Annotated in this window: 43 protein-coding genes and 6 tRNA genes; 24 read left to right on the top strand and 25 right to left on the bottom strand. The window is 41.3% G+C overall.

Going from position 1 to position 54,910, the window contains the following annotated elements; translation table 11 throughout:
* Positions 1–436 precede the first annotated feature (436 nt).
* From DYI81_RS15000 to hemE, 4 genes are all read right to left on the bottom strand, one after another.
* Complete coding sequence (locus DYI81_RS15000) at positions 437–2,302, bottom strand: DUF4105 domain-containing protein (RefSeq protein WP_240627437.1); 1,866 nt, start codon at positions 2,300–2,302, stop codon at positions 437–439.
* Between the two features lie 181 nt (positions 2,303–2,483).
* Entirely contained in the window at positions 2,484–2,954 is a 471-nt protein-coding gene (locus DYI81_RS14995) for a DUF3015 family protein (protein WP_117007984.1), read from the bottom strand.
* 131 nt (positions 2,955–3,085) lie between these two features.
* Positions 3,086–3,895 (bottom strand): DUF817 domain-containing protein, encoded by an 810-nt coding sequence (locus DYI81_RS14990; protein WP_240627435.1) that lies wholly within the window; start codon positions 3,893–3,895, stop codon positions 3,086–3,088.
* A 33-nt stretch (positions 3,896–3,928) separates the two neighbouring features.
* The gene (gene hemE, locus DYI81_RS14985; protein WP_117007982.1) at positions 3,929–4,999 is read right to left on the bottom strand and encodes a uroporphyrinogen decarboxylase; all 1,071 of its coding nucleotides are present in this window, start codon (positions 4,997–4,999) and stop codon (positions 3,929–3,931) included.
* 204 nt (positions 5,000–5,203) lie between these two features.
* On the opposite strand from hemE, the gene DYI81_RS14980 reads away from it, so the two are divergent.
* Positions 5,204–6,430: a L,D-transpeptidase gene (locus tag DYI81_RS14980; protein WP_117007981.1), complete on the top strand. Its 1,227-nt coding sequence runs from the start codon at positions 5,204–5,206 to the stop codon at positions 6,428–6,430.
* A 276-nt stretch (positions 6,431–6,706) separates the two neighbouring features.
* A complete protein-coding gene (locus tag DYI81_RS14975) occupies positions 6,707–7,405 on the top strand; it encodes a pirin-like bicupin family protein (RefSeq protein WP_117007980.1) in 699 nt (232 codons plus the stop codon).
* A gap of 106 nt (positions 7,406–7,511) precedes the next feature.
* Here the strand turns inward: DYI81_RS14975 and DYI81_RS18255 are convergent, their stop codons facing one another.
* The 4 genes from DYI81_RS18255 to DYI81_RS14960 form a co-directional block, all read right to left on the bottom strand.
* Positions 7,512–7,634 carry a hypothetical protein gene (locus tag DYI81_RS18255; protein WP_256733489.1) on the bottom strand — a complete coding sequence of 41 codons (123 nt, stop codon included), beginning with the start codon at positions 7,632–7,634 and terminating at the stop codon, positions 7,512–7,514.
* A 222-nt stretch (positions 7,635–7,856) separates the two neighbouring features.
* Positions 7,857–7,947: transfer RNA gene (locus DYI81_RS14970), tRNA-Ser, on the bottom strand.
* An 88-nt stretch (positions 7,948–8,035) separates the two neighbouring features.
* A complete protein-coding gene (locus DYI81_RS14965; RefSeq protein ID WP_117007979.1) occupies positions 8,036–10,069 on the bottom strand; it encodes an NADPH-dependent 2,4-dienoyl-CoA reductase in 2,034 nt (677 codons plus the stop codon).
* A gap of 344 nt (positions 10,070–10,413) precedes the next feature.
* A complete protein-coding gene (locus DYI81_RS14960; RefSeq protein ID WP_117007978.1) occupies positions 10,414–10,767 on the bottom strand; it encodes a hypothetical protein in 354 nt (117 codons plus the stop codon).
* Between the two features lie 555 nt (positions 10,768–11,322).
* Between DYI81_RS14960 and argG the strand changes: the two genes are divergently transcribed.
* A complete protein-coding gene (argG, locus tag DYI81_RS14955) occupies positions 11,323–12,663 on the top strand; it encodes an argininosuccinate synthase (protein WP_117007977.1) in 1,341 nt (446 codons plus the stop codon).
* Positions 12,664–12,771: 108 nt separating this feature from the next.
* Here argG and DYI81_RS14950 read toward each other — a convergent pair whose 3' ends face one another.
* A complete protein-coding gene (locus DYI81_RS14950; protein WP_106985853.1) occupies positions 12,772–14,028 on the bottom strand; it encodes a GGDEF domain-containing protein in 1,257 nt (418 codons plus the stop codon).
* A gap of 152 nt (positions 14,029–14,180) precedes the next feature.
* Between DYI81_RS14950 and pyrC the strand changes: the two genes are divergently transcribed.
* The 15 genes from pyrC to DYI81_RS14880 all read left to right on the top strand — a co-directional run bounded on the left by pyrC (position 14,181) and on the right by DYI81_RS14880 (position 28,507).
* Positions 14,181–15,215, top strand: a complete 1,035-nt coding sequence (gene pyrC, locus DYI81_RS14945) for a dihydroorotase (protein WP_106985852.1) — start codon at positions 14,181–14,183, stop codon at positions 15,213–15,215.
* Complete coding sequence (rnt, locus tag DYI81_RS14940; protein ID WP_117007976.1) at positions 15,200–15,859, top strand: ribonuclease T; 660 nt, start codon at positions 15,200–15,202, stop codon at positions 15,857–15,859. The genes pyrC and rnt overlap by 16 nt, the downstream gene beginning before the upstream one ends.
* A gap of 216 nt (positions 15,860–16,075) precedes the next feature.
* The gene (locus DYI81_RS14935) at positions 16,076–18,622 is read left to right on the top strand and encodes a TonB-dependent receptor (protein WP_117007975.1); all 2,547 of its coding nucleotides are present in this window, start codon (positions 16,076–16,078) and stop codon (positions 18,620–18,622) included.
* 278 nt (positions 18,623–18,900) lie between these two features.
* A tRNA-Glu gene (locus tag DYI81_RS14930) sits at positions 18,901–18,976 on the top strand.
* Between the two features lie 271 nt (positions 18,977–19,247).
* Positions 19,248–21,626 carry a Plug domain-containing protein gene (locus DYI81_RS14925; RefSeq protein ID WP_171356370.1) on the top strand — a complete coding sequence of 793 codons (2,379 nt, stop codon included), beginning with the start codon at positions 19,248–19,250 and terminating at the stop codon, positions 21,624–21,626.
* Positions 21,627–21,754: 128 nt separating this feature from the next.
* Positions 21,755–22,597 (top strand): hypothetical protein, encoded by an 843-nt coding sequence (locus tag DYI81_RS14920; protein ID WP_117007973.1) that lies wholly within the window; start codon positions 21,755–21,757, stop codon positions 22,595–22,597.
* 96 nt (positions 22,598–22,693) lie between these two features.
* Complete coding sequence (locus DYI81_RS17985) at positions 22,694–22,831, top strand: hypothetical protein (RefSeq protein WP_165382509.1); 138 nt, start codon at positions 22,694–22,696, stop codon at positions 22,829–22,831.
* A gap of 154 nt (positions 22,832–22,985) precedes the next feature.
* Positions 22,986–24,413, top strand: coding sequence for an amino acid permease (locus DYI81_RS14915; protein ID WP_117007972.1), 1,428 nt, complete (start codon positions 22,986–22,988; stop codon positions 24,411–24,413).
* Positions 24,414–24,603: 190 nt separating this feature from the next.
* Positions 24,604–24,679 (top strand) — tRNA-Glu (locus tag DYI81_RS14910).
* Between the two features lie 114 nt (positions 24,680–24,793).
* Positions 24,794–26,212: an amino acid permease gene (locus DYI81_RS14905; RefSeq protein WP_117007971.1), complete on the top strand. Its 1,419-nt coding sequence runs from the start codon at positions 24,794–24,796 to the stop codon at positions 26,210–26,212.
* Between the two features lie 159 nt (positions 26,213–26,371).
* A complete protein-coding gene (locus tag DYI81_RS14900) occupies positions 26,372–27,220 on the top strand; it encodes an alpha/beta hydrolase (RefSeq protein WP_227865950.1) in 849 nt (282 codons plus the stop codon).
* A 138-nt stretch (positions 27,221–27,358) separates the two neighbouring features.
* Positions 27,359–27,434 (top strand) — tRNA-Glu (locus DYI81_RS14895).
* A gap of 24 nt (positions 27,435–27,458) precedes the next feature.
* Positions 27,459–27,534: transfer RNA gene (locus DYI81_RS14890), tRNA-Glu, on the top strand.
* Positions 27,535–27,592: 58 nt separating this feature from the next.
* Positions 27,593–27,668: transfer RNA gene (locus tag DYI81_RS14885), tRNA-Glu, on the top strand.
* A gap of 170 nt (positions 27,669–27,838) precedes the next feature.
* A complete protein-coding gene (locus DYI81_RS14880) occupies positions 27,839–28,507 on the top strand; it encodes a glutathione S-transferase (protein WP_117007970.1) in 669 nt (222 codons plus the stop codon).
* Positions 28,508–28,574: 67 nt separating this feature from the next.
* Here the strand turns inward: DYI81_RS14880 and DYI81_RS14875 are convergent, their stop codons facing one another.
* From DYI81_RS14875 to DYI81_RS14850, 6 genes are all read right to left on the bottom strand, one after another.
* Positions 28,575–29,819, bottom strand: coding sequence for an NADH:flavin oxidoreductase/NADH oxidase family protein (locus DYI81_RS14875; protein ID WP_117007969.1), 1,245 nt, complete (start codon positions 29,817–29,819; stop codon positions 28,575–28,577).
* 103 nt (positions 29,820–29,922) lie between these two features.
* Positions 29,923–31,515 (bottom strand): dipeptide ABC transporter ATP-binding protein, encoded by a 1,593-nt coding sequence (locus DYI81_RS14870; RefSeq protein WP_117007968.1) that lies wholly within the window; start codon positions 31,513–31,515, stop codon positions 29,923–29,925.
* Positions 31,490–32,503 carry an ABC transporter permease gene (locus DYI81_RS14865; RefSeq protein WP_106985844.1) on the bottom strand — a complete coding sequence of 338 codons (1,014 nt, stop codon included), beginning with the start codon at positions 32,501–32,503 and terminating at the stop codon, positions 31,490–31,492. Before DYI81_RS14865 ends, DYI81_RS14870 begins: the two co-directional genes overlap by 26 nt.
* On the bottom strand, positions 32,503–33,570 hold the full coding sequence (gene yejB, locus DYI81_RS14860; RefSeq protein WP_106985843.1) for a microcin C ABC transporter permease YejB: 1,068 nt from the start codon (positions 33,568–33,570) through the stop codon (positions 32,503–32,505). Before yejB ends, DYI81_RS14865 begins: the two co-directional genes overlap by 1 nt.
* A 24-nt stretch (positions 33,571–33,594) precedes the next feature.
* Positions 33,595–35,403 (bottom strand): extracellular solute-binding protein, encoded by a 1,809-nt coding sequence (locus DYI81_RS14855; RefSeq protein WP_106985871.1) that lies wholly within the window; start codon positions 35,401–35,403, stop codon positions 33,595–33,597.
* Between the two features lie 59 nt (positions 35,404–35,462).
* Positions 35,463–38,753, bottom strand: a complete 3,291-nt coding sequence (locus DYI81_RS14850) for a LysM peptidoglycan-binding domain-containing protein (protein ID WP_117007967.1) — start codon at positions 38,751–38,753, stop codon at positions 35,463–35,465.
* Between the two features lie 205 nt (positions 38,754–38,958).
* Between DYI81_RS14850 and dnaQ the strand changes: the two genes are divergently transcribed.
* From dnaQ to nudC, 3 genes are all read left to right on the top strand, one after another.
* Positions 38,959–40,428 carry a DNA polymerase III subunit epsilon gene (gene dnaQ / locus DYI81_RS14845; protein WP_106985841.1) on the top strand — a complete coding sequence of 490 codons (1,470 nt, stop codon included), beginning with the start codon at positions 38,959–38,961 and terminating at the stop codon, positions 40,426–40,428.
* 128 nt (positions 40,429–40,556) lie between these two features.
* On the top strand, positions 40,557–42,200 hold the full coding sequence (locus DYI81_RS14840) for a chemotaxis protein (RefSeq protein ID WP_117007966.1): 1,644 nt from the start codon (positions 40,557–40,559) through the stop codon (positions 42,198–42,200).
* Positions 42,200–42,973 (top strand): NAD(+) diphosphatase, encoded by a 774-nt coding sequence (nudC, locus tag DYI81_RS14835; protein ID WP_106985839.1) that lies wholly within the window; start codon positions 42,200–42,202, stop codon positions 42,971–42,973. The genes DYI81_RS14840 and nudC overlap by 1 nt, the downstream gene beginning before the upstream one ends.
* An 89-nt stretch (positions 42,974–43,062) precedes the next feature.
* Here the strand turns inward: nudC and DYI81_RS14830 are convergent, their stop codons facing one another.
* The 4 genes from DYI81_RS14830 to DYI81_RS14815 form a co-directional block, all read right to left on the bottom strand.
* Positions 43,063–43,959, bottom strand: a complete 897-nt coding sequence (locus DYI81_RS14830) for an alpha/beta hydrolase (protein ID WP_117007965.1) — start codon at positions 43,957–43,959, stop codon at positions 43,063–43,065.
* Positions 43,949–44,638 carry a BON domain-containing protein gene (locus DYI81_RS14825; RefSeq protein WP_106986117.1) on the bottom strand — a complete coding sequence of 230 codons (690 nt, stop codon included), beginning with the start codon at positions 44,636–44,638 and terminating at the stop codon, positions 43,949–43,951. Before DYI81_RS14825 ends, DYI81_RS14830 begins: the two co-directional genes overlap by 11 nt.
* Positions 44,639–44,703: 65 nt before the next feature.
* Positions 44,704–45,123: a YraN family protein gene (locus DYI81_RS14820; RefSeq protein WP_117007964.1), complete on the bottom strand. Its 420-nt coding sequence runs from the start codon at positions 45,121–45,123 to the stop codon at positions 44,704–44,706.
* A gap of 75 nt (positions 45,124–45,198) precedes the next feature.
* The gene (locus tag DYI81_RS14815; RefSeq protein ID WP_106986119.1) at positions 45,199–46,149 is read right to left on the bottom strand and encodes a penicillin-binding protein activator; all 951 of its coding nucleotides are present in this window, start codon (positions 46,147–46,149) and stop codon (positions 45,199–45,201) included.
* A 10-nt stretch (positions 46,150–46,159) separates the two neighbouring features.
* On the opposite strand from DYI81_RS14815, the gene rsmI reads away from it, so the two are divergent.
* Positions 46,160–47,002, top strand: coding sequence for a 16S rRNA (cytidine(1402)-2'-O)-methyltransferase (gene rsmI, locus DYI81_RS14810; protein ID WP_106986153.1), 843 nt, complete (start codon positions 46,160–46,162; stop codon positions 47,000–47,002).
* A gap of 702 nt (positions 47,003–47,704) precedes the next feature.
* On the opposite strand, the gene DYI81_RS14800 is transcribed toward rsmI, so the two are convergent.
* The 5 genes from DYI81_RS14800 to DYI81_RS14775 all read right to left on the bottom strand — a co-directional run bounded on the left by DYI81_RS14800 (position 47,705) and on the right by DYI81_RS14775 (position 53,230).
* Positions 47,705–47,956 (bottom strand): hypothetical protein, encoded by a 252-nt coding sequence (locus DYI81_RS14800; protein ID WP_117007963.1) that lies wholly within the window; start codon positions 47,954–47,956, stop codon positions 47,705–47,707.
* Positions 47,957–48,130: 174 nt separating this feature from the next.
* Positions 48,131–49,372 carry an FAD-dependent monooxygenase gene (locus tag DYI81_RS14795; RefSeq protein ID WP_117007962.1) on the bottom strand — a complete coding sequence of 414 codons (1,242 nt, stop codon included), beginning with the start codon at positions 49,370–49,372 and terminating at the stop codon, positions 48,131–48,133.
* A complete protein-coding gene (gene ubiH / locus DYI81_RS14790) occupies positions 49,369–50,577 on the bottom strand; it encodes a 2-octaprenyl-6-methoxyphenyl hydroxylase (RefSeq protein ID WP_106986122.1) in 1,209 nt (402 codons plus the stop codon). The genes DYI81_RS14795 and ubiH overlap by 4 nt, the downstream gene beginning before the upstream one ends.
* Before the next feature lie 357 nt (positions 50,578–50,934).
* A complete protein-coding gene (locus DYI81_RS14780) occupies positions 50,935–51,894 on the bottom strand; it encodes an alpha/beta hydrolase (protein ID WP_276310168.1) in 960 nt (319 codons plus the stop codon).
* A 136-nt stretch (positions 51,895–52,030) separates the two neighbouring features.
* Entirely contained in the window at positions 52,031–53,230 is a 1,200-nt protein-coding gene (locus DYI81_RS14775) for an MFS transporter (RefSeq protein WP_240627433.1), read from the bottom strand.
* Positions 53,231–53,384: 154 nt separating this feature from the next.
* Between DYI81_RS14775 and DYI81_RS14770 the strand changes: the two genes are divergently transcribed.
* Positions 53,385–53,981, top strand: coding sequence for a TetR/AcrR family transcriptional regulator (locus tag DYI81_RS14770; protein WP_117007960.1), 597 nt, complete (start codon positions 53,385–53,387; stop codon positions 53,979–53,981).
* A 43-nt stretch (positions 53,982–54,024) separates the two neighbouring features.
* Here the strand turns inward: DYI81_RS14770 and DYI81_RS14765 are convergent, their stop codons facing one another.
* The gene (locus DYI81_RS14765) at positions 54,025–54,393 is read right to left on the bottom strand and encodes a MerR family transcriptional regulator (protein WP_106986125.1); all 369 of its coding nucleotides are present in this window, start codon (positions 54,391–54,393) and stop codon (positions 54,025–54,027) included.
* Between the two features lie 76 nt (positions 54,394–54,469).
* Between DYI81_RS14765 and DYI81_RS14760 the strand changes: the two genes are divergently transcribed.
* Entirely contained in the window at positions 54,470–54,817 is a 348-nt protein-coding gene (locus tag DYI81_RS14760) for an alpha/beta hydrolase (protein WP_117007959.1), read from the top strand.
* Positions 54,818–54,910 lie beyond the last annotated feature (93 nt).

Genomic DNA, 54,910 nt, shown 5'->3' with positions numbered 1-54,910 from the left:
TCGATTTATTAATGCTCGATTATAAGAAGACCAATTGGTGGTACGATAAATTTTAGGTGCAGGCTTGTTCATTTGGAAATTATATTGTGGAATAAGCCCTTAACGATAGGTTTGTGCAACAAAGCCCTTTGGTCGGTCGGAAGCATAATGCTAACTCATCTTGCTTTCTTCCAATACATTAATCTCTGTTGCACTTCATTTGAGAATCTAAGAGGTTATAAATACATTGATTTTTCTTTCATTTTCAAAATTATAACTATGATTAATATAAACTTAATAATTATTCAAAACCTTTTATGAAAACTTAAGCAAAGTAGCCATCCTTCACAGCGCCACAGTTGAAAAGTGCCCCACATATTCATCACTCATTACCTCGGCGCTGGATTGCATCATATTATTTTTTCACACGACTAGTTACCCAGTTAAACGAATGCCACTATTGAAAGAAATAACGATAGCCTAATTTGACTTCATTCCAATCTGACCAATTTTGCAACTGATATTCATAACTCAAATTTAAGCTATGTTGTGGCCGAATCAGATATTGAATTTGCTGGCTCAATCGAAGATTCCATCGATGACTGTCCGACCAATAGGGCATTTCCAACTGAGTCAGGCTATTGATATTTGAATTCCATACCGTCTGACAGCCCACTGTTGGTCCTACACCTATGCGCCAGCCATCATCCAAAGCAGATGAGGCTTGAACATTACTTTGCAATTGTCCATAACATAACCAGTTATGTACTGCATTGGCCCAGCTATAACCTGCTTGTGTCGTTAAACGTGCGACGCCATGTTGTGTGTTTTTACTAAACTGACCTCGTTCATCTAAAGCTTCCTGCTGCCAACCTAAGTTAAACCCCCAAGACAGTGGGTTTTTAAAGGGTGAAATTGGGTTATAGGAATTGACTGAGAGAAGCTCTAACTGCTTCAGTTTTAACTGATCATCTTGATAACGCAGTGCACCTTCTAAAAACTTAAGCTGTGTTCCTAAGCGATACCCCCAAGGCGGATCAATTAAATCATGATAGGCCTGCCGATGTGATATTTCGACAAATCCCTTGCCTTGCGATTCGCCCGTCGCCAACATTACATTTTTAGCATAATGCCCTTGTGATGGATCATGCTCAGGCGTAGAGACCTCTTCGCGCTGTTTATCTAGCTGAATTTGACTACGTAAAATTAACAGTTGACGTAAGCGTGGTTGTGCAAATGTTGCAGGCACTTTAGATGACGTAAGAGCCAAATATAAATCGTCATAGCCCATTTCTAGAATTTTTGCTTGATCATTCTGTGTATACGGCGCAAGTACAGATGACATTTGTGTAGGCTCAGACCACGCCACTTGATGTGCCTGACCAGCCAGCTGTGCCCCATGCTGTTTGGCCTGTGCCAGTAATTGTGTTTCTAAAGCTGGTCGATATATTTTTTGGCTGACCAAACCCTTTTGCTCTAAAATTTTTATGGTTTCAATAGGGATTGCAGTGTGTTTAAAATTTTCTGCTAAATGCAACTCAGGGCGGACCAAATCAAGCAGGCCTAAAATACGATATGCACAGTTATCACTCACAAAATAATAAGGAAAACTGACATGCTGCATTTCCCAAATATGAAGCACCAAAAACTGCGTTTCCTGCTCTGTTAAATTCAGCTCATATTCCCACAAATCACGACTTTCAAAATCGCCATATTCCTTCACTTTGCGATAATATGGCATCAGTGAATATTCACCAAGATATTGTCCTGTTAAACCCTTCCATGCATAAGACCAGCTCTCTGCGCTTTGTACCGTTGCCGCATAATTGATTGCATAAGATACTAAGTTCAGCTGTTTTTGATTGGCAGGATCTATCCTTAATAAGGTATGACCAAACATCGAGCTAGGATTGCCCATAAAGTCAGTTGCATAAATCACTGTGGCTTTATAAGGCTTAATTTTACTGTACCAATCATCTAAATCAGGGCAATGAACTACAGGCAACTCAGCTGCTGGAATCTCTAGTACCTGAATAAGCCATTGGCTACGTGCAGGAAATTTGCAACGTACTGATGCATTATCTTCACTGGCTTTAAATAATGCCTCTATATTGGCATCTAGCTCGGCTTGTAAATCTTGTGCACCCTTCGCACTGACAAAATACTTTGCATACTGAACATCACTTTGCCCTTTCGCATTACGATACATTAAAGCTTGCCATGTTGGCCGCTGCGCCAATTGAAGCGTATGTGCTTGCTGTATATAGTGCTGAATTTTCTCCGCATGAATTACATATTGACTAGATGAGTTCTGAATCGGCATGGGCGTATTGGTAGCATCTATCGAATTTGCTTGAGCACGCTCTGTCGCAGCAAGTCCTACACTTGGCATACACAACACCACCAACCAACACAGTAATTTCATAATTTATAATCTAAGCAATAATATGAATCAAAAAGACATAAAATACCCCGTCATATAGACAGGGCTTTGTGCTGCATTATTATACGTATGCTTTGAGCACTTCGTCTTTCGCCATTACTGACTGTAAAGAAGACAATACTTGAAGTGAATTTGAATTTTCAGATGCGTAAATTTCTGCAAAATTAGCTTTAGATACCGCAAAGAAACGTGCTTTATCTTCTGCTTTAATATGAAGTAATTCAGCCAATACATTCAGGCTCTCACCTTGACCTACTGCCATATCACGCGCCAAAGCCTCAGAATTTTCATTGGTAAATGTCGCTGCTTGTGCAGTTACTGTACCTGAACCATTACAACCAATCGTACCAAATGTAATACCAAAAAGTTGGTTAAAGAAAATGCCATTCGTTGTTGCAGCTAGTAATTTTGGAAGCTTACCAGACTGACCAGCCCATACTTGTGAACCAATACCACAACCCGCATCACGATCAGCAAATGCAGCTGTTGAACCTACTGCTAAAACGGCAGCTAAAGCTATTTTTTTTAACATGATGTTTCTCCAGAAATCACTTTATGAGTGTCATTTTTTAATTAGCGTATTACTTTACGCAACTGTAGATTAGACGAAAGCTTTACCCAAAAGCAAAGCTATTTTGAAGTCAAATTGTAATATTCGACCAACTACTGATTTGGCTCTGCTTTTAAGCGCCATTGGCCTATTTGGCTACGTTCACCCAATATGTTTAACACCAGAACTAAACTCAACAAAAGCAATAAATACCAAGAACCTAGCTTCGCCCATCCCACCATGTGCCATGCATCCACTTGACTCGGATACAACCAGATTTGATAAAAGGTACTAATATTTTCTGCAATCCAAATTATAAAGGCCAACACGACCAATACAGGTAACATCGGTAATTGGAATTGATGAGCATTCAATCTAAACGTAATTTTAGTTTTCCAGAAAATAAACACACTCCATGCAAACAAAACCGCACGGTAGTCCGGAATAAAAAACTTGCTCATAAAGTTAATATAAGACAGTACAGCAAGGCTGAGCATATTGGCAATGCTAGGAAGTTTCTCAAATGAAACCTGATATAAACGCAAGGAACGCGCAAAAAAGCTTCCCACTGCCGAATACATAAACCCAGCAAATAAAGGTACAGTGAGTATTTTAAATACCGCAGGCTGTGGATATTGCCACGATGCAATTTGCGGATGAGTTAAAAATATTTCCATGACCATTGCAACCACATGAAATAGCGCAATGACTTTAGCTTCAGCCCAAGATTCTAATTTTAAATACAGCAAACAGATCTGAATAATTAGGGCATAAAATAATAAATAGTCGTAACGGAAAAAGCCCCAATGTTCTGTGCTTCCCATCGAAGCCGTCACCACAAAGGCAATTAACAGCAGTATCCCAAATAAGGCAGCCGAAGCTGCCTTATATGAGAACTCAAAACATGATTTTAAAATGGCAATCACTGTTGAATCCTAAGTATTTCCAAGTATGTTTTACAAATACTTAGCGCTGTATTCATGCACAGTATCAATGAATGCACGTGGGTTTTCTGGATCGACCCATTGTGTAATTCCATGACCTAAGTTTGCAACATAGCCCGTTTTTTCACCATTGGCATAAGCATCATCCAACATCGCTTTGGTGGCTTTGGCAATTGAAGCTGGCGTGCCATATAAAGTTGCTGGGTCTAGATTACCTTGCAATGCTGCACGGCCTGCTACTGTTTGACGTGCAGTGTGCAAGTTGGTTGTCCAATCTAGGCCAAAAGCATCTGCACCCGTAGCGATCATTGGCTCTAACCACTGACCACCACCTTTGGTAAATAAAATAACTGGGACTTTACGACCATCTTTTTCACGCTGTAAACCATTCACAATGCGTTGCATATAATTCAACGAAAATTCAATGTATTCGCGATGTGCTAAAGCACCGCCCCAGCTATCAAAAATTTGTACAGCTTGTGCACCAGCATCAATTTGTGCATTTAAATAATCTGTTACAGCATCAGCCAAATGCGACAACAACGCATGCAAAACTTCAGGTTGTGCATACATCATTTGCTTGGTAAAACGAAAATCCTTACTTGAACCACCTTCAACCATATAAGTTGCTAGCGTCCAAGGGCTACCCGAAAAACCAATCAGTGGAACTTGACCACCCAAAGCTGAACGAATGGTTGACACTGCATTCATGACATAATCTAAGTCAGATTTGACATTTAACTTAGGTAAATTCGCAACATCTTGCTCGGTACGTACAGTTTTATGAAATTTTGGACCTTCACCTGTTTCAAAGTACAGACCTAAGCCTAAGGCATCAGGCACGGTCAAAATATCTGAAAATAAAATCGCAGCATCAAGCTCATAGCGACGTAAAGGCTGTAAAGTGACTTCACAAGCAAAATCTTTGTTTTTACATAGCGATAGGAAGTCACCCGCTGTCGCACGCGTGGCACGGTATTCTGGTAAATAACGTCCAGCTTGACGCATCATCCAAACAGGTGTTGTATCAACTGGTTCACGCAATAAAGCACGCAAAAAACGATCATTTTTTAAGGTCGTCATGTACTTTCCTATCATTTCTCGACATTTCGCCCATCATAACAAAAAGGCTCATAATTTAATAACTTCTCAGCGTTTTAAAAACCGATCAAGTTCAATGCTAAAAATGATAATTACACAAAACAATTACTGCACCGCCCATTTTTTTCTGCAATACTTGTAGCCGTTTTTCACATAGTAAATGAATAATTCTTAAGGTTGAATTATATGTTCGTTCGCACAATACTCACTTTGAGTTTAAGTTGCATATTTGCTGGTACAGCTTTAGCCGCATCTACTGCTGAACAACCATTAAATCCAAAAGTTCTCACAGATGTTGCTGTTCAAGACCCAATTGATCCTCTAGCTGCTGACGCTGCTTCTTCGCCTGTCGCGAATACTTCTGCAAAAATTACTGCTCAAGAACAAAAAGATTTAAATAGCGCTTCTGATACGCTCAATACATTACAAAATACTGAAGATCAGACAGCTGATATTGGTAATGCTACAAACACAACAACGCCAGCGACAACCTCACCTGCGGCTAAAGCCTCTTGGACTTTAGATGGCATGAATAATGCGCAGTGGTTTGAAAATATTGGTAAAGGCCAATTCCCTGTTTATGCACGTGCACACGTGATGCTAAACAATGCGCATGCGTCACCTGGTGCAATTGATGGCTCTAGCGGCAAAAACACTTTAAAAGCGATTGCCTCTTTCCAACAAATGAATGGCATTAAACCTACAGGTACGCTAACCAAAGAAACTTGGGATAAGCTTGTTGCTAACCAAGCTGGCAAAGCTGCATTTATTGAATACACCATTACCGATGCAGATATTAAAGGCCCGTATGCAAAGTCAATTCCACATGATTACGCACTTCAAGCCAAAATGCCAGGCTTGTACTACACACGTGTGACTGAAATGTTAGGTGAAAAGTTCCACATGGACGAAGATTTCTTAAAGAAATTAAATCCTAAAGCAACTTTTGCAAAAGCTGGTGAAAAGATCATTGTTGCGAACATTCGTAACGAAGTACCAGAAGACATTCATTTAATTGTTGCCCATAAAGGTGCAAAACAACTGTATTTATTTAACAGTCGTAACCAAATGATCGGTTCATTCCCTGCAACCATTGGTAGCTCGGACACACCATCACCTACGGGAACATACAAAGTGACAGGCGTTGCACCAAACCCTTGGTACAGCTACTCGCCATCTAACTTTGTTCAGGGCAATAACAAAAAGCCACTGTCATTACCACCTGGTCCAAATGGTCCTGTCGGCAATATCTGGATTGGTTTAAGTAAAAAATCATTCGGTATTCACGGTACACCTAATCCGTCTGCAATTTCTAAAACTGCTTCACACGGCTGTATCCGTTTAACCAACTGGGATGCTAACGATCTTGGTAAGAAAGTAAAATCAGGCGTAACGGTTAAATTCTTAGAATAATCGAAGGCCTGCTTCTGCTTAAACAAGGCGTTTTTCTGCAAAGAGAAACGCCTTTTTCTATTTTAAATTACTAATATTTGACCACTATAACCCAAATAATATGCACAGAATATCCATTGCCAATGTTGTAACTCAGCACCTTTTAGTCAAACTATGCTGATTAAAGCTAATTCTATCATCTCATTTTTGCAACATAACATTGCTTTTTCGCTGTATTTAAAACAGATATAAAACACTAAAATAACTTCAAGTTAAAAATAATACAGGAAGACCATCATGAATGCGTTCTTACATCCAAGTGAAAACCGTGGCCATGTGAAAATGGGCTGGCTTGAATCTAAACACAGCTTCTCTTTTGGTAATTGGTATAACCCTGACTATATGGGCGTGAGTGCGCTTCGTGTAATCAATGATGACCTCATTGATGGTCATCAAGGCTTTGGGCAGCATCCACATGACAATATGGAAATTTTAACCTGTGTGTTAAAAGGCACCATTACCCATAAAGACAGTATGGGCAACCACGGCGGTATTGCTGCTGGTGAATGGCAATTGATGAGTGCTGGTACAGGCATCCGTCATAGCGAAATGAATCAAGGTGATGAACAGGTACATTTACTGCAAATTTGGATTATTCCAAATGAGCGTGATGCAAAACCGAATTATCAACAGATTCGTCTGGATCCACATGAAGCGCCAAATCAATGGCATTTGATCTGTGGTCCAAATGACAATGCACCGATGCATATCCGCCAAAATGCTGAAGTGAAAACTGCGGTACTCAGCAAAGGTCAAAAACTACCTGTTGAGCAAACCCAGCATTTAAACTATGTGCATGTGGTAGAAGGCAAAATCAAAATTGCAGAACATACCATTGAAACTGGCGGTGCAATTGCCTTTCTAGAGCATAGTGAAATTGAAGCCCTGGAAGACACACAAGTGATTTGGTTTGATTTACCAGAAAAAGTGGCTTAACTATATATAGGCTTCACTTTAAAAAATAAACACTTAAAAAGCCCTGATTCTTCAGGGCTTTTTTTAATTGCTTTTACTTTACACAAACAACCGATGATAACTGTGCTTAGCCCATTGTACGGTTGTGTTGCAAATTTTCTGTTTGGCGCAATTGCTCATAAGCCACAGGATCGAAAGCACAAGCGCTCAGTACAGTCGCTACGATTACAGCCGTCATTAGTTTTAACATTTCGTACATCCTCATTGCCAGCATTCTACAAAAGATCCACCCAAGCCCACTGGTAAATGCTTGTATTGGATTTGCTTGTTTAATGCGCACACTATAAAGAATGAATTTAAATCGTTAAAACTGTTTATTTTAATATTTACAATCTGTTTTTTAAATTAAAGTTCATCTAAAAAAATCAATCCATAAAAAAAACCCCAATCTTTCGATTGGGGTTTTTGAATTTGGCGGAAGCGGTGAGATTCGAACTCACGGAGGGGTATAAGCCCTCGTCGGTTTTCAAGACCGGTGCATTAAACCGCTCTGCCACGCTTCCATGTGCGCCATCATACGGTGCTTTCCCTAGGATGACAAGCAAAAAATTCAGTTAAACCATTCAAATGAATATTGTTTCACCAAAACCATTATAAGCTGGCTGCCAATTCAGCACCTTCTCGAATTGCACGCTTCGCATCTAATTCTGCTGCCAATTTTGCGCCACCAATAATATGGTAATTTGCAAGTGTATGTTCTGTAGATTGAGGCATCACATCTTTCACAGACTCTTGCCCTGCACACACCACAACGGTATCTACACGCAACAACTGATCATGCCCAGCTGTTTCAATCCATAATCCCTCAGTGGTCACAGCTTTATACTGCACACCGCGTAGCATACGCACCGCATGTTTCTTTAATTGTGCACGGTGAACCCAGCCAGAGGTTTTGCCCAAACCCGCACCCAAAGCTGTAGTTTTACGTTGTAACAAATAAATTTCACGTACTGGTGGATGAATTTCTGCAGGTTGCATACCACCTTCAGACACATAATTTACATTTGGATCTACGCCCCATTCACGTTGCCATTCATTTAAAGGCTGTGGCTGTTTTTGATGTGGTGGCTTGAGTAAAAACTCTGACACATCAAAACCAATACCACCCGCACCAATCACGGCAACGCGCTCACCCACAGGCGCACCACGCAAAACTTCAGCATAAGATAAGACTTGAGGTGCATCACTGCCTTCAATTTTTAAAGCACGTGGTACAACACCTGTTGCCACAATCACTTCTTCAAAACCTTCACGCTCTAATTGCTCACGGTTTACTTTGGTATTTAAACGCAAATCGACACCCGTTTTTTCAAGCTGCACTTTGAAATAACGAATAGTCTCGTGAAATTCTTCTTTGCCTGGCACAACTTTAGCCAAGTTAAACTGACCGCCAACTTCATTAGTCGCTTCAAATAAAGTCACATGATGGCCTCGGCTGGCTGCCACAGTCGCTGCAGACATACCTGCCACACCACCACCTACTACGGCAATCCGTTTAGCTTTTTTGGCTTTTACATATACCAATTCAGTTTCATAAGCTGCGCGAGGGTTGACCAAACACGTTGCGCGTTGATTTTTAAAAGTATGATCTAAACACGCTTGGTTACAGGCAATACAAGTATTAATTTCATCAACACGGTTGGTCGCCGTTTTATTTACCCAAAATGGATCGGCCAATAAAGGACGTGCCATTTGCACCATATCGGCTTTTCCTGCGGCCAATATTTCTTCTGCTGTTTCAGGCATGTTAATACGGTTAGATGCAATCACTGGCACAGATACATGCTTTTTCACTTCTGCGGTATAGTCCACAAATGCCGCGCGTGGTACTGACGTCACAATGGTTGGAATACGTGCTTCATGCCAACCTATGCCTGTATTTAATAGGGTTATGCCCGCTTCTTCTAAGGCCTTCGCCACGGTAATGACTTCTTGCATAGTGTTGCCATCATGCACTAAATCCAATAGTGATAAACGGAAACAAATAATAAATTTTTCACCCGCTTGTGCACGAATGGCTTTCACAATCTGCACTGCAAAGCGCATACGGTTTTCAATGTCACCACCCCATTGGTCCTGACGCTGATTCACATGGCGACTTAAAAACTGGTTCAGTAAATAACCTTCCGAACCCATAATTTCCACACCATCATATCCTGCTTTTTGTGCAAGGCCTGCGGTATGTGCATAGTCCTGAATGGTATCTAAAATTTGCTTTTCGCTCATTTGACGTGGTTTAAATGGCGAAATAGGCGATTTGATTGGACTCGCAGATACAACAAACGGCTGATAACCATAACGTCCTGCATGCAAGATTTGCATCAATATTTTTGCGCCATGCTTATGTACAGCATGTGTGACTAAACGATGCGGTGCAATATCACCCAAGGTATTCATTGTACCGCCAGCAGGTAATAGCCATCCCGAGCGGTTAGGCGAAATACCGCCCGTAATAATCAGACCAACTCCCCCTTTGGCACGCTCACCAAAATAGGCAGCCAATTTAGGATAGTTATAAAAACGGTCTTCTAGCCCGGTATGCATAGAACCCATGACCACACGGTTTTTAATGGTGGTAAATCCTAAATGCAGGGGCTTTAATATATTTGCATAGCTAGTTGTCATGGCGAATCCTTATAATGGGCTTTGCAACTTGTTGCATACTACTTTAAATCGTTTTTATTTTTTGTTTATGGCAATTTTATTTTTTTATCTGTAGAAACTGTCAATAACGTCAATTATTCAGATCACTTCCTACAATAAATCTTATAGATAATTGAATAATTAAGATATTTTTTAAAACAAAAAATACATGTTTTGTCATATTTATTTTCAATTGCTTATCAAAAAAATGTGCTTAAACAGCTATGCAGGCAAAGCACCAGCTATCACGACTTTATTTCAAACGACCTTTCTACTCTAAGCAAGCTTCATTTAAAAATAATTTCAGCCGCCCCCACACCTGAAGCTTAAACTTCCCACTGAGACTTTAAACTTTTCCATAATGCAAAAGCACCTAGTAGCGTGCCGATCGGAAAGCTCAAAAGCATCAATACAGCTAAAATCCGCGACAAAATCAATCCCTGATTGGCACCTTTCTTCACTTTGAGACAAGCCACAATATTGAGTGCAATGAACAGCCCAATGCCAGCACACAATACACTTAGCTCCACCACGTTCATCGTATGTTGCTGATACTCCAAATACAATACAACTGCCAATGCACAGCTCAATATGCCTGCATAAATGCCATGAATTAAACTTAATGTCTCGTTTTTACTTTTTAAATGCGGATAAAGTGGTGGCAATTTATTGTTGAGCATCAATTCTCTCCGACGGCTGTTTTATGCAATGGCCCTATTGGATACATACATATAAATAAGTGAACTATGCCGAGCATAACATTCTATAAATCTTTATTAAATATTAATAAAAGCAATCCATCTTTCAACACTCCGATCGCTATTTTAAGCCAATTTAGATAAATCAACTGTCAACAAAAATATCTCTCTTACCTGTCATAAAACATGAGCCACAGCCAAAACTTGTCCCATCATATAGCTAAATATGGCACCTGTTCATTTAACATGATCTTCATGAGGCAATACATTGGAAAAATAGTAACACCTCAATGAAAATACGTCATTTTTTGACGCTCTCAGCCCTATCTTTTAGGTCACTTAATCTCACTAAAGTAATAACAATCCAAAGCACAGCCATAATCAGAACCGATTAAATTTAGCTTTTTAATCTATTAATTTTTTTCAGTGCAATTTTTTTTGAAAAAATTTAGCGCTAAAAGTGCTACAATTAAAGAAATCTATATTCTCTCGGGCCACCCACTCTAGGTGCCTATATTAATATCGTTAGGATTAACAATGTCTGATAATGCAACTATCTTGCAGAATGTCCCAGTAGGCAAAAAAGTTGGTATTGCCTTTTCTGGTGGTCTAGATACTTCAGCTGCTTTATTGTGGATGAAACAAAAAGGCGCTGAACCGTATGCTTACACAGCAAACCTAGGTCAGCCTGATGAAGATGACTATGATGCGATTCCGCGTAAAGCTGAAGCTTACGGCGCAGTAAAAGCTCGTCTAATCGACTGCCGTTTGCAGCTTGCATTAGAAGGTATTGCAGCGATTCAATGTGGCGCGTTCCACATCTCGACTGGCGGTGTTCCATATTTCAACACTACGCCACTAGGCCGTGCAGTAACAGGTACGATGCTTGTTACAGCAATGAAAGAAGATAACGTTAACATTTGGGGTGACGGCTCTACTTACAAAGGCAACGACATTGAGCGTTTCTACCGTTATGGTTTGTTGACTAACCCTGCACTTAAAATTTATAAGCCTTGGTTAGACCAAACTTTCATTGACGAATTAGGCGGCCGTGCAGAAATGTCACAGTTCCTGATCGACAATGGTTTTGACTATAAAATGTCAAAAGAAAAAGCGTATTCAACTGACTCAAACATGCTAGGTGCTACGCACGAAGCGAAAGATCTTGAATACCTTAACGCGGGTATCAAAATTGTTGATCCAATCATGGGCGTTGCGTTCTGGAAAGAAGACGTTGCAATCGCTCCTGAAGAAGTATCAATTACTTTTGAAGAAGGCTTCCCTGTTGCAATCAACGGCAAACGTATCGAAGATCCAGTAGAATTTATTCTTGAAGCAAACCGTATCGGTGGCCGTCATGGTCTAGGTATGTCGGATCAAATTGAAAACCGTATCATCGAAGCGAAATCTCGTGGTATCTACGAAGCTCCGGGCATGGCGCTTCTTCACATCGCTTACGAGCGTCTTGTGACAGGTATTCATAACGAAGACACAATCGAACAATACCGTATCAATGGTTTACGTTTAGGCCGTCTTCTTTACCAAGGCCGCTGGTTCGATTCTCAAGCGCTTATGCTTCGTGAAACTGCACAGCGTTGGGTTGCTAAAGCTGTAACTGGCACAGTGACTTTAGAACTTCGTCGTGGTAATGATTACACCATCATGAACACTGAATCTGAAAACCTTACCTACGAAGCTGAACGCTTAACGATGGAAAAAGGCGATTCAATGTTCTCTCCAATGGATCGTATTGGTCAATTGACTATGCGTAACCTCGACATCACTGATACTCGTGCAAAATTGGGTATCTACACAGGTGCAGGTTTACTTGCAGTGGGTACAGCTTCTGCTGTTCCACAACTTAAAGACAAAAACTAAGTTTTAGTTCAGTCTAAAAAAACCGCGCCTTGAGCGCGGTTTTTTATTTTAAAGAGATAATTCAATTCAGCTTGATTCACTTTAATGGCATTTACAGCCCGACTATATCTAAGAAGTTAACGTGACTGAACGGATAGATTGATAATAAATTTGATTACGCCCCAGTTGCTTCGCACGGTAAAGTGCCTGATCAGCAATACTCAAAAGATCGTCTTGGCTCATCTCTTCTCCGCGATATACCGTAATACCTAAACTAATGGTAATTCGATTAGAGACCAATGATTTTTCATGTGGAATTTCTAAACGATCAATTGCTTTATAAATATTAGATGCCACTGCATAAGCACCATGTGCATCTGTTTCAGGTAAAAGCACGACAAACTCTTCGCCTCCATAACGTGCAACAAAGTCCATGTGACGAATGGCGTTTTTAATATTCAGCGCAATTGCCGAAATAACATCATCGCCTTTTTGGTGGCCGTAGAAGTCGTTATAGTTTTTAAAATGATCAACATCAATAAATAGCACTGCAAGGGGTGATTCATCCGCACGAGATTGCGTATAGAAATTATGCAGCATTTCATCAAAAGTACGACGATTAGAGATCTGTGTGAGCTCATCGTGCTGACTTAAATGTAAAAGCTCTGTGTTATGTATACGATGGATTTGTTCACTAATTTTAGCGCGCGCAGTATATAAATAAATCATTCGCTCACGTGCAAAGATCATGTGACTAATGACAAAGCCTAAAAAGCTCGCACCAATAAGCACACGTGCCAATAATAAGATGTTAATTTCAATGGATAATACCAAAATCACCACAGAACAAATGGCGGCCAGTACCCCAATCGCCAGCATGTGCAAGGGACGTATACCCGTTAGTATATAAGCCAGAATATAAATAACGCAGATAATAACTAAAGCCTGATGCTTCAAGTCTTCCGTTTGTACCGTAAACGTGAGCCAAGACATTGAGACAATAGTCCAAAAAAACACAACCATCGATGCAATTTTAAAATAGGGCTTTAATTTCTTCTGTGTAGAAAAAAAATAAAGGCCGAGAAGACTCATCGCACCATTTAATAAACCCAACAAACATTGAGAAAAATCATGCTTAAAATAATTCGGATCTACAATCCAATAATCTGTGGGCACCATGACCACAACAAATAAAAAATAAACCAAAACCCCAGACCATAAGTTTCTTTCAATATGCTTACGGGCCCGCTCTAGGTTTTTTTGCCAGAACTCATGCTCCATTTTTTGTGGAAACACGCGTCCAATGCTGCTGCTTTGCTGAGCAATCAACTCTTCAACTTTTTCTTTGTCGTATTGCAGCTTTGCAAGGTGATACTTGTATTCCATTTCCAAGCATACATGTTGTTTTTTTATTCATGTCAAAATAACACATAATTGTCATTTTATTTATAAAAATCACACCATTTGTCTTTAATTCCCGTTACCATTTTCACACTTTTTGCATTATCATCTGTTTTATTTCCAAGTTTGAATTTGCCTTGAATACGATTACTCTTCTGCAGCCAGATGATTGGCACGCGCATTTACGTGATGGTTTAGCATTAAAACGAACAGTTCCAGATTTAGCGCAGCAGTTTTCTCGCGCGATTTGTATGCCAAACCTTGTTCCACCCGTTAAGACTGTAGAAGAAGCCAATGCATACCGCGAACGTATCATGGCGCATGTTCCTGAAGGTGTTCACTTTGACCCTCGTATGGTGTTGTACTTCACCAACAACACTTCACCTGCTGAAGTCAAAAAAATTAAAGATTCAGAATTTGTTAACGCGATTAAGCTCTACCCTGCTGGCGCTACCACAAACTCTGACAGTGGCGTAAGCGACATTTCTAAAGTCTACGGTGTAATTGAGCAAATGGAAGAACATCAAGTTCCATTACTCCTACACGGTGAAGTGACCCATAACCACGTTGATATTTTTGACCGCGAAAAGCGCTTCTTAGATGAAGTCCTTTCTCCGCTATTAAAACAGTTCCCGAAACTAAAATTAGTACTAGAACACATCACGACTAGCGAAGCAGCCAATTTTGTATTGGAACAAGACCGTAATGTAGCAGCGACCATCACACCACAACATTTATTATTTAACCGTAATGACATGCTTGTGGGTGGGATTAAGCCTCATTTCTACTGCTTGCCTATTTTAAAACGCCAAACGCACCAGCAAACACTCCTTGAAGTGGCTACAAGTGGTAATCCTAAATTCTTCTTGGGTACAGACAGCGCGCCACACTCAAAAAATGCTAAAGAAAATGCATGTGGCTGTGCAGGATGTTATAGTGCACCTACCGCAATTGAGCTATACGCTCAAGCATTTGATCAAGTCGGCAAAATTGACCGTTTAGAAGGTTTTGCAAGCCACTTCGGCGCGGACTTCTATGGCCTGCCACGTAATACCAATACCATTACATTGGTAAAAGAAGATCAAGTGATCCCTGAAAGTTTTGACTATTTGGATGGTGAAAAAATTATTCCGTTGTATGCGGGTAAAACCATCCAATGGAGAAAAGTGTGACTGATGAAACTCTACCAGTAATTGGTCAGCGTTTCCGTGGATTCTTGCCTGTTGTTGTCGATGTCGAAACCGCAGGATTTAATGCACAGACTGATGCCTTACTGGAAATTGCAGCCATACCTATTGTGTATGATGCAGAGGGCAAATTTGTACCGGGCGAAGCGCACCACGCGCATATCAATCCGTTTGAAGGTGCAAACCTAGACCGCAGATCATTGGACTTTATTGGTATTGATCCTTTCAATCCCATGCGTATGGCCATGGCTGAAGACGAAAAATCTGCGCTTAAGCGTATATTTAAAGCTGTCAATGAAGTGCGCCGCAAGCAAAACTGCACCCACGCTGTATTGGTAGGACACAATGCACATTTTGACTTAGGTTTTGTACAAGCTGCCATTGCTCGTACAGGCACTAAAAATCAAAATCCATTTCATAGCTTTTCTGTGTTCGACACCGTTACGTTAAGCGCTGTTATGTTTGGTCAAACTGTTTTGGCTAAATCATGCATTCAAGCGGGTATCGAATTCGATGGTAAAGAAGCACATTCTGCACTGTATGACACGCAAAAAACGGCTGAATTGTTCTGCTTTATTTTAAATAAACTCGGACCACATTTGCTCGACACATTGGTATCGGAACAATAAGCTTCCGCGCCACGCTATACGTCCCTGCCCGACTTAAAATTATCTAATATGTTTTAAGCCCCTCCCGCGCAGGGACGCTATTTTCTGCTTCCTCTAATTTATTTGTTTATTTTTTGACTTAAATACACCTTTATTGATGCAAATAATTCTCAATTGCATTGATATTACACCAACATGTAATGATAATCATTTTTTTTTCAATTACTAAATTTTATTATGCGATTTGCTCCTTCTACTTTAACGCTCGCTGTATGTAGCATCCTCAGCTCAAATCTTTGGGCTGAAACAAATCTAGAAAGTCCAATTCCTTCAGATGATGAATATTTAAAATTCACCACCATCGTGGTAAAGGCCAAAGCGGCACCCGAGATTGGAAGAAGCACGTATAACCAGCAAGATCTTCAACGCACAGCCAACAGCTCAAAAAGCATTACAGATTTTTTAAAAGTGAATCCAAATGTTCAATTTAGTAATAATCATTTAGCTGCAGGCACACAAGCCAATTTAAAACCCAGCGAAATTTCAATTCACGGCGCACAATCATTTCAAAATAAATTTATGATTAATGGGGTGAGCAATACCAATATTTTAGATCCAGTCGGTGCAGGGACAAGTATCTATGGCGGTATTGACGCAGGCTCTCAAGGCGTTGCACTTAATACGGACTTACTGTGTAATTTGGAGTTACTCGACAGCAATATCAGCGCCAAGCATGGTGGATTTACGGGTGGCGTCATTTCAGCAGACACCTGTGCACCAACCTCTGAAATTGGCAAAATTCATGGCAGTATTTCTTATGACTATACCAGTAGTGACTGGGTTTCCTATCACCTAAAAACAGATGCAGATAAAGGCCTGTTTGATGGCGAGTCTTCACAAGAAAACCAAAAACAATATACCCGCCAAGGTTTAAGTACCAATATTTACAGCAAGCTCTCAGAACATAGTGGCATTAATTTATTTGCCTCGCACCGACAATCAAATATTAATGTGCTCAGTGGTTTAGACAGCCCGAAAATGATTGATCAAAAGAAGATAAATCAAAATTTAGGCGGGACTTTTTTCTATGATCCTGACCCTTTCACTTCAATGAAATTTGGTCTGACTTTGGGTAATTCAGAAAGTAATGGCTACGCAGAAAAACGCATCAATTCTCACCATAATACCCATAACGAATCTGCTTTAATTTTCGCGCAGCACAGTAAAATATATGATCTGGCCAAGGTCACTCAAAAAATTAATTATCAGCAAATTGATAATTCGAGACTGGCTGACAAAAACTACGGTATCAATTGGCTATACGCGCCTGACTCCAAAAATTGGTCTGATCCGAGCTCAAAAGCTATGGAAGGTTCATCGAATGCAAGTATTGATTTAGCCCAACATAGCTTCAACTATGAATTAGAAAGTATCTTTAATGTCATCAATTTTGCTTCAACTGCGCATCACATCAGTGCCGGTTTAGGCTACAACCGCAATGACGTTAAATGGGAGCGTACCAAAGACTACATGACCTTTTACGGCGTGACCTCAGGCGTGGCTAAAAATCTATATGATCTCGATGGTGGCCAATGCCAAGCTGATGATTTATTTTGTGATGAGGCAACAACAAGCACATTTATCAATGCTAAAGTACCTACAATTTATAATGGCCAATATTTTGGTAGTGGATCGCTTTATAAAGCAGGTACATTCCAAGGTACATACCAGCAAGCCTACTTATTTGCTGAAGATGATATTCACTGGAATAAGCTTAAAGCGCGCTTTGGCGTCCGCGCCGATTATGACCAGTCAAATAATAATTTAAATATTGCGCCACGAACTCGATTTAGTTATCAACCCTTTTACAATCCAACCCTAGAGCTGACTACTGGTTGGAATCGTTACTATAGTGCACCCACCTACATCACCGATTTACGTCAAGCATTAATGGGCTTAGACTTTAAAATCTCACGTGAGGATCAAAATGCCGCGTGGACTGAACAGCAAAACTATAATGTGAGTGCTACCCGCAAATCTGACTTAAAAACACCTTATGCAGATGAATTTATTTTAGGTGTCGCTAGCCAATATAAAAACACCAATATCGCGTTAAAATGGGTGAATCGCCAGTATAAAGACGAAATCTCGCGTAACCGAAGTAGCATTTCAGTGGGTGGTGGATTCAATCGATCATTTGAATTTGGTAACAATGGCTACGGAAAGAACAATACCGTAACTTTGGGCATAGATACCCTTGAACCACTTCAAGTTAAAGGAACTCATCATAACTTAGGCTTAGCCATAAATTACAGCCAAACTTTCCGCGGTACACCGGATTATACGGAAGACTATAATGAAGCAGACATGGAAGAATTGGTTTCTTATAATGGAAAAATTATTCATTATTCCGACCGTCCAGCATCAAACTTTAATCAGCCCATTACTGCACGTATAAAATGGGATATGCATTTTGACCATCTCCCGCTCACGATTTCTAACTTCTTCAGTTATAAAGACAGCTTTGAGCAAGTGCTCAGCTCAAATGACAAAGTGATTCATGAAGGCGTTAAACTGGATACGTATGTGCTTCAAGATGTGAAACCTCGTTTTAGCTGGGATATGCGTACCACCTATGAGCACAAGATTAATAAAGACCGCTCAGCTATTTTCGGTCTGACCATAAACAACTTGACCAACCGAAATAATTTATATGTTGCAGGCTCTAAATTGTATTCAGAAATTGGACGCCAAGTGGTCGCAGACGTAACCTTTAAATTCTAAAATCCTTAAGATGAAGAATCACTCCATATTCTTCATCTCTTTTCATATTTAGGTAAATATCTACCTTTAGCCAATTCCAAACCATGTAATACGAGCGTTCTTTTAAAAATCAAAAAATGATCATTTAGTGGTACTTAAATTATTAATGAAAGAGGCCTACAGTATTTATTGAATCATCAACTTAGAAATGTTCAAGAAAAAAGCAATTGCATTGAATAATAAAGAAATTATTTTGACTTTCATCGGAAACATCTCTAATATTCGCTCTACCTCGCAACGTCCCTATCGTCTAGAGGCCTAGGACATCGCCCTTTCACGGCGGTAACCGGGGTTCGAATCCCCGTAGGGACGCCATATCTATTCTCTGTAAAATCTCTAATTAAATTCACACCGATCAATCTATTGATTGGTTTTTTATTTTAATAAAATCGCTTTCTTGAATTGAAAATAATTCTCATTTTATTGATTAATTTCATTAAGTTAATGATAATCGCTTGCATTACGTTTCACACCGTCACTCTCTATGCGCTTTTGTCACTCTTCCCTCTATGTTGCTATGTTTATTGCACTTCCATCTGCACAGGTATTTTCGGCGGAAACTAGTCCCTCTCCAATCGAAATTCAAATGAATACGATTGTAGTTGAAGCAGATCAACATAAAGAAGTCGGTACAGCAAAATACAATCAAGAACAGCTTAAAGAGATGCCGAATGGCAAAAAAAGTATCAGTGACTTTTTAAAGACTCACACCAATGTTCAGTTTGACCGCGAAGCTTATAGTAGTGGTAATCAAGCCTCTCTTGCACCAGAAAAAATCTCAATTAATGGTGCACCAAACTTTGCCAATAAATTTACGGTAAACGGCGTCAATACATCAAACACCTTTGACCCTGTTGGTGAAAGCGCAGATTCAAATTATTATGGCGCTCCGAGCAATGCTCAAACCGCCAACATCAATACAGACTTAATTTGTGAACTTGAGGTCATTGATAGTAATGCCAGCGCTGAGCATGGCGATTTTCAGGGTGGTGTAATTTCTGCCAAAACCTGTACGCCTAAATCTGAAATTGGCAAATTGCATGGCTCTATCAGCTATGACTACACTAATTCTGCTTGGTCCCGCTTTAATTATGTCAATGATGCAGAAGAAGTAGCTTTTGAAGATCAAGATACGGAACATCATAAGGAATACACCACACAAGGTATCAGCGCCAATGTCTACGGGCGCTTCAGTGAAACTTGGGGATTTAACGCCTTTGGTGCAACACGTGGTTCACGTATTCCTGTCATGAGTGGTTTGGGTGAAAACGACAAGATTAAAACCCAAGAAGTGAATAACAATGCTGGATTCACAGCTTATTTTAATCCTGATGATCAGCAAGCTTATCAATTTGGTGTTGAACACTACGAATACGACAAAGAAGGCTATTATAAAAATAAGATCAACTCCGACTATACAATTGATACCATTACCGACACTTTATTTTTTAATACCAAGAATAAATTCAATGCCTTACAGCTCGAACAAAACCTAAACTATCGCACGACTGAGCTAGACCGACGCTTAAAAAGCAATAGTTCGACCTCGTGGAACTATGCAGCGGGTTCAAAAGATTGGGTACCAGGATCAAAAGATGGTGACACTCTGACTGAAGGCGGTTTTGGTGGCAATATTATTAACCAGCAATCAACCCTGTCTTATGACTTAAAAGCCATTTTCGATCCGATTAAATTGGCCAATACCACGCATCGTTTTAAAACTGGCGCAGGCTATCAGCATAATGAAGGCTCATGGGAACGCCCTGACGCGATGGCTTTATACACCACACGTGCAAATTTAGGTACGGCAGCTTGTGCAGTTGGCGATGCTCAATGTGATGAAGCCGATTTACAGTACCGCCCAAGCTCAACCAAGCCTTGGGAATCTTGGACAGGTCAGTACTCACGCTCAGGTACATTTTACAATGCAGGTAAATTTACTGCCCGCCAAGACCAGTGGCATGTTTTTGCTGAAGACGACATGAGCTGGCAGAACTTCCGAGCACGTTTAGGTTTACGTGCAGATTATGATTCTTTGGGATCAAATCTCAACATTGCACCACGCTCGACTTTCGAATACCTACAATTTTCAAACGATACGCTTAAATTTACAGCGGGCTTTAACCGTTACTACGGCAATGTCTTCCTCATGACTGAGCTCGATGAAAAAACCTACACGACTTATGCGAATTTATCCCGTTCTGCAAGTTATGACTCAAATTGGGATGAAAGCAATAATTACGGCTGGGTGACCACTTATCCAAGCTCACAAGCTGCAGCAGTTCGCGCAACGGATGTCAAAACACCGTATAGCGATGAAAAAGTGTTTGCAGTAAGCAGCCAAATCAAAAATTTAGATTTGAATTTAAAATGGGTAAATCGTCAATTTGAAGACCGAATTGAAGAAACCCGTATTTACAAAACCACAGCGGCTGGCACGCAAGCCTTAGACTACCGCACTTATGCCAATGTTGACGGCGGTCAAGCTGATACCTATACATTTACAGTCAGCAACATTAACCCGTGGGACATTGGCCAGACACAGCATAAACTTGCGCTCGGCTTAAGCTATATTGAAAATGAAACTACACGCGGTTCATATAAAGATATGGATACTGACTCGCGTAACGCCTATGTGTCTTTAAACGGTTCCATTATTCCAAAAAGTCAGCTTCCAGTGAAAGATGCACCATTTACAGCGCGTTTAAACTGGGAAATGAAAGGGACAGCGCTACCGTTTACCCTGCATAACTTTTTAAACTTCCGTTCTGCTTCAACAAACTACGTCGCAACGGGTGATAAAGTATCGTGGGATGGCATAGATATTTCAGTTATGGAAGAAGAAGATTTTGCCAGCAAATTTACTTGGGATGCCCGCGCGACCTATGACTGGAAAATTACACCACAGCAAAGCATGACCTTCGGCTTAACGGTTTCGAACGTTTTAAACAAAATAAGAACGTGAAAGATGATGGCAAACTTTATTCTGAAGAAGGACGCCGTTTTATTGCTGACGTGACGTATAAATTCTAATATTCCTTCCATCAAGCGCGCCTCAAAACGCGCTTGATTCATTTTTAAATAGACGAAAAAATGAAAAAAATAATTTTACTGCTCGGAATTTGCATATTCGGTATCAGCCTGATTGTTTACTTCTTTCGACCAAATTCAAATACGCACACGACCCCAGACCAAATTCCTAAAGTTGGCACGACGCAACGAGAATCCATAACAGCAGATACTTCAGATAAAACTGAAAATCACTCAAATGATTCAGCGCAGCAGTCAGTAGCCCCCTCTGGAAAAGCAAAAAAACTGAGCGAAGAAGCGACACGTTACTACAAGGTAGCTTATACCTACGGCTGGGAGGCCATTGTTCGTGACTTTGAAAATGGCACCATTGCCAAAAGTAAAATGCCTGATGATGAAAAAAAGAAACTCTGTGAATTGGCCTTAACGGGTACAACTGTTGAACAAACCAAACGCTTATTTACAGCCAACTGTAAACCCTTAAATGGCAAAATATCTTTTAGGATAATTAACGGCCAATTAAAAGATGCCGAAGGAAAAATTGATCAAACTGAAATGATTCATAAGCTCAAGTTTTTACAAGCTGAAGACTTTTTTCAAAGCGAAGGCATGTATAAATTCGGCCCCTATGAAGAAAAATTTAATTTACAGTCCAATGCCATTGCATGGGGACTTGAAGAAGTTTCAGACTACCTGCTCAGTATTGGCATTGGTTATGCAGGCAATAGCGACAATTTAATTAACAGTAATATTCAAGGCCGCAATCCATCAATCAGCCTCGTAAAAAAATTAATGCAAGCGGGTATTCACCCTAATGCAAAGACATATACCCTGATAGAAGAACGTAATTTTGCAAGTAAACACCCTGAACTCTACCAGTTTCTACAAGAAAAGAAGCAAAATTAAGCCTGCCATAACACTGTAAGTATGAAAGCGACTTTCACACTTACAGTCATCGCATTTTGATTTATAATTTCGCTAAGATATTTAATTGTACTCAACATGCTTAAGAAAATTTTATTGGTTCTGCTTATTTTATTTCCAGCGGCTTTGTATTTGTTTGTTGTTTCCAACAACAGCCAACAACCTGCAACAAATTCGTCCGAACAGCAAGTTTCTCATCCTCAAGATCAGCACTAAATTTAATTCTGATTGTCTTTCTTGCAGCCAAATCAACGGCTGCAAATGTATCTATTTTATAAATCTATTTACGGCTTTTATTTGAAAATAACGATATATGTGATTTTTCACACAATGAAAATATAAAATATATTTTTCAAATCTAAGTTATTGTATGACAACTCCTTCTGATTCTTCGCAGACTCCTGCAAGTGGGGATTCACCCTCCTTAAAACGCGCGATGACCACTCGCCATCTCATTATGCTTTCACTTGGTGGCGCTATTGGTACTGGCTTGTTTATGGGTTCTGGTGAAGTAATTTCACAAGCTGGTCCTTTAGGCGCTGTATTGGCCTACATTATTGGTGGTCTGATTGCCTACATGGTAATGCTGTGCTTAGGTGAATTGGCCGTACACCTTCCTGTGTCAGGTTCATTTGGTGCATTTGCAACAAACTATATTGGCCCAGGTACAGGTTACATGGTCTCATGGATGTACTGGCTGGGCTGGTCAGCAACCTTAGGTACAGAATTTACCGCAGCCGCGATATTGGTGCAGGAATGGTTTCCACAAACCTCCATTTGGCTTTGGACGCTCATCTTCGCAGCGGGCGTGCTCATTTCTAATCTAAGCTCAACACGTGCTTTTGCAGAGTCTGAATTTTGGCTTTCAATGGTCAAAGTTGCCACTGTACTGGTGTTCATCTTACTGGGCTTTTCATGTATTTTTGGCTTTATTCCATTTGATGGTTATAGCTCAGCCCCTATGTTTAACAACTTAACGGAGCATGGCTGGCTACCGAATGGTTTATTTCCACTCTTTGCCACATTACTGATTGTGAACTTTGCCTTTAATGGTATAGAAATGATTGGTATTGCTGCAGGCGAAACCGAGAACCCTGAAAAGAACGTACCCAAGGCGATTCATGCTGCGGTATGGCGTTTGATTATTTTCTTTGTGGGTACCATTATCGTTATTAGCTCATTACTTACCTATACCGATGCAGGCTTAAACGTTGGCGGTCATGGTGGCTTAAGTAGTAGTCCTTTTGTATCTGTGTTCCAGCACATGGGCATTCCTTATGCTGAAGATATTATTCGCTTCGTGATTATTACCGCACTGCTTTCTACGGCTAACTCAGGTTTATACGCGGCTTCACGTATGATGTGGGCACTTTCCGCTCAAAAGCAACTGCCTCGTGTATTTGCCAAAGTGAATAAAGCTGGTGTGCCCGTTGTTGCCATTTGGGTAACGATGATTGGTGGCTTACCGGGTTTACTTTCCGAGCAATTTGGTGCCGATGTCATCTTTAAAAACTTGATGGGTGTTGCAGCCTTTACAATGGTGATTGTGTGGATGAGTATTTGCTGGAGTCAATTTAACTTCCGCCGCCAGTGGTTAAAGCAAGGTCATAGCGTTGCTGAGCTTAAATTTCAAACGCCTTGGTTCCCTTTAGTACCCATCCTTGGTTTTGTGTGCTGTACCGCAACAGGTTTAAGTATGGCTGCCGACCCTGAAATGCTTTCAGGCTTTATTGGCTGTCTACTGTTTATGGCTGCCTGTTATGCAAGTTATTATTGGTTATATCACAACAAAAATTAAGCATTAATACCTCAATGGATTGGTTTTGACTTAAACGCAGTGTTCTCACTGCGTTTTTTATCGCCAATATTTTCTTATTCTTTTCAATACCCTTCATTTTTTAATCAAACAATTCAATATTTTAAAAATTACCGCAATTCCAGTTTGACAGCTTTTTAAAAACTCCATAATATACGCATCACCTCACAACGTCCCTATCGTCTAGAGGCCTAGGACATCGCCCTTTCACGGCGGTAACCGGGGTTCGAATCCCCGTAGGGACGCCATATCTTGATCGCACCTGATCAGCACTTATTCAAAATTACTATTATTTCGTTGCAGATTTGCAATTTTTCACTACAATAGCTCGCTTCATTCTCTTGATATTTTAATGTCTTCCTATGCACTCATCTCCGAATGATGCTTCGCATCAGGGCAATTCTGCGCCTTTAAAACGCGCTATGAGTACTCGACATCTGGTCATGATTTCGCTTGGTGGCGCAATCGGAACAGGCCTATTTTTAGGGTCGGGTGAAGTCATTGCACAAACGGGGCCTGTAGGTGCCATCATCTCTTACTTTTTAGGCGGTATTATCGCCTATATGGTCATGCTCTGCTTAGGCGAGCTGGCTGTACACATGCCTGAGTCTGGCTCATTTGGTGCTTATGCCAAACGCTATATTGGACCGGGCACGGGTTATACCATCACATGGTTATACTGGCTCACGTGGTCAGTCACGCTTGGAACAGAATTTACGGCAGCGGCATTGCTCATGCAAGAATGGTTCCCAGACAGTTCCATGTGGATGTGGACACTGATCTTTGGTGCTTTTGTATTTATCTTAAATATGATTTCAACCAAATGGTTTGCAGAATCTGAATTCTGGCTCGCTTTAATTAAAGTCGTTACTGTTGTGGCGTTTATTTTGCTTGGTTTATTGGCTATTTTTGGTGTGCTTGGCTACCAAGGTCAAGAAACAGCACCACTGTTTAATAACCTAACCGCTCAAGGCTGGTTCCCAGAAGGCCTCTTCCCAATCTTTACCACCATGTTAATTGTGAACTTCGCATTCTCTGGTACGGAATTGATTGGTGTTGCTGCTGGTGAAACCAAAGACCCTGCTAAAAACGTACCTAAAGCCATTAACACAGCAATTTTCCGCTTGTTAATTTTCTTTGTGGGTACCATTGTAGTCGTTACCTGCCTATTGCCACACCAAGAAGCCGGTCTAGGCAACAATGGAGTGAGTAGCTCACCGTTTGTAACCGTATTCCAGCATATTGGTATTCCATACGCTGAAGACGTTATCCGCTTTGTGATTATCACTGCGCTATTGTCAGCAGCCAATTCTGGCTTATTTGCAGCATCTCGTATGATGTGGTCACTGTCTTATAACAAGCAATTGCCCGCTGTATTTTCGAAAGTTAATTCACGTGGTATTCCTTACGTCGCGGTTATTGTGACCATGATTGGTGGTATGCCTGGTTTGCTCTCTGAGCAATTTGCACCTGAAACCATTTTCACTAACTTACTGGGTATTGCTGCATTTACCATGGTGGTTGTATGGATGAGTATCTGCTTAAGTCAGTTCAACTTCCGTCGTCAGTGGTATAAAGATGGTCATACAAAATCAGAACTTGGTTTTGCTGCACCGTTGTTCCCAATCGTGCCGATTCTAGGTTTTATTTTCTGCTTCATTACTTGTATCAGTATGGTGTTTGATCCAACAATGCGCATCAGCTTCTTTGGCTGTTTGGCATTTATTGCTGCATGTTATGCAAGCTACTATGCGTTTTATCACAATAAAAATGCATCGTAAGTATCATTCTTGCTGACAATTCAGCAGCAAATTAGAGCAGCCTAGGCTGCTCTTTTTTTATCTATACTAAAACTAAAATAGCACTCATATCCTTGAGAATGACTGATGAATATTATTTTTATTCACGGGATGAACCAGCAGCATGAAACAGCGTAATCGATTGAAAAGCGCTGGCTCAGCTTGCTTAAACAAGCACTCAATCAAACACCGCAACAGGTTGCATTCACCTACTTAAAACGACATTTTCGCATGCCATTTTATGGTGATTTACTCTCACGTTATCATCTCAGTAATGTACTTAGTGCCAGCACACTTCTGCCTCAAACCTGGCCACATCTTCCCTTTTTACATCTCAATACCTATGGACAAAAGAAACCAAACACAGCAACGTCTACAATCAAAACACCATTACAACCAATTATTCAACCCAAACAGCCACAGCCAAATTTTCACACAAAATTTCATCAATTTAGTGCGCTCCGCAAAGATTATGCCTTACATCACTTTGCATTATGGATGAATGATTTTCCTAAACTACACACCACACTCTTGCATAAGTTTTTAGTTGAAACAGATTTATACTTATCCAATAGTCATTTTATGCACGCTGTACATTTACGCATTCATCAGCAACTGCATGACAGCAAACCGAATATTATTGTCGCGCATTCATTGGGTTCGGTTATTGCCTATCACTACCTGCTCGAACACCCAGAAATGAACATCCGCAGTTTGATTACTTTAGGCTGCCCGCTTGCATTTCAAACCATTCAAAAGCGTTTACCTCAACCCATTCAGCGACCTACTTCACTCAAAGGAGATTGGATTAACTTTTATTCGCATGATGATTTTTTAGCAGCTTTAGCACTACAAAAATCACCTTTTGATTTCAGCCCCTCTATTTTAAATCGTGAGATTCGTACATCTATTGAACACCCACACGATATTGCTGGCTATTTACAGCATCCAGAAGTAATTCATGCCATCCTAAATTCGCTCACAAATTAACCCAAAACAATGTATTTTTCCCATATTCTTACAAGATTGTTTTAAATTTATGCACTCAGCACATAAAACTGAAATTATTTCTTCAAATGCGTTTGACACCCCCCTGTTTTCACCCTATTATACGCCCACCTCTGAAACGTCCCTATCGTCTAGAGGCCTAGGACATCGCCCTTTCACGGCGGTAACCGGGGTTCGAATCCCCGTAGGGACGCCAATTTTCAGAAGTACATTTTATTAAGTCCCTATCGTCTAGAGGCCTAGGACATCGCCCTTTCACGGCGGTAACCGGGGTTCGAATCCCCGTAGGGACGCCATTATTTAGTCTAAAAACTTAGACTTTAATTAACGGTTTTAAAATTTGCTTTCTGTACTGTCCCTATCGTCTAGAGGCCTAGGACATCGCCCTTTCACGGCGGTAACCGGGGTTCGAATCCCCGTAGGGACGCCATATTCAAGATGGCAACATCTTATGAAAAAGCTCAAGCATTACGACTTGGGCTTTTTTATTGCCAATGCATTTATAAAAAATTGCCATCCACTGGCCATACAGCATAAGATAAAGATACTCAAAGTGCTTCATTCCATACCCACATAAAACTCCACACCAATATAAGAACTATGCAGATCACATTATTTCATTTACCTAATTCCCGCTCTCAACGCATTGTTTGGCTATTAGAAGAATTAAACCCAAATTATGAACTGATTATTTGTGATCAAAATGCGCCTCAAGCAGAGATGAAATTCCCAACTCTGCAGATCAAAAAACAAGGAAAAATACAGTCGCTAAGCGAAAGTAGCGCCATTGCTGAATACCTCTGCCAGCTCGAACAAAAACTTGTGGTTTTGCCATCAGATCCAGATTATTGGCATTATTGCTTTTATAAAAACTTTGCCGATGCCAGCTTCATGCCTAACTTGGCGTTAAAACAGGTCTTTACGCAAATCGCACAACAAACGCCTTGGCCAGTTCGCTTTATTAGCCTTGCCTTTAAAGTTGCCTTTAATCGTGCTTATTTAAACCCTGAGCTGGATCAACAACTACAAATGCTGAATCGCCATTTCATGCAGCACACATGGCTGGCTGGAGATAAATTCAGCAGTGCTGATATTTTACTATGGTTTCCATTACTAGCCTGTGAATTTGCGCATGCAAAATTTAGCGACTATCCAGCACTCACCCAATATTTAAAACAAATAAAAAGCAGACCCGCATTCCAAACTGCTTTACAGAAAGGACACTGGTCTGCTGAAGAATTTCAGCGCTATTGGCAAATCACACAGTAAGCTTTACACTGTTCATGTCATTCCACTGACACGCTGATTTTCAATTTAAAAAAAAACAAATTTAAGATTAAGCCGATTTACGTGAATTTACACGACCTTTAATCACCGCAGTTAAATTACCTTTTAAATATTTAAAAAAGACTTTTAACGGTGAGAGTTTTGGATTTGGCTGCTTGCCTTCTCCAATGGCTTTAAATTGCGCGGCATACCAAATAATTTCCATAATCGCCATTTTGTCGACCATTGGAATACCTGTTTTAATTTTGTCTACGCCATAGCGTACATCTTGCCCAGCAATCAGTCGATCTGCCAATGCCGTTTCTACTGCAAAGGGACGCGCAATGCCCACAAACTCACATGCACCACTGTCCAGCGCCGCATTCATGCCTTCAACGGTACGGAAACCGCCTGTTACCATTAAATGGCATTTCACTTCTTTACGGATTTTATCGGCAAAGTCTAGGAAATAAGCTTCACGGGCAATCGTCGATGCTTTACGTTTATCCTCTTTCGCACCCGCCATCGCAGGCGCTTCATAAGTACCACCCGATACTTCAATCAAATCAATGCCCGCGGCATCAATCGCTTTAAACACGGTAATCACGTCTTCTTCAGTAATGCCACCACGCTGGAAATCTGCTGAGTTCAGCTTGACTGCAATAATAAACTGATCCGATGTTGCTGCACGAACGGCTTTATAAATTTCCAATAAAAAACGCATGCGGTTTTCTACTGATCCACCCCATTGATCATTACGCTGATTGGTTAAAGGCGATAAAAACTGGCTAATCAGATAACCATGTGCACCATGCAACTGTACACCTTCAAAACCCGCTTTTTCACATACTGCCGCCGCTGTAGCAAAGCGCTGGATGATATCTAAAATTTCATCCTCACGTAGAGCACGTGGCGTACCAAAAGTTGTGGCTAACATGGGGCTAAATGGCACTGCCGAAGGTGCCACAGTTTCTTTATTTAAACCCTTAGGGCATTGGCGACCAGGATGTGATAGCTGTACCAATTGCACCATGCCATGCTTTTTGCCGACTTCAGCCCATTGGGTTAATAAAGCCAAATCACGTTCAGACTCAACCCCGACTACGCCTGGCTCATTTTTAGCACGTAAATCGACCATGACGTTACCGGTAATCGCACAACCTAATCCGCCTTTGGCCCAAGCTTCATACAAACCAAAATGCAAATGATTCGGCTGTCCTTGAGTATTTGCCAATGCTTCACTCATCGCCCCCTTAATAATGCGGTTCTTGAATTGCGTGCCACGGATCTGAATCGATTCTGCAAGATGGCTCATTTGAAATTCCATTATTCTTTAAATAGTGCTTTTACTCTAAACGTATTCTACTCAGCGTCAATAGCAGATAGACAATTTATATTGTCAAATTAGCTTAATTCAATTAATACTGACTGGCTTCTATCAATTTACGGGTGTAATCCGTCTGTGGCTGTGCAAAGAGCTGTGCTGTTTCTTGAAACTCCATCACTTTGGCATGATGCAGTACCAGTACTTTTTGGCACAGTGCTTTCACCACTTGCAAGTCATGGCTAATAAACAAATAGCTCATTTGATATTCCTGTTGCAAACGACGGAGTAATCGCACAATCGCACGCTGTGTAGTACGGTCAAGCGCAGAAGTCGGCTCATCCAAAATTAACACTTTCGGCTGCAACACCAACGCCCGTGCCAAGGCAATCCGTTGTCGTTGCCCGCCAGATAGCTCATGCGGATAACGCAATTTAAACGACACGGGTAGCTCTACTTTTTGCAAAGCTTCATCTATACGCTGCTGTATTTCTGCTTTGGACATCCGCTTGAGCGACAAACCTTCACCAATGGTTTGCTCGACATTTAAACGTGGATTTAAACTGCTGAACGGATCTTGAAATACAATTTGAAAATCACTACGCAACGGACGCAGTTGCTTTTCCGACAGCCGATTCAGATCTTGGCCTTGTAGCAGTATTTGCCCATCTGCATCTATTAAACGTGCAACTGCCAAAGCCAGCGAGCTTTTACCCGAACCACTTTCCCCCACAATGCCAATCGACTGCCCCTGTTGTAGCGCCATGCTTAATGGTTCTACCGCAACAAAATAATCTTTTACCCGATTGAGCAGACCTTGCTTGATGGGAAATTTCACCCCAACATCAGACAACTCCAGCACCGCAGGCTGTGGATCTAGCCTTAAGGCCTCACCAAAATCATGATTCAGCAAATCTTTGGTGTAATTCTGCGCAGGTGCATTAAAAATCTGCTCAAGCGCACCTTGTTCCACAACTTGGCCTTGATACATCACGATCACTTGATCCGCATATTGACGCACCAAATTTAAATCATGGCTGATTAAAATCATCGCCATTTTACGACTTTGCTGCAGTGATTTGAGTAGCTTTAATATTTGCGCCTGCAGTGTCACATCCAAAGCAGTCGTCGGTTCATCGGCAATTAAAATATCCGGATCGAGCGCCAATGCCATGGCAATCATAACGCGTTGACGCTGACCACCAGATAACTCGTGTGGATAGCGCTTTAGTTTTTCTTCAGGTTCTGGTATGCCTACATCATGTAGCAGTTCAATCACCCGCTCACGGGTTTTGGCTTTCGACCAACCACGTAGCAATAGACTTTCACCAATAATTTTTTCTACTCGGTGTAGCGGATTCAGGGCAGTCATTGGCTCTTGAAAAATCATCGCGATTTTATCACCACGTATACACCGCAACTGAGGCTGAGGCATAGTCAGCAGATTTTGACCATTCAGTAGCGCCTGCCCACTCAGCTGTAAATTTTTCGGTAATAAACCCAATACAGCCAAACTGCTAATGGATTTTCCAGACCCACTTTCGCCCACTATGGCCAGTGTTTCGCCCGCTGCCAGCTCAAAACTTAGCTTTTGCACCAAAGGCTGTGCTTCGTTATGAATGCTCAGCTGTTGAACTGAAAGTATGCTGTTCTGTTGTGTTTTATTGACGTCTTGGATCGAATGCATCTCGCGCCGCCTCCCCAATATAAATCAATAATGACAATACAATCGCCAAGGTGAAAAAGCCTGAAAGAGCCAGCCACGGCGCATTTAAATTATTTTTGCCTTGTAACAGTAGCTCACCTAAAGAAGCTGCATCGGGTGGCAAACCATAACCCAAAAAATCTAAGGCAGTTAAAGCGGTAATATTTGCCGTGAGCATAAACGGCAGCTGCGACAAGCTCGAACTCATGGCATTAGGTAAAATATGCCGAAAAATAATGGTTCGGTCCGACACCCCCAAACTGCGCGCAGCCCGTACATAATCAAAATTACGCGCGCGTAAAAATTCAGCCCGTACCAATCCGACCAATGCCGTCCAGCCAAATAGCAGCATAATGACAAACAACCAGTACACGCTTGGGGTAAACATGCTGACCAAAATCATCACCATGAACAGCATTGGCAAACCACCCCACACTTCTAATATCCGCTGTCCAATCAAATCAATCCAGCCACCGTAATAGCCCTGCACCGCACCAACAATAATGCCCAGCACTGCAGAAGCCAACGTTAAAGCAAAACCGAACAGCAGTGACACTCGCAGGCCGTATAAAATACGCGCCAGCACATCACGGCCTTGGTCATCTGTACCAAGCCAATTTTGTGACGTCGGTGCTGACGGCACAGGTACAGCCAGTTCTAAGTTGGGTGTTTGATAAGAAAAATGATTGATGGGCCACACAGCCCAGCCTTTTTCTTCAATCAGCTGCTGCACTGCTGGGTCTTTATAATCTGCTTCGGTTTCAAATACACCGCCAAATTCAGTTTCTGGATAGCTTTTAAAAGCTGGCAAATACAAACTGCTGCCGTATTTCACCAGCAGTGGCTTATCATTGGCAATCAGCTCTGCACCCAATGACAGCACAAAAATAATCGCAAAAAGAATAAAACAGCCAAAACCTAATTTATTTGCTTTAAATCGCTTTAAACGTGCCTGCATAATCGGAGACATTATTTTGCCCCCCGTGATTCAAAGTTAATCCGCGGATCAATCACCTGATACAGCACATCACTAATCAAACGCAGGATTAAGCCCAACAAGGTGAAAATAAATAAGGTACCAAAAATCACTGGATAATCTCGTTGCACAATGGCTTCAAAGCCAAGCAAGCCGAGTCCATCTAAATTGAAAATAATTTCAATAAATAAATTACCCACAAAGAAGATGCCAATGAGTGCTTCTGGTAAGCCCGCAATCACAATTAACATGGCATTACGGAACACATGCCCATACAGCACACGAGACTCAGTTAAGCCTTTAGAGCGCGCTGCCAGCACATATTGTTTATTCAGCTCTTCCATAAATGAATATTTGGTCAAATAGGTCAGCCCTGCAAAACCGCCAATCACCATCGCCAGCAAAGGCAAGGTCATGTGCCAGAAATAGTCTGCAATTTTTCCAAACAGACTCAATTCAGCAAAGTTTTCCGAAACCAAGCCCTGTAATGGGAACCATTGAAAATAAGAGCCACCTGCAAAAAACACAATCAGCAGAATTGCGAAAGCAAAAGCAGGAATTGCATAGCCCACAGCTAACAAAAGCGATGTTGCTTTATCAAAAACTAAGCCATGCTGACGCGCTTTTTTAATACCTAATGGAATAGACACCAAATAAATCAACAACGTGCTCCACAGCCCCAAAGATAAAGACACTGGAAGCTTTTCCCACAACAATTGGGTCACAGGCTTATCTTTAAAAAAGCTGGTGCCAAAATCTAAAGTGGCATAACCTTTGAGCATATTCCAAAAACGAATATGTGCAGGCTGATCGAAACCATATTGCGCTTCGATCTTTTGCACCATCTCTTCACTTAAGCCTTTAGCACCTTGGTATTTGCTGGTGTCTTGTGCAGTTTCTCCACCACCGCCCGTGCCCATCCCCTGAAAAGACTCAGCCTGTTGAATCGCTTGTTCTACTGGTCCACCGGGTGCAATCTGAATCACCACAAAGTTAATCAGTAAAATCGCCAACAGCGTTGGGATAATCAGCAACAGCCGTTTTAAAATATAAGTGCCCATGATGTTATTCCTTTTACTTTGGGCTTATTGCTTACGCAAATAGCTAGCAACCTTTTGCGCTTGCACTGCGTCACTCCACCAGTAATCTATACCTGTCGATAACTTTGGCTTGACTGTAGGCTGCTGATACATATTCCAATACGCGAGCCAGTTTTCTCCTTTGCCATAAGTTGGAATTTGATAATAACCTGCTCGTAGCAAACGATCTAAAACCCGCGTACGCGTCACCAAGGCTGACCGATCTGGCGCTCGAATCACCTGTTCGACCATAGCATCAATGACTGGATTTTTAATCCCGGCATAATTGTAGTTCCCAGGCTGATCCGCCGATGCACTTCCCCAGAACTGCGCCTGTTCATTGCCTGGGCTTAAAGATTGAGGCATTACCGTCGTAGTCATATCAAAATCTTTGCTACGCATACGTTCGATATATTGAGGTACATCTACTTGACGGATATTCACCTGTATACCCAAACGCTTCATATTGCGTACAAATGGCATCAGCGTACGCTGCAAGCCATCTTGATGAATTAAAAACTCAATCTGAATGGTCTGGCCTTTTTTATCCAGCAGATAGCCATTTTTATATTTATAGCCTGCATTGAGTAACAACTGACGCGCAATCAATAAATTATTGCGGTTAAAGCCACTGGCATCCGAAACTGGATACTTCCAATTTTTTAATACGCCAGCACGTTGAATCGGATCAAGTTTTGCCAGCAAGGGTTTGAGCACCGCCATTTCAGCTGCTGACGGCACACCTTTGGCTTCTAATTCACTATTGCTAAAATAACTTTGCAGACGTGTATATTGTCCATAAAACAGCGCCTTATTTTGCCATTCAAAATCATAGGCATACGTTAAAGCCTGCCGCAGGCGAATATCCTGAAAAGGGCTACGGCGGGTATTAAATACAAAACTTTGTGTCGCAATCGGGTTATTGTGCTTAAAGCGGTATTTCACCACCATGCCATCTTTAACTGCTGGAAAATTATAAGCCGTCACCCATTTTCGTGCGGTGAACTCTTCATGCAAGGTGTATTGACCCGACTTAAACCCTTCAAAGGCAATGTCTAAATTACGGTAATACACATACTTTAAACGATCAAAATTATAACGGCCTTTGTTGACTGGCAAATCTTTAGCCCAATAGTTTGGATTGCGCTTATAGCTCAAGCTACGTCCTGCATCAATTTTATCCAACACATAAGGCCCTGAGCCTAAAATCGGCTGCATGCTGATGCGGGTAAAATCTTTTTTGGCCCAGTCTTTTTTGGAGTAAATCGGCAACTGCGACAAAATCAGTGGCATTTCTGCATTGTTGTCCGACTTAAAACTCATTTTGACTTGATGCTTAGACAACACTTCTGTTTTTGCTAAATCTGCCAAGTACATTTGTAAACCTGGATTTGACTTGGTTTGATAAGCATCAAAACTGAATTTAACGTCCTCAGCAGTAACGGTCGAACCGTCACTAAACCTAGCCTTAGGATTCAGATTAAAAATGACATACGAAGTCTTTTTTGGGTCAAAGGTTGCACTAGTGGCAAGCAAGGGATACATCACCCCTGGCTCATCTAAAGAGCTGCTCATGAGTGAATCAAATAGATAATTCACGCCATCTGCAGAGCTCCCTTTACCATTCATGCTATTAAGATTATCAAATGTGCCATTGCTGGCTGTACTTAAATAACCGCCTTTAGGCGCTTTAGCATTTGCATACGGCATGGCCGCTAAGTTGGCATATAAAGGCTGACTATGAATTGCAATATAGGGCGTGGTCTGCGTTGCAGCCCATGCCCCTTGTATTGCCATGACACATCCAAGTGCCATTACATAAGGATGCCCCTTGGCAAATAAATTATTCACGTTGCTTCCTGCACGGTATTGGCTTAGTTAGGTACTTTAATCACATCACCAATGCGTAATGATGCGCTCGGTTGCATATTATTCATATCAGCCAAAGCAGCAGTATCCAAACCATAGCGATTCGCCAAGCCAATCAAGGTATCACCGCGTTTAATACGGTATTCCGTGACTAACTTTGGTACATTAATTTTTTGTCCGACACGTAAACCTGCACGCGCATTTAGGTTATTCAACGCAGCCAAGTCTGCAACACTCACACCCGTACGATTTGCAATCGCATTCAGTGATTCGCCTGACTTCACTGTATAGCTTTCAGTGCTTCCGCTATACGATGAGCTCGCCTGTGTCGTTACTTTACTCGTTTTGGGTGTATCGACTTCTACTTTAGGCACATCACCATCAATCTTCAAGCGTTGCCCAACACGTACTGTGCTATTACGTGACAATCCGTTTAAATCCGCTAAATAGCTCAACTGTAGCTGGTACTTTTGCGCAATCGCAGACAATGTTTCACCCGCTTTCACTACATGCGTATCTTTGGCTTCGCCACTACTTACACGTGTATCCGATTTGCTGTCTTTACGTGGATCTGCTTTCACTACTGCCACTGGCACTTCACCAGTGAGTTTTAAACGCTGACCTACTCGCAAAGATGCATTACGGCTAAAGCCATTTAAACTCGCAATATCATCCATGTTGAGTTCAAAGCGATTTGCAATCGCGCTGAGCGTATCACCTGATTGCACCGTATATTGCTCTGGTGCTTTATTTAATGCAGGGATTTTAAGCGTCTGACCAATACGTAAAGAGGTTGTTGCAGCAATATTATTTAAATTGGCAAAATCTGAAACAGTCATCTTGCTTTGGTTGGCTAAGCTATACAGGGTATCGCCACGTTGGACGTTATAACTTTCAGTTTTAAAGCTTGGTTCAGACTTTGTTTCTGGCTTCGACTCAACTTTATTTGAATTGCTTGAAGCACTTTCAACTTCGTTTAATGGAACATTAATTTTCTGTCCAACCATTAAACTACTGCCTGCTGTGAGGCCCGAGGTTAGGTCTGCTAATTCCTGATTTGATAAAGCATAGCGGTCAGCAATTAGTTTTAAATATTCACCACGCTTCACCGTATAGACTTTGGTTTGTACTTTTTGTACTTTGCTTTCGGTTTCAGCTTTTTTAGCTTCAGCAGCTAATTTTGCTTTTGATGCTGGTGTTTCTTTCAGTGCCAACTTTTGACCTACAAATAGACCGCTAGTCGTATTTAAACCATTGAAATCTGCCAGCTGTTTTACCGACAAGCCAAATTGGCTTGCAACACCTGTCAACGTATCATTGGCTTTCACCACATAATGCTCAGGTTGTACTTTTGCTTTCGGCTCTTCAGCAACAATCGGTTTTGCGTCATATAAATAAATACTTGTACCAACATACAATTTGGCATCAGCATCCATTTGGTTCCACTTCGCGACATCACGCCAGTTCACACCATTTTTCATGGCAATGACCGCTAAGGTATCACCCGCCTGCACGGTATATGTACTGCGTTTGCCCTTAGGTGCTACGACAACAATTTCAGAATCAGTTTTAATGACATTTTTGCCTTGGTTGCGTTTTGCTTCATCCGAGTCAGTGCCAGTTTGCTCTGCAACACTCTTCGGATAAGCGAAGCCTTTGGTCAGCTCTTTGCCTTGTTGATCTGCAATCGATTGGCTGGTTTGAATCGCTGTCAGCTTAATTTTGCCATCATAGGGATCAACAATTTCTGTTCCTTGTGGCGCCAAAGCTTTTAACTCTTTAACCACCTCAGCTTGCTCTGCTTGAGTCGCAACAGGTTTTAAAACTTCATCAACCGTTTTATTTTCACCTTCGGCCTTAATGGCCGCCATAATCTGTTCACGCTCTTTGGTGCTTACAGGAGGCTCAGCAGTCACTTTAACTGTCGTGGCTTTACTTGGGCTAACCGCAACAGGAATACGCGGTGCACTTGGAATATCTGTATTTGCTGCAAAGGCTGCCAAAGCAGAAGAACCTTGTGGCGTTACCGACAACGGTTTGCCCTTAGCTACTGTACTTGCAGTTAGCGCTGGTGGCGTAGTTTTGCTTGCTTGAGTTGACGTAATCACCGGTGGTGCTACTTTAGACGGTGTGATGACTGTCGTGTTCATCTCAGGCGGTGTCACTTTAGACGGTGTGATGGTCACGTTGTTCTTTGGCAGGCTTGAAGCTGCACCACCTGCCCAATAACCTGTCGATGCTGAAGATAACTTTTTCAGTTTTGCATCCACTGACGGGCTAATATCTGCAGGAATTAAAATCTTCATTGGACTTGCTGCATCAATTTGATCCCCACGATGACCTGGGTTCAATGCATAGAGTTCCGCACGGCTGAGTCCTGTTACAGAAGAAATTTCATTTAAATTAGCCGCGCCAACACTCACTTCTCTAAAGTGTGGACGGTTTGCAATCGGCGGAAGACTCACACCATACGCATTTGGATTTTTAATAATTTGTGCAACGGCCAAAAAGCGTGGCACATAGTTCATGGTTTCTTGTGGTAATTTTAATGACCAATAATCCGTTGGTAAGCCTGCTGCTTGGTTACGGTTAATCGCCTGCTGAATACGACCTGGGCCTGCGTTGTAAGCAGCCAAAGCCAATTCCCAAGAACCAAACTGATTATATAAGCTACCTAAAAACTCATAGGCTGCACGTGTTGATTCCACCACATCACGACGGCCATCATACTGTGTAGTTTGTTTTAAGCCATAAATACGGCCTGTACTTGGAATAAACTGCCATAAGCCCGCAGCTGCTGCACTCGATGTAGCTGCTGGGTCATACGAGCTTTCAATCACTGGCAATAACGCCAACTCGGTTGGCATACCACGGCGTTCAGCTTCTTTTACAGTGTGGTACAAATAACGCGACGCACGCGCACTTAAACGGTCAATATAGGGCTGACGCGATGCGAACCAACCACGCTGCGCTTCAATACGCGAATCCCAATGGTTTAAATCCATTTTGAAACCGACCGTCATTCGCTTCCAAACATCACCATGTTTGAGCACCAATAGGCGATCACCTTCCACTGCACGCATATCCGTTGCAGATAACAAATCTTCTAAGCCATCCAAGCTATTGGCATCTAAGAAACCTGACGAACCTGCCACTTTTGACTTATGCGCACTTGTCGCTGTGGTCGAGGATGCACAGCCCACTAAACCCAGGGTTGCTAGTGCCGATCCTAAAACGGTTATTTTGAATAATGCAGGCAAAGTCAACTCGTACCAGTTCTTGCTTGGTTTATACATAAAAGAATCCGAACATCTCGTATAAATTTTTTTTTGATATGCCATTGTAGTGAAGCATGGCGCAGACACAAGGCGTTAATTTAACGCTATTTCAGTATAAATGTTACAAGAAATTAAAAAATAACCCTGATATAGACCTATCGAATGGATTTGCGTTATACAATATGCCATTCAGTTTTGATGTTTTTATTCGGATTCAGTTTTTATGGCTCAGTCAATTACGCTTTATGTCGATGGCGCTTGCAAAGGTAACCCAGGATTGGGTGGCTGGGGCGCATATATTATTGGCGAAAATGCTGAGGAAAAAATCTGTGGTGGTGAAGCAGAAACCACCAATAACCGCATGGAACTTACGGCAGCCATTGAAGGTATTTTGCACTGCCCAACAGATGCTAAATTAGTGATTTGGACCGACTCTAACTATGTCAAACAAGGCATTACAGAGTGGATTCATGGCTGGAAAAAGAAAAACTGGAAAGATGTCAAAAACCCAGATCTATGGAAAAAATTAGACGCAACTTGCCAAGGGCGTGATATTGAATGGAACTGGATCAAAGGTCATGCAGGACATCCAGGCAATGAAATGGCGGATCAACTGGCGAATCTAGGTGCAGAAAACACTGCTTTAGCGCTCAAACAAGCTCCTGCAACTGAAACGAAAAAAAAAATTGAACCCGACTGGCTCTTAAATGATCCCTTTGGTTTAGATCTTGGCAGTGATGAAGAAGAACCTGAAGACGAGTCAGAATGGGAAGCGGAAATTGAGCCACCATCAGAAGTTGTAGCTGTTACAGAAACTGCACCTGAAGCCGTGCAAAATGATCCTGCTTTAAACACAACTGAAGCACCTGTGTCCATTCAAAACACACAGCCTAATAACACACTTGCAACCACATTCAGTGCAAACTCAAGTTCAGTGATTTTACCTGCTGAAGGTCTGCATCCAATGATTATGGTTACCCCACCTAGCATTGAAGCGCATGGCCCACGCCAACTGATTCTCGATACCGAAACCACAGGTTTTTACTATCAAGATGGCGACCGTATTATTGAAGTCGGCGCGATTGAAATGATCAACCGTAAACTGACCGGTAGTTCTATTCATATTTATATCAAGCCACTTAAACCCGTCGGCGACTCAGAAAATGTCCACGGTATTAGTGATGATTTCTTAAAAGACAAACCACTATACGAAGAAATTGCCCCTGCACTGTTTGAATATCTCAAAGGTGCAGAAATTATTGCGCATAACGCCAGCTTCGATATGAACTTCTTAGACATGGAGTTTAAACGTGCGGGCTTCCCTGCGCTTTCAGAAGTCTGTGCCGTAACCGATACCTTGGCAATGGCAAAAGCCAAACATCCAGGGCAAAAAAACTCGTTGGATGCGCTGAGCCGACGCTACGAAATTGTACAACGTGACCGTACCTTCCACGGTGCCTTGCTCGATGCTGAAATTCTAGCAGACGTATACTTAGCCATGACGGGTGGTCAGGTCTCTTTTGATATTGATGCCCTCACCCACACAGAAAATGCGCAGAGTGAAAACAGTCGCCAATCGATTCAAATTGATTTACCCGTGATCCTTCCAAGTGCTGAAGAACTCGAAGCGCATGAGAATTGGATCAAACAATTTGAAGAAAAACATGGAACGCCTTGCCTTTTTGCAAAATAAAAACTAAATTTCCTAGTATATTTTTGTATTTAAAACATTAACACTTACGTTATAGTTAAAGATAAAAGATGGTCCGCCTTTTATGGCGGTTCACAAACAAGAGAAAACACTAGGAAAGGTGCAGATCCATGTCTTACCAAACCTCTATACATTTTGATCCAACAGCATTGCTGATAATAAAAAATGAGGTTGATAACTCGATCAAATTGGTCGAATCAGCAGTCAGCACTTTAGTCGAAGATCAAACCCTTCCTTTCGGTATTGACGACGCTCTTAATCAATTTGAACAATGTGCGCAAGTACTTGCACTGATTGATATGGCAAGTTTAGCAAAGATCGCTCAATACTCAGCAGAATTGATGCGCAAGATCATGGGGAATCCTGCCACAATTCAAACCAAAGATGTCATCGCACTCAGCGAAGGCACCACCATGTTAAAACGCTACATCGAGTTTATTTGCTTACGCGAAGTAAAAATTCCGCAGTTTTTGTTGGATACACTCAACCGCTTAGAAGCATGCTTGGGTAAACCAATGACCACTGAAGGTCAGCACATTGAATCACTACTCGATTGCATCACACCAGATTTTGATCTTCCTCAAGCACCGACTTTAGAAAAATCTAAATACGTGCACCGCTTATACAAATTGTCACTCAACAAGTTAATTAAGCAAGAAGAAAGCGAACTCGACTTACAAGCATTAAAAATTGTAGGGACATATTTAGCCAGCCTTTCAGAAAAACACCCAAGTAAACAGTATTGGAATTTGGTGTTTGTGGCATTAAATCAAATTGATCAATTGCTGATTAATGAGCCACGTTTACGCACACTGGTGTCTATTGAGCGCAATATTGCACAGTACTTCAGTTCGCCAGAGCGCTTTAAAGCGAGCCTAGTTGATTTATCTAATATCTTAAGTCTATGTATTAGCCAAGAAGATGAAGTTTCTCAGCACATTCGTGGCAAGTTAAATATTGGTGAAGACCTGTTAACTGACATGCAATTGCAAGTGTTTAGCCGTCATTTATATGGTCCTGACTTTGGTACGATGCACACGATTAGCGAACTTGTGACCACTGAAATGGCGCAAATTCGTAACGATATCGAGTTCAATTACCAAAATATGTCGCCTGAAAAAACTCAGGAACTTCAAGCGAAGCTGTTAGAACTGGCAAATATCTTTAAAGTGCTGAATTTAAATGAAGCATATAAAGATTTAGAACGTCAGGCCAATTCATTAAGCCAAAGTGAAATCTTAAAAGAAGAGACTTTTGCACAGCAATTAATGAATTGCATTCTTTCTGCCATGAACTCAATTGGCGTTTTAGAGCGTCATCACACATCTAGCCGTCTACAACTTCGTGTAAATAACATGAATATTTCACTCGACCGTTTAGATGAAGCACATGAAGTACTCTTGAACGAAACCAAAGCACTGATTGATCAAGCAAGCGAAACACTGGTTCAATATTTACAGAATAATGACCTACAGAGTCTCGCGCCTGTCGCAGTTCAATTACGTGAAATTGGTGGTTCAATGCTGTTCCTGAATGCCGAAACAGGACAAGCTGCGCTAAATACCAATGCACAGTTCGTTTCTTCGCGTGTAGAGGCTTCTACTGCAATTGAAGCAGCTGAAATTAACCATCTACTTGATGGCCTTGCAAGTGCAGACATGCTGATTGAAAATTTAAAAAACAAACAGCCTGTTCTACATAGTATGTTTCAGGTAGCATTGGACAGTAGTGAGAAACTTAAAGCCGTGGCCTAATGTCAAATCTATCGCTTGCCTATATTTTTAAACAACAGCAATTATTGGTTGATGACCAATTTCAACTTCCTCGTGTCGAAAGTATAGCAAGTGATCTGAGGCTTCAAACGGGTGATCAAGTGATTGCCCGTGATCTTACAGAGCAAGATGAAATTCCCGCAGGCTATCAACTCGTTCCCATTCGCCAATTATTACAGCTGTGGAATGTCAAAGAGTTTGAACAAGCCAGCCGTGCAATTCAACTTTTAGAATGGCGTCGTAATCATAAGTTTTGTAGCCATTGTGGCCATAAAACAGAAGTTCATGCCACTGAATATGCCATGGTCTGCCCTGCATGCCAATATCATCAATATCCTCGTGTTAATCCATGTGTCATTACGGTTATTACCCGTGGTAAAGATGAAATTCTACTGGCTCAAAATGCACGAGCATACCGCCCAATGTACGGCTTAATTGCAGGTTTTGTAGAAGTGGGGGAAACACTCGAAGATGCAGTACGCCGTGAAACCGAAGAAGAAGTCGGTTTAAAAATCAAAAATATTCAATACTTGGCCAGCCAACCGTGGCCCTTCCCTAGTAACCTGATGATTGCATTTAAAGCTGAATATGAATCTGGTGAGCTATGCTTACAAGAAGAAGAAATTAGCGATGCAGCCTTCTTTAAATTTGATCAATTACCCGAAATTCCATTTAAAGGCAGTATCGCACATGCCATGATTATGCATGTCATTCATGGTACAACCACGGCTGACGATACCAAAGAATGGCTATAAAGCCTGTAGATCATTGATCTGGTATCGAAAAAAAACCGCTCATCAGAAGCGGTTTTTTTTAATCACAATAAAACTGAGTTTAGGATGCTCTATTTAAAAACATCGTCCAAAGCCTGCAAAATTTGACGCTTAGTACTAAAGAATCGGCTAAACAAACTCGAAACCGAGCCAATCATGGTGATATGGCCTACACGAGGCACGGGTATCAATTGGCTGTGATTCCCCAAAGCCAAAAGCTTTTCATTTAAATCTGTACTATTGCTTAGACCGACTACATTGTCTTTTTCCGCAGTAAACAGATAATGCTTCACGTGGTTTTGTTCAATAAAGTAATAAGGCATCACTTGTTGATACGGGATGTTCTGATCAAAAGCATCCGCACATAGCGGGTCGCCTTTATAATCAAAGTGATAAGGCCCAGCCAAGCCAATAATCGCTCGAATAGCCTGCAAATTTTGCAAACGATACGGCGTAGGATGGTACAGCGCGGACATCACATTAAATGCCCCTGCTGAATGCCCCATAAGCACTATATTTTCCACAGCAATATTCAATTTCAGATTCGATTGATTTAAAAAATTCAATGCCAATGTTAAATCATCAATTGAACTTGGAAATATATGCTCAGGTGCCAAATGGTAATTAATTACCGCCACATTAAAGCCTTCTTTAGCAAAGGCCTCACCCACAAAGTGATATTCTTTTTTATCACCATGCATCCAAGCGCCGCCATGTACAAAAACCAAGAGCGGCTGTGTATCACGCAATTGCTTTGCTTTGTACAAATCTAGACGGTGACGTGCTTTTAAACCATAGGGAATATTGCGTTGTACCGTATAGCCAGATTTAGGCGTCATACGGTTGAGCGCAAAACTCCCCAAGTCATAAATACGAAAATCTCGATATATAGCTTTAGCCAACGCTGTTTTTTGATCAAGCTGGCTTTTAAGACGCTGTAAATGTGACGAAAATTGTTTAAGGGGCATTGGGTTCTACTGCATCAGGGTCTATTGCAACAGGAGTTTGCGTATCAGGTACGGCATTCACCATCGGTGCAAAACTTGATGCAACCGCAGGTGAGCTCGAAGAAACTTGGTCAACATTATCAATTAGGGTCACAATTTTAGTGACATTCCCCACTTGCTGGAGCACTTGATTCAAATCATTCAGCTCAGCCGTGTTTAAACGTCCCATTACGTACAATACTGCATCTTCGGTATGCACATGGACTTTGCTTTCAGCAACCACTGGCGCTTTCATCAATAATGCACGTGTATTCGCAGTCACTGCTGTATCTTGCATAATGGTGCCGTAGCTAATTTGATTGCCTACAGTAATATAATTATGAATGGTTTTTACATCGCTCATGGCTCTGACATTGTCTTCAGCCAGTTGCTTTAAAGCTTGGTCTGGTACTTGGCCAGTGAGCAAAACATTGCCATGAAAACTTTCAATATTGACACGTGATTGCTTAAAGCGTGTGTCGAGCTTATATAAGTTAATTTTTGCAGTGCGCACAATAGATGAGTCTATAAAGACCTGACCCAAAGAACGTGCGCCATTTTCCGTACCTACAGGTGCACTCCCTGTACCACCAGAAATAAAACTTGCACAGCCAGATAAACTTGCTACACAAAACATTGTCATTGCAATACGTTTAAGCACTCAGCAAGACTCCTTCACTATTTTTTGATCGTATTCTATCTATGCATTTACACAGTATATTTTGTTCAAAGAGTAATAAACTCTTGCTCAAAAGTAAAAGCATTTTCTATCCACTGCTGATCATAAGGGCATTTTGAAAAGTCATACTGTATGGATTTTGCAAAGTGTTGATAAAAATCAAAACAAATCACGTCAAAACGGCAATAACATGCGTTGTATTGTGGTGATTGCTGTAAAAATATTAAGGCCGTTTGCATGAGTTTTCGCTGTTTGCTACGTGATACGGTTTCACTTGCCTGTGCATAATGGGTTTGTGATCGTGCTTTGACTTCAATAAATACCAAGTCTTGGTCTTTTTGCACAATTAAATCTATTTCACCATAACGACTATGATAATTTGCTTGGACTAAGGCATAACCCGCTTCGTGTGCAATTTTAACTGCTTCAGTTTCAGCCCATTGGCCTAACTTCCTTGCCTGTGTCATTTAAGGTGCTCAGCTCACATTTTTCTACTTAGTCTCGATGTATTAAATCTTGTTTTTTCAGTTATCAAAAAGTCATTAAACCTGCTTTAACCCTTTGGCCTGATAGGCATAACAATGTGGTATCCGCTGAATTTGGTTCCCATTCAGACTAAGTTGCCCAGTTCGTCCTTCAAAATTGGCCGTTTTCATTTTGGGTGTTTTTAAATACAGTGCACTGATTTGCCATGCATCGCCGCCAAAGGCCAATAAGCGCTGGTATGGCAAGCCTACAGCTTGTTGTGCGTATGCGTGCTTCATATCTTCCCAATCGGGTTCAAACAAGGCTGGTGCATCGCAAAACTTTATCCCGAGTGGTAAAGGTTTATGCTGCTCTAAGGCATTCGATAAAGTGTAAATATTTTTTTTCGGCAATGACTTCAAACTAAGTAACCATTCATTATTACCAAGTAATACGAGGGCTTGGCCTTTTTTTAATGTTTTCGGCTGCTGTTCGAGCACATGGATGGGTAATTCAGTTTTCGTCATTAAGGCCATTAAAAATAGTTCATTTTCAGACTCTGTTCCAGACTGACGCAACACTAAAATATCTTCGATCTGATCTTGTTTCATCACGCGGGCTAATGCGCTGGCATCATCTTTTTTTGCAAGGCTAAATTGTAGCACATTGCTTGCCTGCAATGTCCCTTCATTTAAGGCCAAGACTTTTAATTTCGGCTTTGCTTTAATAAGCGCATCCACTTCTGATCTCGCCAACGGCCCAACAATCATTTGCGTTTTGGCGTTCACATTTTTTTTCAATAGTGCAGGCATACTTGTCTGATCAGTATTTACGAATTTTACAGGCACTTTTGAGCCTGATGCCTGATAAGCACTCATGAAACCTTGCTTAATACTGTTTGCAGCTCGCGCCATAGGGCCAGATTCAGGTAAAATAACCAATACCTCTGCTTGGGCATAAGATACTGCCCCCACCAAAATGGTGGTCACAAGTATTTTATTTTTATTATTTGGTCTTATATTCCACATGGAGAAACCTATGAGTGCTCAGTTATTTGTTGTTGCGACTCCAATCGGGCACTTAGATGATATTAGTTATCGTGCAATTAACGTTTTGAAGTCTGTTCATATTATTGCCGCTGAGGATACACGAACTTCTGCACAATTGCTCAAACACTTTAATATTCCAACACCTTTGACTGCATGTCATGAGCACAATGAAAGCAATAAAATTGAACAGCTTATTCAGCGTTTGTTGAATGGTGAAAACATGGCGCTGATTAGTGATGCAGGTACACCGCTGATTAGTGACCCTGGCTTTAAGCTAGTTCGTGCAGCTCAGGAACAAGGCATCCAAGTCATTCCTGTACCGGGTGCCTGTGCAGCCATTGCAGCCCTCAGTGCTGTAGGCCTACCTAGTGACCGCTTTAGTTTTGAAGGATTTTTACCTTCTAAACAGTCACAACGTCTAAATGCCTTAAATAAGCTGAAAGACGAAACACAAACCATGATTATTTATGAAGCACCACACCGTATTTTAGATTGTGTAAAAGATATGGCCGAAGTCTTTGGTGCTGATCGTCCAGTCGGTTTTGCACGCGAAATTACCAAAACATTTGAAACCATTAAAAAAATGACTTTGGGTGAGTTGGTTGGTTTTGTTGAATCTGATCATCACCAACAAAAAGGTGAAATTGTACTTGTGATTGGCGGTGCAACTGAAGAAAAAGACTTGGAACAAGAAAAGCTAGATCAGCTTTTAACACGCTTGCTCCAAGACCTTTCAGTTAAAGCGGCTTCTCAATTGGCTGCAGACTTAACTGGTATCAAGAAAAAAGTGGCCTATCAACGTGCTTTAGAACTCACTCAGCAAGAAGATTAACATTCTTCATGCGCAGAGCTGATGCCATCAGCACATCCAAACGAAATGAAAAGCGTATTTCCTATAAAGTCATACGCTTTTTTTAATTTTAGATATTCTCTTGTTTTGATCTAGTGCAAGCTAAATATTTCATTCTGCTACACTGTCACCTTACTGCATTTTGTTTTACGCTATCTAAAAACAAAAACTGAGAATTATTTTACGCATGAAAATCATGATAAAAAGCGTACTCCCGATTTGCACATTCAATCTATTTTGGATTTTAGGTTTATTACATATCGGTTTTTATAGCACACGACCGTATCGACATTACCGCTTTGAGGATTTGGTCGACCCGTCACCTGATGCCGTTTTTATGGTTTGTATACTGTATTCCATTTATTTTCTGATCGGCAATGTGCTCAAATTCACTCCTTTTTGGGCACATCATCGCTATAATGCTTATCTTTTTTTAAGTACTGTACTTATCTTTCAAAGCTTTATTGCATGTATGGGTGCAATGCATGCACCGCCATATTGGGCAGCTTTTATTATCAATTGTATGTTTCTTTTATTCGCACATTTGGTCTTGTATCCCTTATTTGCACTTTGGCGCAAATATTCAAAAAAACACTCATACTCGTCCGACCGTAACACTACAACAGATAAAATATGAGGAAAAAAAACACCGCATAATGCGGTGTTTTTTGGCTTTTTTGGCACTTAATCGCGTGACGCAGATTCGTCTGGTGGCACTTCAGTAATACGACCACCACGCGCTAAGAACGCAGCGACTTCATCTTCTAAAGCATCGCGTTGCTTTTGCTTCGCCGTTACAGTGAGTGTTTCCGCTTCGGCAACATCTGTGTCTGATGCACTATCTTCGCTATCTGACGCGCCTTTTTCAGCGGCTTTCGCTTCATCATCATCAACTGCAGAATCTTCTGCATCATCATAATCATTCATATCCGTCATCTTAAATCTCCCCACCAATGACTTGTATGTTTAAGTAAAATTTAAATCTCAATTTAGAAGGAATTTAGCAATCTCTGAGCTTTTCGCCTAGAGGCTAATATCTAAAAATTGTATTTTTTTTAACCAAAATCGTAATCTTGTATGAACAATTGATTAAAAAATATCAAATTTAGGCTAAGCCGAATAACGCGTATCTTTTAAAAGCCCTAAGCCATTGGCTTGAGACATAAAAGCATCTTTGAGCATTGGTAATTTTTCAACCTGCTTTAATCCAAAATTGCGCGCCCAGACCACAGGGAAAAGTTGTGTGGTTTCCATCCAACCAATCAAAGACATGCTGTGCATCATGGCATCGTTTTGTCCTTTACGGCGGTGCTCATAACGCTTGAGGCTTTGCTCATGCGCCCATACGCCGCGGGCTTTGTCATGCAACAGTACATCACATAACACGGCCGCATCTAAACAGCCAATATTCACACCCTGACCTGCCAATGGATGTATCACATGGGCAGCATCACCAATGAGGGCCAAGCCATCTTGCACATATTGCTGTGCAGCACGAGCTTTCAATGGAAAAGTTGCCCGCGCTGTTGCCTCTAAAACTTCACCCAGCATGTGATGGCTTTCACGAGTGAGCAATGCTGTAAATTCAGCATCGGATAGCTTGGCATATTCTTCTGCATAATCATCTGGCAAGGTCCACACAATAGATTGCCAATGGCCATTTTCTTCAGCTTTTAAACTGGTCATGGGTAAAAACGCCAAAGGCCCAGTTTCTAAGAAAATTTGACGGGCAACATGCGCATTTTTTTGTGCCGTACGAATACCACAGCTTAAACCTGCTTGTTTATAGTCAAGTACATCCAGCTCAATAAAAGCTTGCTCACGAACAAATGAGTTTGCACCATCTGCACCAATCAGCAGTTTGGTCTGTAGCGTTGTGCCATCTGCCAAGTGTACTAACCAAACACCTACACCGCGCTCAATGCGTTTTACTTTCACTTGAGTTCGGTAATCGTGAAGCGTAGCTAACATTTTTTGCTGAATAGCCAGATTCAAAATACTCGGCTCCACCATTGAACCGAGGGCATGTTCAACTTTTGGTGCTTGCTCTGACGATGTACCAAAGTTAATTTCACCATAGCCGTTTTTATTCCACACTTGCATGCCTGTATAAGGTTGCTGACGGGCCAATATGTCCCATACCCCTACAGTTTTAAGCAAATGAATAGTCGCTTGGCTCAGTGCCAATACACGTGGATTGGTTACAGCTAAAGTTTTTTCTGCATCTAAAATAGGTGCAGCATCGAGCACAGTTGCTTGTACACCACCTTGCGCCAACAGTAATGCAGTTAAGCCACCAACTAAACCACCACCGACAATTACAGCATCAAGAACATGTGTTGATGTACTCATGATTTTAATCCCATCGCATAATTGGCTACGAGTTGCTTCATGCCTGGAATATTTTCAAAGCACATTAAACCTGTGTTGCGAATCAATTTCAGCATAGGATTTTGATTACTAAAGCCACGTACCACAGAATCACAGAACTTAATGACACGTTGCTGATCTTTGAGACGTGATTTTTCGTAGTCTTGTAGCATATTTGCTTCGCCTAAATCGGCATTTTTTTCCACTTGCTCAGTTAAATAACGCACCAAGACATGCGCATCTCGCATGCACAGGTTAAAGCCCTGACCTGCAACTGGGTGAATGGTATGTGCAGCATTGCCCATTAATACCACACGGCCCACTGCTTGTTTTTCTGCAAGCACTTGTGACAAAGGAAAGCTAAAGCGTTTACCGGTTTTTTGGAATTTTCCTGCACGATCGCCGTAGGTTTCTTGTAAAGCATCTAGGAAATGTTGGTCTTTGTCTTCGCCAATCCATTCATGTTCTGTGCCTTTCGGAACAGGCCATACCACTGAACGGCGGTATTCACCTGGCAATGGCAATAATGCCAATGGCCCCAATGGACTAAAGCGCTCAAAGCCTACATGACCATGCGGTTTAGAAGTTTGTACCGTCGTTACAATCGCAACTTGGTCATAGTCATGTTCTGATGCGCCAACGCCTAGGGCTTTACGGCAAAATGAGTCACGACCATCTGCTGCAATCACGATTTTTGCTTGTAATTTATGGGTATAATCGCCACGCTTAGCTTCAATATAAGCAAAGTCTGCATCTTGCGTGAGTGAAGTCACTTGCACACCATCAATCAGTTCAATCAATGGTTCTTGTTTAACTTCCGTAAGGAGTACACGGCCTAACCATGCATTTTCAATGACTTGTCCAAAGCTTTCGACTTTCTCTTGATCTGCAAGTAATCGTGCCTTACCAAAACTACCTTGTTCTGTAATATTCACTTCTAAGATCGGAACTGCATGTTCTTGTAATGCATCCCACAAGCCCAATTCTTGATAAATTTGTACGCTACGGCGTGATAAAGCGCTATTTCGTGCATCAAAACTCGAGTGATAAGGCGCAAGGTTTGCATCATCATAATTTGGGTATTTGATGGCTTCTAAAAGTTTTACGCCAATTTTGGCTTTGGCCAACATGAGTGCCAGACTTAAACCGACCATACCACCACCGACAATGATGACTTCTTGCTGCATGCTTGCTTCCTTTTTTATCAAGTATTCGAATTTAGGAAATTCACTCGAAATACATATACTCTGTAATGGATTTTATCTTACATCAAGGGCATGATTTTTTATAATGAAATACAAATTTGTTGCGGGTATTTGCACTGAATAAATACAAAATAAAGCCTAGCTTGACGTAAATATTCCACTTTAAAAATAGCAAATCAATCAAGATCACCATAAAAATGGCTGAGTTCATCAGACTCAGCCACAGCTTATTTAAATCGACTTCATTTGAACTGGTCATGTTTTGATGCATTCAAATGGACACATCAAGCTAAAAACCTGATGCCTTGATGTTAAGCCTTGTTGTTTTATCCTTAGTGTTTACTTGGCATTTAAAAAGTCACCCACAGTTTTATTCAGTTCAGGCGCACACTCTTCAGGTAACCAATGACCACAATTTGGAATCACTTTACCCGTCACATTGGTCGCATATTGCTTCATTTGATCTACTTGGAATTGCCCCATACCACCATGACCGCCTCCGCCAATCGCAAGCATTGGCATATTCAATTTGGTTTGGGAAATGCTTTCATTCTCTTTAATTGAATCATTCAGAGAACGGTAATATTCAAATGACGCATTCAGCGTATGCGGTTTGGAATACGACTTGGCATACATATCTAGCACTTGTGGTGTAAATACTGTTTTATTGGTGGCATGCTCATGAATAAAGTGGGTTAAAAAGAATTTTTCATGTCCTTTAATTAAGGTTTCAGCTAGGTTTTGTTTGGCTGCGAAGAAACTGAAATGCCAAACCAGTGATTCGCCTTGTTCTGAGAATGCTGGGAATTCATACATGCTTTTGTCTGGAATCGGCGCTTCCATAAACACCAATTTTTTAATTTTATCTTGATGCTTCACTGCCATTGGATAGCTATTCCAAATGCCAATATCATGTGCAACCAAATAAAACGGCTGATCATTGCTTAATTTAGTTGCCAACTTATATAAGATTTCAGATACATCTGAACCTTTAAAAGATTTTGGCGGCTGAGAAAGCCCAAGGCCCGGCAAGTCGACCGCCACAACTGTGTAATTTTTCTCTAAAGTCGGCATAAGCTGGTGCCATTCATACCAAGACTGCCCAAAACCATGCACCAAAAATACCAAAGGCCCTTTCCCGCCTTTCACATAGTGCAGTTTCACGCCATCAATATCATCATAATAACTGCTATATCCCTTCATCACAGGAAATTCATGTGTGGTATTCAGTTGCGGTGCAGCCATCACGGATTGAGCTAAAGTCAGTGACGTGAATGTTGCGAGTAGTAGTTTTTTCATAAAATTAAACCTCTTTGATTGTGTATTTACTGCTTTGTTGATTGTTGCGTTTGACTCAAACTGAACAACGTTTAAATCTTCATTTCGTGTTTGCTTAGAATCGTTTTTTGTTTGTTTCATCTTTAGAAATATGGGTTTAGAGATACTGAGTTTTAAAGCCATTCGACTTGGCACAAAGCGCAATGATGAACGCCACCACTAAAATCAACAGCATGACCCAAGGCAAAACTTGTGCACCAAATTGATTGAGCAGCAAGCCGCCCAAAATACCGCCCAGTGCAATTGCGCCATTCCAAACCACCACATTAATGGACAAGGCAACATCGGCATGCTGTCCTGCGGCTTGTGCTAATGCCGTTTGTAAAAGTGTTGCAGCGCCACCAAAGGTCAGTCCCCAAATGGCAATACTAAAAATCACCACTGGCGCTGAATATAAAAACAGTCCTAATAGCAATGAAATCACTGAAAAGATTAATAAACTGGCAATGACCAAATGTCTTAAATGCTGATCAATTAAATGACCTGTAAACCAAATGCTGAGTAAAGCCATCGCACCGAATAAAAATAAAATCTGGTCTACATGTGCGTCCAAATGGGACAAAGACAAAAATGGCGTAATGTAGGTATATAAAATGTTATGTGCCAGCATCCACGTCACAATCACTGCCAGTACTGAAAATACACCGGGTATTTTTAATACGCTGAAAATTAAATTTTCTGGTCGCGTTGTTTCACCTGGAAAGTCTGGAACTGCAATAAAGATCCAAATCACCAAGGCAATCGCCAAAGCAGACATCAAGAAAAATGTCATTTGCCAACCAATCATCTGCCCCAGCCAAGTGCCTAAAGGTATGCCCAGTGACAACGCAATGGGAGTCCCGACCATGGCAATCGCTAAAGCTTTGCCTTGCTGGGCTGGACTGACCATACGTCTTGCATAGCCTGCCAATAGACTCCATGCCAAACCTGCTGCTACACCTGCGCCAAAGCGAGAAATACAAGTCAAAATATAATGATCAGACAGCGCTGTAATTGAATTAAAAAGCAAAAAGCCAAATACCGTCAGGAGTAAAGTACGGCGTCTTGGCCATGCACGTGTCCAAATGGTGAGTGGAATTACCATCAGTAAAGAACCAAGGGCATAAATCGTAATCAACTGTCCCGCTAGGGCTTCAGAAACATTCAGCCCTGCTGAGATTTGCGGTAATAAACCTGCTGGAATGGTTTCGGTAAAAATACAAATAAAGCCAGTCATGGCCAGTGCCAATAAAGCAAAAACTGGCATCGGCGCATTATTTTTAGAATCCAGCGATACATCTTCTAACTGTTTCATCATGTTATTCACTTTTAATTGACTGATTGTTTTGCGCCATTTCAATTGCGCTCACACTTATATATCGATCAGTACATAATTAAAAACAATGAATAGACTTTTGTCAACGACTTCTATATCGATTAGTATATTAATATTCTGTGACAGGAGAATTGAGATGGCGAAGACTGGACGTCCTAGAGAGTTTGATCGCAATGAGGCCTTGAAGCAGGCCATGTATTTATTTTGGAATTATGGTTATGAATCAACGTCTTTAAGCCAACTAAAAGTGGCTATGGGCAATATTTCTTCCCCGAGTTTTTATGCAGCCTTTGGCTCTAAAGAAAATTTGTTTCAAGAAGTAAGCCAATACTACATCGATACTTATGCAACGGTGACTGAGACGCTGTGGGATAACACGCTATCTGCGAAAGACGCAATCGCCTTAGCCTTACAGCAATCTTTAGATATGCAATATGATCCAAGTCATCCTTTGGGTTGTATGGTGGCTTTAAGCACTGTGTTGGCGCCTTCTGCAGAGAACCAGCATGTAACGGAAATCTTGCAACAATCTCGGCATAAAACCCGCCAAGGCTTTATTCAAACCCTACAGCGTGGCATCGAATCTGGTGAGATATCAACGGATATAGACAGCATTGGATTAGCCACTATCTTTGATAGTTTCCTGATTGGCATTTCAAGTTTGGCCCGCGATCATGTCAAAAAAACCGATATTGAGTATGGCATCAGTAAGTTGCTCAAGCTTTTAGAATGATTGAGAAAATCGTGTTTTATCCAAAACATGACGCGTTATGCACTTAAGTCAACATGCTCTTTTTTTGCTGTAAAATGTTTAAATAATCAGACAAATACTGCTGACTGATTTGAAGATTTTCAATTTTTTTATTGATATTGTCTAATTCATTTTTCAGCGAATCGATGACTTGTTCACAAGGATCGACATCTAGTTGTTCAACCGAAATACACGGCAGTAACAGGCTGATGGCTTGTAAAGTCAGCCCTGCCTTGGTCAAGATGCGGATACGGCGAAGTCGCTCTTCATCCTTGGCATTATAAATGCGATAGCCTGACTCACTGCGCATCGGAACGATTAATCCTTGATGTTCATAATAACGAAGCATGCGGATACTGATGCCTGATTTTTTAGCTAATTGACCAATTTGCATTTTTACCCCCTTGACTCTCACAGTGCTGTCAGAGTTTATAGTGATTTCATTCCAAACACATGAGAATGTACAACGAATGAACTTATTTACAACAATCGAAAATGCAAAAATCTCCTATAGCGTTGATGGCGACGGCCCATTAAACATCGTGCTGGTGCATAGCGCAGGCGCAAACTCCGAGTCGAACTGGGGGCATTTTGTTGAATTTCTTGCCCCGCACTATAAAGTGGTTCGTCCAAACTATTCGGGTTCAGGTGAAACAACCGATGAGGGTCAGCCTTTAAGCACTGCTCAATTGGCAGAACAAGTGATTGCAGCGGCAAAAGCTGCCGATGCTGTGCCATTTGATTTAATTGGCTTTTCATTAGGCACCAGTGTTTCGACTTATATCTGCTATTCACCAATTAAAATGTCTATGCGATAAACCATTTAAAATGTCCTGTTTTTAACTGCAAGAGTCAAGAACAGGATTTAAATATCTTTGTTCAATAACAGCTTTCTGAGCTTTACGACTCGG

The organism is Acinetobacter sp. SWAC5 (assembly GCF_003419885.1).
Lineage (GTDB): Bacteria > Pseudomonadota > Gammaproteobacteria > Pseudomonadales > Moraxellaceae > Acinetobacter > Acinetobacter cumulans.
This window is presented reverse-complemented; position numbering and strand designations above follow the sequence as displayed.

Excerpts from the sequence above, each read along its gene's own strand:
- DYI81_RS15000 (WP_240627437.1), bottom strand. The coding sequence starts at position 2,302 with ATGCCGATTCAGAACTCATCTAGTCAATATGTAATTCATGCGGAGAAA.
- DYI81_RS14995 (WP_117007984.1), bottom strand. The coding sequence starts at position 2,954 with ATGTTAAAAAAAATAGCTTTAGCTGCCGTTTTAGCAGTAGGTTCAACA.
- hemE (WP_117007982.1), bottom strand. The coding sequence starts at position 4,999 with ATGACGACCTTAAAAAATGATCGTTTTTTGCGTGCTTTATTGCGTGAA.
- DYI81_RS14980 (WP_117007981.1), top strand. The coding sequence starts at position 5,204 with ATGTTCGTTCGCACAATACTCACTTTGAGTTTAAGTTGCATATTTGCT.
- DYI81_RS14975 (WP_117007980.1), top strand. The coding sequence starts at position 6,707 with ATGAATGCGTTCTTACATCCAAGTGAAAACCGTGGCCATGTGAAAATG.
- DYI81_RS18255 (WP_256733489.1), bottom strand. The coding sequence starts at position 7,634 with ATGTTAAAACTAATGACGGCTGTAATCGTAGCGACTGTACTGAGCGCT.
- DYI81_RS14965 (WP_117007979.1), bottom strand. The coding sequence starts at position 10,069 with ATGACAACTAGCTATGCAAATATATTAAAGCCCCTGCATTTAGGATTT.
- DYI81_RS14960 (WP_117007978.1), bottom strand. The coding sequence starts at position 10,767 with ATGCTCAACAATAAATTGCCACCACTTTATCCGCATTTAAAAAGTAAA.
- argG (WP_117007977.1), top strand. The coding sequence starts at position 11,323 with ATGTCTGATAATGCAACTATCTTGCAGAATGTCCCAGTAGGCAAAAAA.
- DYI81_RS14950 (WP_106985853.1), bottom strand. The coding sequence starts at position 14,028 with ATGGAATACAAGTATCACCTTGCAAAGCTGCAATACGACAAAGAAAAA.
- rnt (WP_117007976.1), top strand. The coding sequence starts at position 15,200 with ATGGAGAAAAGTGTGACTGATGAAACTCTACCAGTAATTGGTCAGCGT.
- DYI81_RS14935 (WP_117007975.1), top strand. The coding sequence starts at position 16,076 with ATGCGATTTGCTCCTTCTACTTTAACGCTCGCTGTATGTAGCATCCTC.
- DYI81_RS14925 (WP_171356370.1), top strand. The coding sequence starts at position 19,248 with ATGAATACGATTGTAGTTGAAGCAGATCAACATAAAGAAGTCGGTACA.
- DYI81_RS14920 (WP_117007973.1), top strand. The coding sequence starts at position 21,755 with ATGAAAAAAATAATTTTACTGCTCGGAATTTGCATATTCGGTATCAGC.
- DYI81_RS17985 (WP_165382509.1), top strand. The coding sequence starts at position 22,694 with ATGCTTAAGAAAATTTTATTGGTTCTGCTTATTTTATTTCCAGCGGCT.
- DYI81_RS14915 (WP_117007972.1), top strand. The coding sequence starts at position 22,986 with ATGACAACTCCTTCTGATTCTTCGCAGACTCCTGCAAGTGGGGATTCA.
- DYI81_RS14905 (WP_117007971.1), top strand. The coding sequence starts at position 24,794 with ATGCACTCATCTCCGAATGATGCTTCGCATCAGGGCAATTCTGCGCCT.
- DYI81_RS14880 (WP_117007970.1), top strand. The coding sequence starts at position 27,839 with ATGCAGATCACATTATTTCATTTACCTAATTCCCGCTCTCAACGCATT.
- DYI81_RS14875 (WP_117007969.1), bottom strand. The coding sequence starts at position 29,819 with ATGAGCCATCTTGCAGAATCGATTCAGATCCGTGGCACGCAATTCAAG.
- DYI81_RS14870 (WP_117007968.1), bottom strand. The coding sequence starts at position 31,515 with ATGCATTCGATCCAAGACGTCAATAAAACACAACAGAACAGCATACTT.
- DYI81_RS14865 (WP_106985844.1), bottom strand. The coding sequence starts at position 32,503 with ATGTCTCCGATTATGCAGGCACGTTTAAAGCGATTTAAAGCAAATAAA.
- yejB (WP_106985843.1), bottom strand. The coding sequence starts at position 33,570 with ATGGGCACTTATATTTTAAAACGGCTGTTGCTGATTATCCCAACGCTG.
- DYI81_RS14855 (WP_106985871.1), bottom strand. The coding sequence starts at position 35,403 with ATGGCACTTGGATGTGTCATGGCAATACAAGGGGCATGGGCTGCAACG.
- DYI81_RS14850 (WP_117007967.1), bottom strand. The coding sequence starts at position 38,753 with ATGTATAAACCAAGCAAGAACTGGTACGAGTTGACTTTGCCTGCATTA.
- dnaQ (WP_106985841.1), top strand. The coding sequence starts at position 38,959 with ATGGCTCAGTCAATTACGCTTTATGTCGATGGCGCTTGCAAAGGTAAC.
- DYI81_RS14840 (WP_117007966.1), top strand. The coding sequence starts at position 40,557 with ATGTCTTACCAAACCTCTATACATTTTGATCCAACAGCATTGCTGATA.
- nudC (WP_106985839.1), top strand. The coding sequence starts at position 42,200 with ATGTCAAATCTATCGCTTGCCTATATTTTTAAACAACAGCAATTATTG.
- DYI81_RS14830 (WP_117007965.1), bottom strand. The coding sequence starts at position 43,959 with ATGCCCCTTAAACAATTTTCGTCACATTTACAGCGTCTTAAAAGCCAG.
- DYI81_RS14820 (WP_117007964.1), bottom strand. The coding sequence starts at position 45,123 with ATGACACAGGCAAGGAAGTTAGGCCAATGGGCTGAAACTGAAGCAGTT.
- DYI81_RS14815 (WP_106986119.1), bottom strand. The coding sequence starts at position 46,149 with ATGTGGAATATAAGACCAAATAATAAAAATAAAATACTTGTGACCACC.
- rsmI (WP_106986153.1), top strand. The coding sequence starts at position 46,160 with ATGAGTGCTCAGTTATTTGTTGTTGCGACTCCAATCGGGCACTTAGAT.
- DYI81_RS14800 (WP_117007963.1), bottom strand. The coding sequence starts at position 47,956 with ATGACGGATATGAATGATTATGATGATGCAGAAGATTCTGCAGTTGAT.
- DYI81_RS14795 (WP_117007962.1), bottom strand. The coding sequence starts at position 49,372 with ATGAGTACATCAACACATGTTCTTGATGCTGTAATTGTCGGTGGTGGT.
- ubiH (WP_106986122.1), bottom strand. The coding sequence starts at position 50,577 with ATGCAGCAAGAAGTCATCATTGTCGGTGGTGGTATGGTCGGTTTAAGT.
- DYI81_RS14780 (WP_276310168.1), bottom strand. The coding sequence starts at position 51,894 with ATGAAAAAACTACTACTCGCAACATTCACGTCACTGACTTTAGCTCAA.
- DYI81_RS14775 (WP_240627433.1), bottom strand. The coding sequence starts at position 53,230 with ATGATGAAACAGTTAGAAGATGTATCGCTGGATTCTAAAAATAATGCG.
- DYI81_RS14770 (WP_117007960.1), top strand. The coding sequence starts at position 53,385 with ATGGCGAAGACTGGACGTCCTAGAGAGTTTGATCGCAATGAGGCCTTG.
- DYI81_RS14765 (WP_106986125.1), bottom strand. The coding sequence starts at position 54,393 with ATGCAAATTGGTCAATTAGCTAAAAAATCAGGCATCAGTATCCGCATG.
- DYI81_RS14760 (WP_117007959.1), top strand. The coding sequence starts at position 54,470 with ATGAACTTATTTACAACAATCGAAAATGCAAAAATCTCCTATAGCGTT.